Annotated in this window: 57 protein-coding genes, 1 tRNA gene and 1 other RNA gene (2 of these 59 only partly in view); 24 read left to right on the forward strand and 35 right to left on the reverse strand. The window is 61.6% G+C overall.

The features are described 5' to 3' along the window. The 4 genes in view from M2A_RS06505 to M2A_RS06520 are tightly spaced (at most 60 nt apart) and all read right to left on the reverse strand, a layout consistent with a single transcriptional unit that may run on beyond the window. Positions 1–120, reverse strand: the start of a protein-coding gene (locus tag M2A_RS06505) for an MFS transporter (RefSeq protein WP_052379254.1). Its footprint begins 1,044 nt before the window's first position; the window shows 120 of its 1,164 coding nt (coding positions 1–120); its start codon is at positions 118–120; its stop codon lies beyond the left edge, outside the window. Between the two features lie 60 nt (positions 121–180). Continuing rightward, positions 181–630 carry a hypothetical protein gene (locus M2A_RS06510; RefSeq protein ID WP_045444687.1) on the reverse strand — a complete coding sequence of 150 codons (450 nt, stop codon included), beginning with the start codon at positions 628–630 and terminating at the stop codon, positions 181–183. Beyond that, on the reverse strand, positions 627–1,667 hold the full coding sequence (locus tag M2A_RS06515; RefSeq protein WP_052379255.1) for a phosphotransferase family protein: 1,041 nt from the start codon (positions 1,665–1,667) through the stop codon (positions 627–629). Before M2A_RS06515 ends, M2A_RS06510 begins: the two co-directional genes overlap by 4 nt. Positions 1,668–1,677: 10 nt before the next feature. Continuing rightward, positions 1,678–2,784, reverse strand: coding sequence for an Rv3169 family protein (locus M2A_RS06520; protein ID WP_197052859.1), 1,107 nt, complete (start codon positions 2,782–2,784; stop codon positions 1,678–1,680). 273 nt (positions 2,785–3,057) lie between these two features. Between M2A_RS06520 and M2A_RS06525 the strand changes: the two genes are divergently transcribed. The 9 genes from M2A_RS06525 (at position 3,058) to M2A_RS06565 (ending at position 11,015) form a co-directional block, all read left to right on the forward strand. Continuing rightward, a complete protein-coding gene (locus M2A_RS06525) occupies positions 3,058–3,435 on the forward strand; it encodes a DUF423 domain-containing protein (protein WP_045444689.1) in 378 nt (125 codons plus the stop codon). Positions 3,436–3,563: 128 nt separating this feature from the next. Continuing rightward, the gene (locus M2A_RS06530) at positions 3,564–5,054 is read left to right on the forward strand and encodes an FAD-dependent oxidoreductase (RefSeq protein WP_045444691.1); all 1,491 of its coding nucleotides are present in this window, start codon (positions 3,564–3,566) and stop codon (positions 5,052–5,054) included. Positions 5,055–5,079: 25 nt separating this feature from the next. Continuing rightward, positions 5,080–6,063 (forward strand): alpha/beta fold hydrolase, encoded by a 984-nt coding sequence (locus tag M2A_RS06535; RefSeq protein ID WP_045444693.1) that lies wholly within the window; start codon positions 5,080–5,082, stop codon positions 6,061–6,063. 47 nt (positions 6,064–6,110) lie between these two features. Next, positions 6,111–6,521 carry a nuclear transport factor 2 family protein gene (locus M2A_RS06540; protein WP_045444695.1) on the forward strand — a complete coding sequence of 137 codons (411 nt, stop codon included), beginning with the start codon at positions 6,111–6,113 and terminating at the stop codon, positions 6,519–6,521. A 56-nt stretch (positions 6,522–6,577) separates the two neighbouring features. Beyond that, positions 6,578–6,967: a hypothetical protein gene (locus tag M2A_RS06545; protein WP_045444697.1), complete on the forward strand. Its 390-nt coding sequence runs from the start codon at positions 6,578–6,580 to the stop codon at positions 6,965–6,967. A 130-nt stretch (positions 6,968–7,097) separates the two neighbouring features. Then, positions 7,098–7,559: an ABA4-like family protein gene (locus tag M2A_RS06550; protein ID WP_045444699.1), complete on the forward strand. Its 462-nt coding sequence runs from the start codon at positions 7,098–7,100 to the stop codon at positions 7,557–7,559. A gap of 327 nt (positions 7,560–7,886) precedes the next feature. Continuing rightward, on the forward strand, positions 7,887–9,245 hold the full coding sequence (locus tag M2A_RS18345; protein WP_081875435.1) for a glycosyltransferase family 4 protein: 1,359 nt from the start codon (positions 7,887–7,889) through the stop codon (positions 9,243–9,245). Next, the gene (locus M2A_RS06560; RefSeq protein ID WP_045444701.1) at positions 9,211–9,933 is read left to right on the forward strand and encodes a class I SAM-dependent methyltransferase; all 723 of its coding nucleotides are present in this window, start codon (positions 9,211–9,213) and stop codon (positions 9,931–9,933) included. The genes M2A_RS18345 and M2A_RS06560 overlap by 35 nt, the downstream gene beginning before the upstream one ends. Continuing rightward, entirely contained in the window at positions 9,930–11,015 is a 1,086-nt protein-coding gene (locus M2A_RS06565; RefSeq protein ID WP_045444702.1) for a glycoside hydrolase family 15 protein, read from the forward strand. The genes M2A_RS06560 and M2A_RS06565 overlap by 4 nt, the downstream gene beginning before the upstream one ends. Here the strand turns inward: M2A_RS06565 and M2A_RS06570 are convergent. Together M2A_RS06570 and M2A_RS06575 are read right to left on the reverse strand one after the other, a co-directional pair. Continuing rightward, the gene (locus M2A_RS06570) at positions 10,983–11,615 is read right to left on the reverse strand and encodes a class I SAM-dependent methyltransferase (protein ID WP_045444704.1); all 633 of its coding nucleotides are present in this window, start codon (positions 11,613–11,615) and stop codon (positions 10,983–10,985) included. The genes M2A_RS06565 and M2A_RS06570 overlap by 33 nt on opposite strands. A gap of 202 nt (positions 11,616–11,817) precedes the next feature. Then, entirely contained in the window at positions 11,818–12,663 is an 846-nt protein-coding gene (locus M2A_RS06575) for a fumarylacetoacetate hydrolase family protein (protein ID WP_045444706.1), read from the reverse strand. Positions 12,664–12,816: 153 nt separating this feature from the next. Between M2A_RS06575 and M2A_RS06580 the strand changes: the two genes are divergently transcribed. The 5 genes from M2A_RS06580 to M2A_RS06600 all read left to right on the forward strand — a co-directional run bounded on the left by M2A_RS06580 (position 12,817) and on the right by M2A_RS06600 (position 18,201). After that, positions 12,817–13,722 carry a protein phosphatase CheZ gene (locus tag M2A_RS06580; RefSeq protein WP_052379256.1) on the forward strand — a complete coding sequence of 302 codons (906 nt, stop codon included), beginning with the start codon at positions 12,817–12,819 and terminating at the stop codon, positions 13,720–13,722. Between the two features lie 108 nt (positions 13,723–13,830). Further along, positions 13,831–14,610 (forward strand): enoyl-CoA hydratase, encoded by a 780-nt coding sequence (locus M2A_RS06585; protein ID WP_045444709.1) that lies wholly within the window; start codon positions 13,831–13,833, stop codon positions 14,608–14,610. A 157-nt stretch (positions 14,611–14,767) separates the two neighbouring features. After that, positions 14,768–16,513: an N-acyl-D-amino-acid deacylase family protein gene (locus M2A_RS06590; protein ID WP_045444712.1), complete on the forward strand. Its 1,746-nt coding sequence runs from the start codon at positions 14,768–14,770 to the stop codon at positions 16,511–16,513. A 249-nt stretch (positions 16,514–16,762) separates the two neighbouring features. Beyond that, positions 16,763–18,022, forward strand: a complete 1,260-nt coding sequence (locus M2A_RS06595; RefSeq protein ID WP_045444714.1) for a sensor histidine kinase — start codon at positions 16,763–16,765, stop codon at positions 18,020–18,022. 103 nt (positions 18,023–18,125) lie between these two features. After that, positions 18,126–18,201: transfer RNA gene (locus M2A_RS06600), tRNA-Lys, on the forward strand. A 33-nt stretch (positions 18,202–18,234) separates the two neighbouring features. Here M2A_RS06600 and rodA read toward each other — a convergent pair. The 8 genes from rodA to purT form a co-directional block, all read right to left on the reverse strand. After that, positions 18,235–19,389, reverse strand: a complete 1,155-nt coding sequence (gene rodA / locus M2A_RS06605; protein ID WP_045444718.1) for a rod shape-determining protein RodA — start codon at positions 19,387–19,389, stop codon at positions 18,235–18,237. Between the two features lies 1 nt (position 19,390). After that, complete coding sequence (gene mrdA, locus M2A_RS06610; protein ID WP_045444721.1) at positions 19,391–21,265, reverse strand: penicillin-binding protein 2; 1,875 nt, start codon at positions 21,263–21,265, stop codon at positions 19,391–19,393. A gap of 28 nt (positions 21,266–21,293) precedes the next feature. After that, positions 21,294–21,827, reverse strand: a complete 534-nt coding sequence (gene mreD, locus M2A_RS06615) for a rod shape-determining protein MreD (RefSeq protein ID WP_052379257.1) — start codon at positions 21,825–21,827, stop codon at positions 21,294–21,296. Next, entirely contained in the window at positions 21,824–22,861 is a 1,038-nt protein-coding gene (gene mreC, locus M2A_RS06620) for a rod shape-determining protein MreC (protein ID WP_156101686.1), read from the reverse strand. Before mreC ends, mreD begins: the two co-directional genes overlap by 4 nt. Before the next feature lie 92 nt (positions 22,862–22,953). After that, positions 22,954–23,994 carry a rod shape-determining protein gene (locus tag M2A_RS06625; protein WP_045444724.1) on the reverse strand — a complete coding sequence of 347 codons (1,041 nt, stop codon included), beginning with the start codon at positions 23,992–23,994 and terminating at the stop codon, positions 22,954–22,956. Between the two features lie 222 nt (positions 23,995–24,216). Beyond that, entirely contained in the window at positions 24,217–25,200 is a 984-nt protein-coding gene (locus M2A_RS06630; protein ID WP_052379259.1) for a LysR family transcriptional regulator, read from the reverse strand. 95 nt (positions 25,201–25,295) lie between these two features. Continuing rightward, the gene (locus tag M2A_RS06635; RefSeq protein ID WP_045444727.1) at positions 25,296–26,195 is read right to left on the reverse strand and encodes a mechanosensitive ion channel domain-containing protein; all 900 of its coding nucleotides are present in this window, start codon (positions 26,193–26,195) and stop codon (positions 25,296–25,298) included. A 2-nt stretch (positions 26,196–26,197) separates the two neighbouring features. Next, the gene (gene purT / locus M2A_RS06640; RefSeq protein WP_045444730.1) at positions 26,198–27,403 is read right to left on the reverse strand and encodes a formate-dependent phosphoribosylglycinamide formyltransferase; all 1,206 of its coding nucleotides are present in this window, start codon (positions 27,401–27,403) and stop codon (positions 26,198–26,200) included. A 281-nt stretch (positions 27,404–27,684) separates the two neighbouring features. On the opposite strand from purT, the gene M2A_RS06650 reads away from it, so the two are divergent. From M2A_RS06650 to M2A_RS06660, 3 genes are read left to right on the forward strand one after another with little or no spacing between them, the layout of a single operon-like run. Further along, a complete protein-coding gene (locus tag M2A_RS06650; RefSeq protein ID WP_045444736.1) occupies positions 27,685–27,996 on the forward strand; it encodes an ArsR/SmtB family transcription factor in 312 nt (103 codons plus the stop codon). After that, entirely contained in the window at positions 27,996–28,988 is a 993-nt protein-coding gene (locus tag M2A_RS06655; protein WP_045444739.1) for a cation diffusion facilitator family transporter, read from the forward strand. Before M2A_RS06650 ends, M2A_RS06655 begins: the two co-directional genes overlap by 1 nt. A gap of 12 nt (positions 28,989–29,000) precedes the next feature. After that, entirely contained in the window at positions 29,001–29,648 is a 648-nt protein-coding gene (locus tag M2A_RS06660) for a cation efflux transmembrane domain-containing protein (RefSeq protein WP_045444742.1), read from the forward strand. On the opposite strand, the gene M2A_RS06665 is transcribed toward M2A_RS06660, so the two are convergent. From M2A_RS06665 to miaA, 7 genes are all read right to left on the reverse strand, one after another. Further along, positions 29,640–30,311 (reverse strand): hypothetical protein, encoded by a 672-nt coding sequence (locus M2A_RS06665; RefSeq protein WP_045444938.1) that lies wholly within the window; start codon positions 30,309–30,311, stop codon positions 29,640–29,642. The two genes, M2A_RS06660 and M2A_RS06665, sit on opposite strands and share 9 nt — an antisense overlap. Before the next feature lie 84 nt (positions 30,312–30,395). Continuing rightward, a complete protein-coding gene (locus M2A_RS17970) occupies positions 30,396–30,563 on the reverse strand; it encodes a hypothetical protein (protein ID WP_156101687.1) in 168 nt (55 codons plus the stop codon). 22 nt (positions 30,564–30,585) lie between these two features. After that, positions 30,586–32,442: a dihydroxy-acid dehydratase gene (ilvD, locus tag M2A_RS06670; protein WP_045444941.1), complete on the reverse strand. Its 1,857-nt coding sequence runs from the start codon at positions 32,440–32,442 to the stop codon at positions 30,586–30,588. A 118-nt stretch (positions 32,443–32,560) separates the two neighbouring features. Next, a complete protein-coding gene (gene ilvC / locus M2A_RS06675) occupies positions 32,561–33,580 on the reverse strand; it encodes a ketol-acid reductoisomerase (protein ID WP_045444745.1) in 1,020 nt (339 codons plus the stop codon). 143 nt (positions 33,581–33,723) lie between these two features. After that, positions 33,724–34,233, reverse strand: coding sequence for an acetolactate synthase small subunit (gene ilvN / locus M2A_RS06680; RefSeq protein WP_045444748.1), 510 nt, complete (start codon positions 34,231–34,233; stop codon positions 33,724–33,726). Between the two features lie 120 nt (positions 34,234–34,353). Further along, positions 34,354–36,111, reverse strand: coding sequence for an acetolactate synthase 3 large subunit (locus tag M2A_RS06685; RefSeq protein WP_045444751.1), 1,758 nt, complete (start codon positions 36,109–36,111; stop codon positions 34,354–34,356). Between the two features lie 135 nt (positions 36,112–36,246). Beyond that, positions 36,247–37,173, reverse strand: a complete 927-nt coding sequence (gene miaA, locus M2A_RS06690) for a tRNA (adenosine(37)-N6)-dimethylallyltransferase MiaA (RefSeq protein WP_156101688.1) — start codon at positions 37,171–37,173, stop codon at positions 36,247–36,249. A 49-nt stretch (positions 37,174–37,222) separates the two neighbouring features. On the opposite strand from miaA, the gene serB reads away from it, so the two are divergent. Beyond that, complete coding sequence (serB, locus tag M2A_RS06695) at positions 37,223–38,110, forward strand: phosphoserine phosphatase SerB (RefSeq protein WP_081875436.1); 888 nt, start codon at positions 37,223–37,225, stop codon at positions 38,108–38,110. Between the two features lie 63 nt (positions 38,111–38,173). Here serB and M2A_RS06700 read toward each other — a convergent pair whose 3' ends face one another. From M2A_RS06700 to hflK, 4 genes are all read right to left on the reverse strand, one after another. Next, positions 38,174–39,616, reverse strand: a complete 1,443-nt coding sequence (locus tag M2A_RS06700; RefSeq protein WP_045444757.1) for a DegQ family serine endoprotease — start codon at positions 39,614–39,616, stop codon at positions 38,174–38,176. Positions 39,617–39,852: 236 nt separating this feature from the next. Then, positions 39,853–40,038: a DUF2065 domain-containing protein gene (locus M2A_RS06705; protein WP_045444760.1), complete on the reverse strand. Its 186-nt coding sequence runs from the start codon at positions 40,036–40,038 to the stop codon at positions 39,853–39,855. A gap of 25 nt (positions 40,039–40,063) precedes the next feature. Further along, positions 40,064–40,960, reverse strand: a complete 897-nt coding sequence (gene hflC / locus M2A_RS06710; protein ID WP_045444763.1) for a protease modulator HflC — start codon at positions 40,958–40,960, stop codon at positions 40,064–40,066. Beyond that, entirely contained in the window at positions 40,960–42,045 is a 1,086-nt protein-coding gene (gene hflK / locus M2A_RS06715) for an FtsH protease activity modulator HflK (protein WP_045444766.1), read from the reverse strand. Before hflK ends, hflC begins: the two co-directional genes overlap by 1 nt. 187 nt (positions 42,046–42,232) lie before the next feature. On the opposite strand from hflK, the gene M2A_RS06720 reads away from it, so the two are divergent. Further along, on the forward strand, positions 42,233–43,351 hold the full coding sequence (locus tag M2A_RS06720; RefSeq protein WP_045444769.1) for an Mrp/NBP35 family ATP-binding protein: 1,119 nt from the start codon (positions 42,233–42,235) through the stop codon (positions 43,349–43,351). Between the two features lie 70 nt (positions 43,352–43,421). Here the strand turns inward: M2A_RS06720 and M2A_RS06725 are convergent, their stop codons facing one another. The 8 genes from M2A_RS06725 to M2A_RS06760 all read right to left on the reverse strand — a co-directional run bounded on the left by M2A_RS06725 (position 43,422) and on the right by M2A_RS06760 (position 49,333). After that, a complete protein-coding gene (locus M2A_RS06725) occupies positions 43,422–43,763 on the reverse strand; it encodes a hypothetical protein (RefSeq protein ID WP_045444772.1) in 342 nt (113 codons plus the stop codon). 125 nt (positions 43,764–43,888) lie between these two features. Then, positions 43,889–44,806, reverse strand: a complete 918-nt coding sequence (locus M2A_RS06730) for an SMP-30/gluconolactonase/LRE family protein (protein WP_045444776.1) — start codon at positions 44,804–44,806, stop codon at positions 43,889–43,891. Positions 44,807–44,958: 152 nt separating this feature from the next. Continuing rightward, positions 44,959–45,792, reverse strand: a complete 834-nt coding sequence (gene fghA / locus M2A_RS06735) for an S-formylglutathione hydrolase (protein WP_081875443.1) — start codon at positions 45,790–45,792, stop codon at positions 44,959–44,961. Positions 45,793–45,800: 8 nt separating this feature from the next. Next, positions 45,801–46,910, reverse strand: a complete 1,110-nt coding sequence (locus tag M2A_RS06740) for an S-(hydroxymethyl)glutathione dehydrogenase/class III alcohol dehydrogenase (protein WP_045444782.1) — start codon at positions 46,908–46,910, stop codon at positions 45,801–45,803. 118 nt (positions 46,911–47,028) lie between these two features. Continuing rightward, on the reverse strand, positions 47,029–47,427 hold the full coding sequence (locus M2A_RS06745; protein WP_045444785.1) for a DUF1499 domain-containing protein: 399 nt from the start codon (positions 47,425–47,427) through the stop codon (positions 47,029–47,031). A gap of 151 nt (positions 47,428–47,578) precedes the next feature. Beyond that, positions 47,579–47,977, reverse strand: a complete 399-nt coding sequence (locus tag M2A_RS06750; RefSeq protein ID WP_045444788.1) for a DUF1499 domain-containing protein — start codon at positions 47,975–47,977, stop codon at positions 47,579–47,581. Between the two features lie 36 nt (positions 47,978–48,013). Continuing rightward, positions 48,014–48,526 (reverse strand): dihydrofolate reductase, encoded by a 513-nt coding sequence (locus M2A_RS06755; protein ID WP_045444791.1) that lies wholly within the window; start codon positions 48,524–48,526, stop codon positions 48,014–48,016. Between the two features lie 12 nt (positions 48,527–48,538). Beyond that, positions 48,539–49,333 carry a thymidylate synthase gene (locus M2A_RS06760; RefSeq protein WP_045444794.1) on the reverse strand — a complete coding sequence of 265 codons (795 nt, stop codon included), beginning with the start codon at positions 49,331–49,333 and terminating at the stop codon, positions 48,539–48,541. A 130-nt stretch (positions 49,334–49,463) separates the two neighbouring features. On the opposite strand from M2A_RS06760, the gene M2A_RS06765 reads away from it, so the two are divergent. Beyond that, the gene (locus tag M2A_RS06765; RefSeq protein ID WP_045444946.1) at positions 49,464–50,630 is read left to right on the forward strand and encodes a dipeptidase; all 1,167 of its coding nucleotides are present in this window, start codon (positions 49,464–49,466) and stop codon (positions 50,628–50,630) included. A gap of 9 nt (positions 50,631–50,639) precedes the next feature. Here M2A_RS06765 and M2A_RS06770 read toward each other — a convergent pair whose 3' ends face one another. Further along, complete coding sequence (locus tag M2A_RS06770) at positions 50,640–51,314, reverse strand: DUF1287 domain-containing protein (RefSeq protein WP_244444397.1); 675 nt, start codon at positions 51,312–51,314, stop codon at positions 50,640–50,642. Between the two features lie 152 nt (positions 51,315–51,466). Here M2A_RS06770 and ssrA point away from each other — a divergent pair. From ssrA to M2A_RS06785, 4 genes are all read left to right on the forward strand, one after another. After that, positions 51,467–51,830, forward strand: a transfer-messenger RNA (tmRNA) gene (gene ssrA / locus M2A_RS17730). A 214-nt stretch (positions 51,831–52,044) separates the two neighbouring features. Continuing rightward, complete coding sequence (locus M2A_RS06775; RefSeq protein WP_045444797.1) at positions 52,045–52,551, forward strand: SspB family protein; 507 nt, start codon at positions 52,045–52,047, stop codon at positions 52,549–52,551. Between the two features lie 151 nt (positions 52,552–52,702). Further along, entirely contained in the window at positions 52,703–54,094 is a 1,392-nt protein-coding gene (fumC, locus tag M2A_RS06780) for a class II fumarate hydratase (RefSeq protein WP_045444799.1), read from the forward strand. 38 nt (positions 54,095–54,132) lie between these two features. Further along, positions 54,133–54,396: a ribbon-helix-helix domain-containing protein gene (locus tag M2A_RS06785; protein WP_156101690.1), complete on the forward strand. Its 264-nt coding sequence runs from the start codon at positions 54,133–54,135 to the stop codon at positions 54,394–54,396. A gap of 5 nt (positions 54,397–54,401) precedes the next feature. Here M2A_RS06785 and M2A_RS06790 read toward each other — a convergent pair whose 3' ends face one another. Continuing rightward, on the reverse strand, positions 54,402–56,272 hold the 3' portion of the coding sequence (locus M2A_RS06790; protein ID WP_045444805.1) for an AsmA family protein. The gene runs 1,618 nt beyond the window's last position; 1,871 of the gene's 3,489 nt are visible here — the last part of the coding sequence; the start codon falls outside the window, past its right edge; the stop codon is at positions 54,402–54,404.

Genomic DNA, 56,272 nt, shown 5'->3' on the forward strand with positions numbered 1-56,272 from the left:
GGAGATTTGCGCAGGCGTCAGCGCCTGCGCGCCCAGCCATACCGGAAAGAACGGTAGATGGACGCCGGGAAAAATAAAAACGGCGGCATAAAAAAGGCCAAGACGCGCGGCGAGCGGCAAAGAAATCTCCCTGTCAGCATTGGAGCATGACAGGGAGACTATAGAGGCGCTTTGAAATGTCTATCCGATAGAAGGGTAAGGCAATTTGCGCTTATCCGCCGCTTGGCGCAGGAAGCCCCAGATGCGCGCGCCGAGTTTGCGCGCGGGCGGGCTGTCCAGTTCTTCCAGTGCCGCTTGCAGCTCGATCAGGAGCGTTTTGAGCCGGTCGTTTTCTGCATCGAGATCGGAAATGAGCAGCGAGGCTTCGCGGGCCCCCGCCGCCGCGCCAAAACGCTTTTGCAGATCGCCCGGCAGGCCAAGTCCGCCCGTCTCTTCGAAAATGGCGCGCATTTCGGCGTTCTCTTCGGCGCGCAGCTGCGCCCCGCGCTCGAACTCGGCTGCCGACATGAACATCATGAGACCGATGACGGAGGTGTTGCCCACGGCATATTCGGCGGTGAGGTTCGGCGCGACTTCCAGAAGGAGCTTGCCGAAGGAATGTTGGAGAACGAGAGGGACATCGGGTTTCATGCGGCATCCTCCTCGGCAATTTCCTGCATGCGTTTCGACAGGAGCCGGTTATGTACATCCGTGCAATACCAGCTCGACAGCGCCATGACGGGATCTGTGTTGTTGCCCGCCTGATATTCCTTGCCGGCGGAAATCCAGATCGCGAGGCCCTTGACCATGGCGAAGATTTCCCACCAGGCAAAGGCCTTGGAATCGATCGTGAGACCGCTTGCCTCTTCCCAAAGCTTCAAAGCCTCGGCACGCGGCAAAAGCCCGCCCGGCTTTTCTTCGTTCTCGAAGGCCCATAGCGGATCGCAAGCCCAGGCAAGATCCTCCAGAGGATCGCCCAGATGGCACATTTCCCAATCGAGGATCGATTTGATCTCGCCTGCATCGTTGAAGAGGAAATTACCGGTGCGGTAATCCCCATGCACGACGCGCAATTCTTTGGGCGGCGGCGGCGGATTGCGCCGCAGCCAGCGGATCGCGCCTTTGGCGATGGGCTGAGCAATGAGCGTATCCTTGTCGATCTCCCCTTCCCAATAATCAAGCTCGCGCTTCCAGCACTCCTCCGGCGCAGGCTTTTCCATACTCTCCCCAAGACCGATGGCATCAGGGTCCTGCGCGGCGATCTTGCCGAGGATGGTGAAAAATTGCGGGCCGATCTTCGGCGCAAGATCGCCATAAGGGTCGGGCGAAAAGGGACTTGCCGCCTGACAGCCCTCGATCTGCTCCATCACGAAGAAGGACCGCTCGAGCCATTTTTCATCCGTTTCCAGAAAAAGCGGTTCGGGCACCGGCACGCCGGTCGGGTGAAAAGCGCGGTAGGCATTGAACTCGAGATCGCGCTCGGTCTCGATCAGGCTTGCCACCGGATCGCGGCGCAGGATGAGCGGGCGCGACACTTCTTTGCCCCCCTCCTGCCAGCGCGCGGTCAGGCGGTAGGTTTCCCGGCTCGCCCCGCCATGAATGCGCGAAATGCCTTCCACCGCCATGGCGCTTGCCTGCGGCATTTTGTGGGAGAGATAAGCGGCGAATTTTTCTGCGATTTCTTCCATCACCTTCTCCTTATGGCGCCATGTCGAGAAGGTCTTTGAAACCGGACGGCGCGTGAGGACCGATGATGAGCTGCTCGAGAATGCCGGCGCCTTTCTGCACCGGCTTATCGCCGTCTCTCATTTCCGCTTCCACAAAGGCCTGAATGTGCAGATAGGGCGGCACGCAGGTGTCGATATCGGCGGTCTTGAAGCAATCGTAATCCACCGCAAGCTCGCCCTTATAGCCGCCATGATTCCAGTCCGGATTCCCGTAGCCGAGACCGGTCATATAGAAATTCCATTTCGGCGTGAGCTTAATATCGATGCGGCTGCCGTCATGGCGCTGGAAATGCAGCTCCGCCGCCTTCGCATGGCGCGAACCGGACTGGAAGGAAATGTCGGACCAGCAGCGGTCCATCTTTTCTTCCTCGCCCCCGCCCGTCGGGCAGAGAACGGCGGCCGTGTTCCACGCATCGCCCTTGGCATCGGCATTGATGTGGTAAAGCGTGATAGCGTTTTCGAAATTGAGCGGCGACCAGATCCAATAAAATTGCGGCTGGGGCGGCGGCGCCACAGGCTGCGGATCGGACGCCCCGACCGGGCGGATACCCCAGGAGCGGTCGCGCGTGCCGACGAACTGATCCTTCTTCACTTCGATGCGCCGGCCCTTGACCTCGATCCAGCCCTCGTAAGAACCGTTCTGCGTCATGCGCGTATAGTCCATGAAAATGCGCGGGCCCTGCCGGTAGGTGAAGCGCGGCTCTTCCAGCGCGCGGGCGCGGCCGCGGAACGTAATGTCAGCTTTGAAATCATGCTCGGCGCTGTCGACCGTGATGCGCAGCGCCTGAAGCGGCTCGATCACTTCCACCGCAATGGGGCCGACTTTCGTATCGAGCCGCTCCATGTGAAGCACGCGGGAGGCATGGATATTGTGCTGCACGCCGTCCACGACGACGGCGAAATTCGCATCCATCACATTGAGATGCGGATAGACACCGAGACCGCAGCCGAAGAAAACGCTGCCGTCCCAATTATAGCCGTTGAAGAAATAGCGGTCGTAAAAATTCCGGTCCGTTCCCGAATAAGCGATTGGTTCGGGGGTCTGGTGGATCGGATACTCATCCCCTTTCGTGAGCATCAAGGCCTCCCTGTTCTCCGGTTTCATTGCCCGGTTTGCTTTTGATTGCAGGCAGCATGGCGCGCGCCCGCCCATGGGTCAACTTGACCGGAGCGCCTGAAAAATAACGTCGCGTAACGGTGGCAATGAAAGCCCGGGCGCCGTGCCTGCCCGCACCTTACGCAGTTACGCTCCGCATTTTTTAGAGCCCTTCCCATGAGTCTTTGCGTGCCCTCAAGCGGCAGGCTAAGAAGGCAGATAGATTTAAAAAAGCAGCGGATCAGGAGACGGCCCATGAAACTCTGGCTCATTCTCGGCGCGGTGAACGGCTTCCTTTCCGTGGCGCTCGGCGCTTTTGCCGCGCATAGGCTGGCCGGCAAGGTTGGGGAGAAGGAACTTGCCGCTTTTGAAACCGGCGCGCGCTATCACATGTATCACGCGCTGGCGCTGCTCGCCGTTGCCTGGCTGGCCCAGCACGCCTCCGCCTCGCTGACCCAGGCGGCGGGCTGGGCATTCGTTGCGGGCATGATTCTCTTTTCCGGCTCGCTTTATTATCTCGGCCTCACCGGCAGCCGCGCCCTGGTGCTCGTCACGCCCGTGGGCGGGCTCGCCTTCCTCGCCGGCTGGGCGCTGCTTGCCGCAGCAGCGGCAGGCCTTAAAACCCATCCGTGAGAAAAGCCTGCGCAAGATGCTGGACTTACGGCACGCGCCTTGTCAGAATTTACTAGACTGCGGTCCAGTCATGGGGTTCGGTCGCGCAATTGCGCGGCTGGATGAAGGCCGGGAGGCCGGGAGGAAAGATGAGCCGCATTATCGTTCTGGGCGCCGGGATTGGCGGGCTCTCGGCTGCCATTGCGCTGGCAGGCGAAGGGCATGAGGTCACGGTGATCGACCGCGACCCGCCCCCGCCGGACCTCTCCACCGATGCGGCCTTCGAAGAATGGCAGCGCCGGGGCGTCGGCCAGTTGCGCCACAGCCATGCCTTTCTCGCCCGGCTCTATCAGCTCATCCGCGAAAACCACCCCGCCCTGCTGGCCGATCTTCTGGAGGCGGGCTGCCGCGAGCTGAAATTCGCCGACACCGTGCCCATGCCGCTCGTTCCCTCTTACGTGCCGGAAAAGGGCGATGAGCATCTGACCATTCTCTCAAGCCGCCGCACGACGCTCGAGCTCATTATGCGCCGCTATGCCGCCCGCCAGCCCGATGTCACCTTCCGCACCGATGAAGTGGTGGAAGGTCTGATCGCGGAAAAGAACGCGGACGGCCAGGCCGTGGTCCATGGCGTCACTTTGCGCTCGGGCGAAAAAGTAACGGGCGATCTGGTGGTCGATGCGATGGGAAGACTCAATCCAGGCGCCGATTGGCTGAAAGAACTCGGGGTTCATATCCGCGAGGAAGAGGCGCCTGCCGGGATCGTCTATTTCACCCGCCATTACCGCATCAAGCAAGGTATGCGCGAGCCGGAGCGCACCGCCGCTCCCGGCGCCGCCGATCTCGGCTTCCTTAAGTTCGGTGTCTTTCCGGGCGACAATGGCTGCTTCTCCATCACCCTTGCGGTGCCGGAGGCCGAGCGCACGCTCTCGAAAGCCATTCTGGATACGGATGTTTTCGACAGGATCTGCCGCTCCATTCCCGGCCTTGCCCCCTGGCTCGAAGAAGAGCGCACCGAGCCGCGCTCGAAAGTCTTCCTGATGGGCAATCTCTTCAGCCGCTGGCGGCACATGACCGAGGCGGGCAAGCCCCATGCGCTGAACTATTTCCCGCTTGGCGATTGCCACATCCGCACCAACCCGCTTTACGGGCGCGGCTGCTCTTTCGCCGCCATTCAGGCCCATATCCTGCGCGATGTGCTGCGCACCGAAAAAGATCCGACGGCGCGCGCCCTTGCCTATCATGCAGCGGTAAGCGAAGAGATCCGTCCCTATTACGACAATATGGTCAAGCAGGACCTCGGGGCGATCAAACGCGCGCGCCATGAACTCACGCCGGGCTATAAGCCGGGCTTCAAAGCGCGGCTCGTCAAACGCTTCACCGAGGACGGTATCAATATCGCCATCCGCTCCGATATCCATCTCTACCGCGCCTTCATGCAAGGATTTCATATGCTTGCCCATCCCACCGCCTGGCTGCTGGAAAACAAAAAGAATCTGGCCAAGGTTTTGTGGATCTGGGCGCGCGGGCGCAGATGGAACCGGAAATACTATCCGCCCCGCACGGGGCCCGGGCGCACCGAGCTTTTCAATGCGCTCGGCCTTCCCAAAGACGCCGATCTGATTACGGATCAAGCCTGATCCCTCGCAAACACAGGACGCAGCCATGACCCAGGCACCCGCCATGCCCGATCCCACTTTCATTGAAACCAACGGCATCAACATGGCCGTCTATGAAGCCGGTCCGAAAGACGGCGTGCCGGTGGTGCTCTGCCATGGCTGGCCGGAACTTGCCTATTCCTGGCGCCACCAGATCCCGGCACTTGCGGCGGCAGGTTTCCGCGTCATCGCGCCCGATCAGCGCGGCTACGGGCTGACAGGCGGGCCGAAGGGCGAAGAAAACGTTCCCCTTTACGACATCGAACATCTGACGGGCGATCTTGCTGGGATGCTCGATGCGCTCGGCATTGATAAAGCGGTCTTTTGCGGCCATGACTGGGGCGGCATTGTCGTCTGGCAAATGGCGCTTTTGCAGAAGGAGCGCGTGGCGGGCGTCATCGGCGTCAACACGCCCTTCATCCCCCGCCTCACCTCCGATCCCATCGAGGCGATGCGCGCGGTCTATGGCGAGAAAATGTATATCGTCTTCTTCCAGCGCTTCGGCGAGGCGGAAAAACTGCTGGGCAAGGACACCGCCCGCTCCTTGCGCTTCTTCTACCGCAAAAGCGGCGTAACAGCCGAAGAGTGGGAGAAAATGCCCGCCGAGGAAAAGAATCTCTCCTTCCTCGATGCGCTGGAAACGCCGGAAGAAGAATGGCGCGGCACGCCGCTTCTGAGCGATGAGGAATATGCGGTCTATACCAAAGCCTTCGAGCAATCGGGCTGGGAAGGCGGCATCAACTGGTACCGCAATTTCTCCCGCAACTGGCGCCTGACCGAAGGCGTGGAACAGAAAGTCAGCGCGCCGGGCCTGATGATCTCGGCTGCCGATGACGTGGTGCTGCCGCCCGCCATGGCCGAGGGCATGGAAAAATACGTGCCGGATCTGGAAAAGCACATCATTCCGGCCTGCGGTCACTGGACACAGAGCGAAAAGCCGGATGAACTGAACACACTCATGATCGATTGGCTCAAACGCCGCTTTGGCTGATCCCGTTTCGGCAGGGCGGCGCTTCGGGCTTTCCTGCCGGGGCTTCCATGTCGGATACAGACGCGCTGCTTTTCGCCAATGAAATGTTCTACCGGGCCTTCGCGGACCGGGACATTACCGTCATGTCCGAAATCTGGGCCGAAGACGCGCCCTGCACCTGCCTCCATCCCGGCTGGCACCCGCTGGAAGGGCGCGAGGAAATCCTGCAAAGCTGGCACAATATCTTCAACGGCCCCGAGCCGCCCCAGATCGATTGTGTCGCCCCCAGGGCCAGCATAATCGGCGAAAGCGGGATTGTGATTTGCTATGAAAAAATCGGCATGGACTACTTGGTTGCGACGAATCTTTTCGTCCGGCGGGGGCATGTGTGGATGCTCGTTCATCACCAATCCGGTCCTGTGACCAGCCCTCCGGAAAAAGAAACGGAAGAACGCCGCAAACCGGACGCCATCAATTAGCGCTGCTTCAACGGCGCCATATCCGGGCGGCTTACTTTAGAGGGAGGAAAGCGGCCATGGACGGCATGACGCTCAACGATTTCATTCTTCAAGAACCCATTTGGCTGCGCAGCTGGCTGTTCTGGCTGATGTTCATCAACACCGCCTCCATCCTCTTTGCCTTCACGCGTCAGGAGGCGCATTGGGTGCTCACCGCCTGGCTCGCCAATCTGCTCTTCATGCCCATGCTCTTTGCCGAGTTCGGCTATACGCGCATTCTCGGCCTCAGCCATATCGTGTTCTGGACGCCGCTTCTCGTCTATCTCTGGCGCCGGCGCGCCGGGATCGAGCTGCGCAGCATCTCGGGTGCGTATCTTTGGGCTCTTTTTGCCTCCAACGGCCTGTCGCTCGTGATCGATTATATCGATCTTGCCCGCTATCTGGCCGGTGACGGCGCGCTGACATAAGCGCCGCCGATCCACCCGATACACACTCTTTCCTTGAGTTGCCTTAGCCGCCTGCTAGGCTTCCTGCCACTGTGCAGGGGCCGGCGGCGGAGCACGCTGCCTCCCCTGCCTGTTTGGAGGGGAGACATCCATGACGCCTGATGCCATTTTTCTGATCGCCACATACGGCCTTGTGCCTTTCTGGCTGCTGCTGGTCGTGCTGCCACGCTGGAGCGGGACGCAGTTTCTCGTGCATTCGGCGCTCTTGCCGCTGATCTTCGGCTGTCTTTACACCTACTATCTGGCCGTTGCCTCCTTCGGGGGCGGGCAGCCGGAAGGGGCCAGCTTCGGCACGCTGGCGGGCGTGATGATCTTCTTCCAGATGCCGGAGGCCGCGCTTGCCGGCTGGCTGCATTATCTCCTTTTCGATCTTTTCATCGGTGCTTGGGAGGCGCGCGATGCGCAGCGGCGCGGCATGTCCCATTGGCTGGTCATCCCCTGCCTTGTCTTTACCTGGCTTGCCGGGCCGCTCGGCCTGCTGCTTTACATCGTCCTGCGGGCGGTGTCGGGCAAAGGCGGCTGGCGGCTTCAACCCGCCGATACCCCTGCGTAAAAGACAAAACGCCCGCAAAGCCCCGCCTAGGCGGGAGCCCTGCCGTGGTTTATGAATAACAGGCCGCCATTGCGGGGCCCGCGGACCTTCCGCCATGGCGGACTGACAAAGCTGTTACCAAGCCTTGAGAGGACAAGGCCTCTTGGGTATGATCCGCGCGCCGAAGCGGCACTCAGACTGCCGAAAGTTGAGGCGGGGCTTCGGCCTCATCCGAAAAGCATTGTTTTACCCCGGCGGGGTCCCAGACATCAGCCTCGCCGGCCAGCCCGATATGGGCACGCCCACGAACGGCCTTGGAGCCGGCTAAGAGTTTGAAAGGAGAGGCGCATGTCGCAGGCCCTGGACCGGCAAGAGGCGTTTGAAACGCCCGCGCCGCCGCAGAGCGGAAACGCGCCGTCCGATGCGACGATCGCCGCGCTATCGGGCGACCGCCCGCTGCGCATTCTCCTGCCCAGTTACCGCTCCAACCCGACGACCGGCGGCCAGGGCGTTTACATGCGCCATATCTCCAAGGCGCTTGTCGATCTCGGCCATACGGTGGATGTGATTTCCGGCCCGCCCTACCCCGATCTCGATCCGCGCGTCGGCCTCATCAAGCTGCCCTCGCTCGATCTTTATGCCAATCCCCATCCCATCCGCGCCTTCCGGCCCTGGATGCTGACTTCCCCCATCGATCTTTTCGAATGGTGGAGCCACAATTGGGGCGGCTTCTCCGAGCCTTATACGTTCGGCGAACGCATGGCGCGCTACATGCAAGGCCGCATCCACGAATATGACGTGATGCATGACAATCAGACGCTCTGCTGGGGCATGCTGAAAGTGCGCGACATGGGCCTGCCCGTGGTCGGCACGATCCACCACCCGATCACCATGGACAAGCGCATCGACATCAAGCATATGCCGGGCCCGTTCATGAAATTCCTGAAATGGCGCTGGTATTCCTTCCTGCGCATGCAGATCAAGGTGGCCCGCCAGCTCGACCCCGTCATCGTCGTCTCCGAAAGCACGAAGCGGGATGTAACGCGCGATTTCAAACTCGACCCGCAAAAGATGCGCCTCGTGCTGCACGGCATCGATCATGAAACCTTCCGCCCGCGCCCGGATGTGAAGCGCCTGCCAAACCGGCTGATCGCCTGCGCCAGCGCCGATGTGCCGCTGAAAGGGCTCATCTATCTCATCCGCGCTTATGCGGAGCTGTTGAAAACGCGCCCCGACCTCGAACTTTATGTGATCGGCAAATTGCGCGAGGGCCCGACCGCCACGGAGCTGCGCAAACTCGGCATCCTCGACAAGGTGAAATTCATCACCAACCTCACCGATGACGACATTACCGAGCAATATGCCAAGGCGACCATTGCCGTCTCTCCTTCCGTTTATGAAGGTTTCGGCTTTCCGGCGGGCGAGGCCATGGCATGCGGCGCCCCGGTCATTGCCACAACGGGCGGCTCGCTGCCGGAAGTCGTGGGCGATGCGGGCGTCATCGTGCCCCATTCCAACCCGCCGGCGCTGGCAGAGGCGATTGCCGACCTGCTGGACAATCCGCAAAAGCGCGACGAGCTCGGCAAGCTTGCCCGCGAGCGCATTCTGCGTGAATTCAAATGGGAACGGACCGGCCGCCAGGTGGTCGAAGTATATAAAGAGGCAATGGCCAATGCGAACGGTGGACTTCAATACGCTGGGTCTTAAAGACGGGCTGCGTGTGCTCGATCTGGGATGCGGCGAAGGACGCCATGTGCATGCCATGTATCACCACGCCGTCTGTCATGTCGTCGGTGTCGATCTTGCCTTTGACGATGTAAAGAAAACCCGAGACGGCTTCAGCGCCTGCCCGGACATGGACCCGGAAACGAAGCGCGTCTATTCGCTTTGCGTCGGCAATGCGCTTACCCTGCCTTTCGCCGATGACAGTTTCGACAAGATCGTCTGTTCCGAAGTGCTGGAGCACATTCCCAATCACCGCCAGGCGCTGAAAGAGATCACGCGCATTCTGAAGCCGGGCGGCACGCTTGCCGTTTCCGTGCCGCGCTATTGGCCGGAATGGATTTGCTGGGCGCTCTCGGAGGAATACCACAACGAGCCGGGCGGCCATGTGCGCATCTTCCGCACCGGCCAGCTCAAAAAAGACGTAAGCGAGAACGGCCTTTCCTTCTTCCACCGCCACTGGGCGCATGGGCTGCACTCACCTTACTGGTGGCTGCGCTGCGCCGTCGGCGTGAAGAACACGAAGTCGAAACTCGTTGCCGCCTATCACCGCTTCCTCGTCTGGGACCTCGTCAAACAGCCTTGGCTGACCCGCGCGCTCGAAGCCTTGGCCGCGCCTTTGATGGGCAAGAGCGTCGTTCTCTATTTCACAAAGGAGAACCGCGCCGCATGACCTATCTGAGCTTCGGCGACCGGCTGCCCGAGGGCTTTTTCGACGGGTCGGTTCGCCGCATTCTCGAACTTCAGCGCGATAATGGCGCGATTCCCTGGTATGATGGCGGGGTCATCGACCCGTGGAACCACACCGAAGCTGCGATGGGTCTGGCAACGCTGGGCGAGACGGAGGCCGCGCGCCGCGCCTTCCGCTATCTCATGGACACCCAGCTCGAGGACGGCTCCTGGCACGGCGAGCTTGGCAGCGCGGTGCCGATGGACGAAGAAGAACAGCGCTTTACCGGCGATGAGGAAGACGTGCCCGATCCCATAAGGGACACGAATTTCGCCGCCTATATCGCGACCGGCGCCTGGCATCATTATTTGCTCGATGGCGATCTTTCCCATCTCAAAACGCTTTGGCCCCATGTCAAAGCCGCCATCGACTGGGTGGTGGCGCATCAAAGCCCCCATGGCGACATTCGCTGGGCGGCGGACGAGCCGCGCACGCCCGAAGACGATGCGCTGATCACCGGCTGCTCATCGATCTATAAGAGTCTCGAATGCGCCATCTTCATTGCCCAGCGCCTCGGCGAGCCGAGCCGGCACTGGGCCGAAGCGCGCATGAGGCTCGGCGAGGCCTTACGCGAAAAACCTCACCGCTTCGACCGCACCTGGGAGCCCAAAGACCGCTTTTCCATGGACTGGTATTACCCGGTGCTCGCCGGTGTCTTTACCGGCCAGGCGGCGCGCGACCGGCTCGCCTCAAAGTGGGATATTTTCGTTGCCGAGGGCAAAGGCTGCCGCTGCGTGCTCGACCAGCCTTGGGTGACGGTCGCCGAATCCGCCGAGCTATGCCTCGCGCTGCTCGTTTCCGGCGAGCGCAAGAAGGCCGAAACGCTGCTTTCCTGGATCCATCAATGGCGCGCCGATTGCGGCGCCTATTGGATGGGCTATCAGTTCGAAAATGCCGTTGCCTGGCCGGATGAAAAACCGGCCTGGACCGCCGCTGCCGTCATTCTGGCAACCGATGCCGTGATCGGCATGACACCCGCCGCGCCGCTTTTCTCAGGACGTCACCTCGCCGAGGCGGCGGAGTAACCGCAGCGATTTCACCGCAGAAATTTCCTCGAAAAAGTTCGAGGCCAGCGCCATCTTGTAAATCTCGTATGGCGGACGCCCGCCATCTGCCGGGTTCGGGAAAACATCGTGAATGGCGAGAATGCCGCCCGGCTTCACGAACGGCGCCCAGAGCCGGTAATCGTTCAGCGCATGTTCCATCGCATGGCCGCCATCGATAAAGACCATGGCAAGCGGCGTCGCCCAGCCGCGTGCCGCGACCGTTGACGGAGCAACAAGCGGCACGACCGTATCCTCAAGCCCCGCCCGGCGCAGCGTCTGGCGGAAGAGCGGCAGCGTGTTGAGCAGTCCCGTCTCCGGATCGTAAAGCTCGCTGTCATGATGCTCCCAGCCGACCTGATTTTCCTCTGAGCCGCGATGATGATCGAGCGCGAAAAGCACCGAGCCTGCCTTCTGGCACGCCGCCCCGAAATAAACCGTCGACTTGCCGCAATAAGAACCGATCTCCAGGCAGGGCCCGAGCGCGCCGGCCTCCAGCGCCGCGCCATAAAGCGCTTCGCCTTCCTTCGGGTCGAGAAACCCTTTCACGCTTTCCGGATCGATGGGCAGAGAAATACTCATGGAAATGCTTTCGAAGATTTTTGCGGGGTTTTTAATACGTCATCCCGCGACTTGTTCGCAGGATCCATTGGCCTTTCAAGACATAAAAGAACAGGTGATTTCGAGCAGCATCGCAGCATTCACAGCCGTTTTCCCTAACCAGCCGGAATGCGAGTGGACCCCGCGAACAAGTCGCGGGGTGACGGTGACATTTTATGCCCCCTCACCGGTCCGCCACAAGGCGGGCGCGCTGCTCGCCGAGCCCGTCGATGCTCATGACGATCTCGTCTCCGGCTTTGAGGAATTGCGGCGGCTTCATGCCCGCGCCCACCCCGTCCGGCGTGCCCGACGCGATAATGTCACCGGGCAAAAGGCTCATGAACTGGCTGAGATAGGAAATGAGCTTGGCGACCGGATGTAGCATATCGCTTGAATGGCCGTTCTGGCGCACCTCGCCGTTTACCAGCGTGCGCAGCGTCAGGTTCTGCGGATCGGCGATCTCATCCGCCGTCACGAGCCAGGGGCCGATAGGGCAAAACGTGTCGCAGCTCTTGCCCTTGGTGAATTGGCCTGCCCGGTTCTTTTGAAAGTCGCGCTCGGACACATCGTTGAGAATGAGATAGCCGGCGACATGAGAAAGCGCTTCTTCCTCGCTCACATATTTTGCGGGCGCGCCGATCACCACGCCAAGCTCGACCTCCCAGTCGGTCTTCGTGGAAGTGCGCGGAATGACGATGTCGTCATAAGGCCCGTTAATGGCGCTGACGGCTTTTTGAAAAAGCAGCGGCTCGCTCGGCACCTCAGCGCCCGTCTCGCTCGCATGCATTTTATAATTAAGGCCGATGCAGAGAATTTTCCCCGCCCCCGCCACCGGCGCGCCAAGGCGCTGGCCTTCCGGGGCGAGCGGCAATTTCGCCGGATTGATCTTGGCCAGTTTCGCAAGCCCTGCAGGCTCGAGCACGCAGCCGGCAATGTCGTCCACATGGCCGGAAAGGTCGCGGATGCGCCCTTCGTCATCCAGAATACCGGGCGTCTCATCGCCGCGTTTACCGTAGCGCACCAGTTTCATCCGACGCCCTTTCTTAACCGTTTCTTACCTGCAACGCCCCGTTTGGAGCCATCTTTTGATCATTGCGGGTCCCTTTCTCCCGTTTCATCAACCAAAAGGCAAGAAAATCAAAGTTTACTATGAAAAAGCTTACATGGTTCGAGAGGATCCGCCATGTCTGAACCGGCAGCCGCCCAAAGGGCGCAAAGGTCAGAAGATGCAGAGTTCGAGGCGATCGAACAAGCCGTGCTGGATACCCCGCGCGGGCGCTGGTTTCTGAAGGAATATGCGCGGCGCAACCGCCATGCCGATACGCGCGAACTTGCCGGGGCGATCGAAAAGCTGGGCCGCGCGGCCCTTGTCTCTGCCGAGCAAACCCATCTCGATGTGATGCGCCGCGAATTGCAGGAAATGAGCGCCTCGATCCAACAGACGCGCTCCGAGATTGCCGCCATCAAACCGGCGGACGAAGCTTCCGAGAACCGCATCATGGCGGCAACCGAGGAACTGGACGCCATCGTCACCGCAACCGAGCGGGCGACCTCCGATATTCTGGGCGCCGCCGAGCGGCTGCAGGAAATCGGCGAGAAGCTGCGCGCGCACGGTGTCGATGAAGAGCTGTGCGACGAGATCGACACCCACGCCACCAATATCTTCATGGCCTGCTCGTTCCAGGACATTACCGGCCAGCGCACGACGAAAGTCGTCAATGTGCTGCGCTATCTGGAGCAGCGCGTGAATGCAATGATCCAGATTTGGGGCGTCTCCAATAAGGACGGTCTCCAGGCGCCCGAAATCAAAGCCATGGACCAGCGCCCCGACGCGCATCTGCTGAACGGCCCGCAGGCCGAGGGTCAGGGCGTCGACCAGGCCATGATCGATGCCATGCTGGACGGGGATGCCGCCACGCTGGGAGAAAAGATCGACAAAGTAGCCGCCGCCATGGAAGCGGCAGCGCCCGAAACATCTGCCCAGCCTCCTGCCGCAGCGGAAAAGGCGCCTGCCCCGGCAGAAGCCAAATTGCCTGCCGAGGAAGATACGCCGATCGATCAGGAAGATATCGACGCGCTCTTCGACTAAGGGTTTGTTCCAGGCTGCCAATAGCCGGACTGCAGCCTTTCGGCCGGCCCTCCCGCCTGCTATCAAAGGGCATTGCAATGCTCATAAGCAGAAAACAGGGAGAGCCCCATGTCCGACGTCCTTCTCGTGGAAAAAGAAGGCGGTATCGCCACCGTCACGCTGAACCGCCCCAATGCCATGAACGCGCTGTCGCGCGAGCTGCGCGCCGCGCTTGCAACGACCTTCGATGAACTGGAAGCGGATCCTGAAACCCGCGTCGTCATCCTGACCGGCGCCGGCGACCGCGCCTTTACCGCCGGTCTCGACCTGAAGGAACTGGGCTCCGGCGGCGGCAATTTCTCCACCCAGGCCACCATCACCGACAAAGATCCGGTCACCTCCATCGGCAAGTTTTCCGGCCCGGTCATCGGCGCCATTAACGGCGTTGCCATTACCGGCGGCTTTGAAATCGCCCTTGCCTGCGACGTGCTCATCGCCTCGGAGAACGCCCGCTTCGCCGACACCCATGCCCGCGTCGGCATTTTGCCGGGCTGGGGCCTCTCGCAGAAACTCTCCCGCCTGATCGGCATCTACCGCGCCAAAGAACTTTCGCTCACCGGCAATTTCATCGGCGCGGCGCAAGCTGCCGAATGGGGCCTCGTCAACCGCGTCGTGCCGCATAGCGAACTGCTTTCCACCTGCCGCCAGCTTGCCACCGACATGCTCTCGGTCGTGCCTGAATGCCTGCCCGCTTATAAAGCGCTGATCGATGAAGGCTTTGCCCAGAGCTTCGGCGAGGGACTGAAAACGGAAGCCCGGGTTTCCGGAGAGGCGAACACAAAAGTGTCCTCCTCCGCCATCGAAGAGCGCCGCGAAGGCATCCGCCAGCGCGGGAAATCACAAGCCTGAACATTATAAGGCGCCTGCCTTACGCAGCGTCAATCTGCCCCTTCCGGGCCATACGGGCCGCCTCTTCCAGGCGGCCCGTTTCGCTTCGGCCCTATTTCCTTTAAACTCTCCCCAAACAGAGCAGCCGGTCACCGGCGCCTATTGGAGGAGAGGTTTCATGTACGATCTGGTTATCCGGGGCGGCACCGTTTATGACGGCACCGGCAGCGCACCCTTTAAGGCCGACATTGCCGTCAAAGACGGCCTCATTGCCGAAATCGGCGAGATCGCCGGCACGGGCAAAGAAGAGATCGATGCGGCGGGCCAGATCGTCACCCCCGGCTTTGTCGATGTGCATACCCACTATGACGGCCAGGTCACTTGGGACCCTTATCTGCAGCCTTCCACCTTTCACGGCGTTACCACGGCGGTGATGGGCAATTGCGGCGTCGGCTTTGCCCCCTGCCGCCCGGACCGGCATGACTGGCTCATCGGCCTGATGGAAGGCGTCGAAGATATTCCGGGCACGGCGCTTGTCGAAGGCATCAAATGGAACTGGGAAAGCTTCCCGGAATATATGGATGCGGTCGACGCCTCCCCGCTTGCCCTCGATGTCGGTTTGCAAGTGCCGCATGGGGCCCTGCGCGCCTATGTGATGGGCGAACGCGGCGCGCGGCTTGAACCGGCAACACCCGAAGACACCGCCGAAATGGCCCGCCTCGTGAAAGAAGCGCTGGAAGCCGGCGCGCTTGGCTTCTCAACCTCGCGCACCGAAAAGCACCGCGACAAACACGGCGCGCACACGCCCACCTATAAAGCCGAGCGGGACGAGCTGCACGGCATCGCCAAAGCCATGGGCGAAAGCGGCAAGGGCGTCCTTCAACTCATTGCCGACTTCCGTGATGTGGACGAGGAATTCGCCATGCTGCGGGGCATGGTGGAAATCTCCGGCCGGCCCATGTCCATGACGATCGAGCAGGACGACCGCTATCCCGACACTTGGAAGAACGTGCTGCGCAATATCGAAGAGGCCGCCGAAGCGGGCCTTCCCGTCAAAGGCCAGGTGCCGCCGCGCCCGACCGGCGTGCTGCTCGGCCTTTCTTCCTCACTCAATCCTTTCCTGATGCATCAAACTTTCCGCGAGATTTGGGGCGCCCCGCTTGAAAAGCAGGTCGAGGCATTGCGCGACCCCGCCTTCCGCGCCCGGCTTTTGGCGGAAGAACCGGACTATCCGGCCGGTGAAATCGTCACCATGCTCTGCACCGCCTATCACAAGATGTATGAGCTCGGCGATCCGCCGAATTATGAGCCCTCGCCCGAAGACAGTGTCGGCGCCATGGCGGAACGGGACGGCAAGCCGCCGCGCGAAGTGTTGCTCGATCTCATGCTGAAACGGGACGGCCATGCGCTGCTTTACTTCCCGCTGATGAATTACACCGGCGGCAGCCTCGACGATGTCTATAAAATGATGACGCACAAGCACACCGCCTTCGGCCTTGGCGATGGCGGCGCGCATGTGGGCATTCTCTGCGATGCCAGCTTCCCTACCACCATTCTCACCCATTGGGGCCGGGACCGCACGCGCGGGCCGAAGCTGCCGCTGGAATGGCTGATCAACCGGCAGACACAGGCCAATGCCGAGTTGGTGGGCCTTCTCGACCGGGGCGTCCTTGCGCCCGGCATGAAGGCGGATATCAATGTCATCGATTTCGATAGGCTGAAGCTGCGCGCGCCGGAGATCGTTTACGACCTGCCTGCCGGCGGCAAGCGGCTTATTCAGAAGGCGGAAGGCTATACCGCAACGATCATTTCCGGCACCCTCGCCTTCAAAAACGGCGAACCGACCGGCGCGCTGGTGGGTAAATTGCTGCGCGGGGCGCGGCCCCGTCCGCAAGGAGCGCAGATCGGCGCAGCCGCCGACTGAGCCACGATTTCTATTCCTATTGTGAATGGCGGCTTCTGCGGAAGCCGCCATTCCTTTGCGTAACGCGACAAATGCGCGGATTGCGACAGGATGAACGCGGCGGCGTGAAAATTTTAACCATTAGTAAACCATCGCAAATCACAGTTTCACATGAGGCAAAGCGCAACCGAAATTTCAACGAGGGTTTAAAGCGGGGGCATCGAAACTATCCGGCAAGCGGCACCATTTGGGCGCCCTTGGGAGAATGTCATGCTTTCGGCACTATGGAATTGGCTGTCCGCTGAACAAGGGTACACCCCTCATGGGTTTTGCCTGGTTTGGGACCCGGCCCTCGTTTGGATCCATGTCGTCTCCGACGCACTGATCGCCCTTGCCTATTTCTCCATTCCCGCCGTTCTGTTCATCGCAGCGCGCCGCCGCCCGGACTTGAACCCGCACGGCGTTCTTTATCTTTTCAGCGCCTTCATCATTGCCTGCGGTGTGACGCATCTCTTCGGCATCGCCACCATGTGGAGCGCGCTTTATGCCGCCGAGGGCGTGGGTAAGGTCATCACCGCCACGATCTCCGTCGTTACCGCCATCGTGCTTTGGCCGCTTCTCCCGAAGTTTTTAAATTCGCCCTCGCGCGACGAATTAAAAAAAGCCCATTCGGACCTCGAAGCGCTGAACGAAAACCTGGAACGTATGGTCGAGGAGCGCACGCAGGCCCTGCAGGAAACATCGCAAAAGCTCGAAGCAGCGCTCGCTCAGGCCAAACAAAGCGCGCAGGAACGCACCTTGTTCTTCGCCACGATGAACCACGAGCTGCGCACACCGCTCAACGCCATTGTCGGCTTTACCGACATGCTGGAGACCATGTGGGACAAGCTGCCCGAAGAGCGGCGCCGCAACTATCTCAGCGACATCCGCGCCGCGGGCCTGCGCCTCAATGGGCTCGTCACTGAAATCCTGGAAATCGAGCGGCTGAAGGAAAGCCCGCGCGCGATCAAGGAAGGCGTGCGCTTTTCCCTTGCGGAGGCGGCCGCAAACGCCGTCAAAATGCTGAAAGGGCCGATCGAGGAAAGCGGTGCCCGCATCGCGCTCGACATTCCCGCGCAGATCGAACTCAAGGGGTTCCCGCAGGATTTCGAGCGAATCTTGACGAATTGCCTCTCCAACTCGATCAAGTATTGCGATAGGCAGCCGGAGATCGAGGTCACCGCGCGCGTGACGCCGGACAACCGCGCCCGGATCATCGTCGCCGACAACGGCATCGGCATTCCCGCCAAAAGTTTGCGGGAGATTTTCGAGCCCTTCCGCCGGTTTCACGAGCACACCCACCCCGATATTCCCGGAACGGGGCTCGGCCTGCCGCTGATCCGCGAGCTGACCAGCCAGTTCGGCGGCACGGTGAGCTATCAAAGCACGGAAGGCAAAGGCACCACGGCCATCCTCACCTTCCCGCTCTGCGCGGAAGAAGGCGCCCCGGCCCGGACGACGAAGCCCATGACCCCCGCGCTGCCCGCCTAAGCGGCGCCTGCAGGCCGCCAAACCGCGCCCCGGTACAGGCCGCTGGACAGCGCCCCGCGCCTTTGCTATATCGCGTGCCTCTCCGCCCGCTTTCGCGGCATGGGGGCGCATAGCTCAGATGGTAGAGCAGCTGACTCTTAATCAGCGGGTCCAAGGTTCGAGTCCTTGTGCGCCCACCACTTCCCTCCCCAGCGATGAAAGCCGGACCGGCCTTACCAGAAGGCGCTGGGATTGCGGGTGATTTCCATATTGCGGTGAATATAGACGCTCATCAGAAGGCCGAAGCCGAACATCAGCGTCAGCATGGCCGTCCCCCCATAGGAGACGAGCGGCAGCGGCACGCCCACTACCGGCAAGAGCCCCATGACCATCGCCACATTGATGCAGATATAAAGGAAGAAGTTGATCGTCACGCCCATGGCGATGAGCCGGCCGAACTGGTTGCGGGTCTGCAGCGAGACGCTGATCCCGAAAAAGAGCACCATCATGTAAAGCCCGAGCAGGGCGATACCGCCGGCAAGGCCGAGCTCTTCGGCAAGCATCGTAAAGATAAAGTCCGTGTGTTTTTCCGGTAGGAAGTTGAGATGGGCCTGCGTGCCTTCCATGAAACCTTTGCCGAAAAGCCCGCCCGAGCCGAGCGCGATCTTGGACTGGAGAATGTGATAGCCCGCCCCTAAAGGATCGCTTTCCGGGTCGAGGAAAGTGAAAACACGCCGCTTTTGATAGTCGTGCAACATGTTCCAGGCAATGGGGAGCGCGGCAAGCGCGCCAACCCCGGCAATGATGAAATAGCGCCAGGCAAGCCCTGCAAGGAACAAGAGCGCAACGCCGACCGCCCCGAGCAGCACCGCCGTGCCAAGGTCCGGCTGTTTGAGAACCAGCGCCACCGGCGCGCCGAGCAGAACGGCGGGCACGAAAAGATTGCGCAGGCGCGAGACTTCTTCATGGGTGAGCCCGTGGAAATACCGCGCCAGCGCCAGGATCAGCGTGATCTTCATCAGCTCCGATGGTTGTAGCTGAACGATCCCGAGATTGATCCAGCGCTGCGCGCCCATGCCCGCAAAGCCGATAAACTCCACCGCGACGAGCAGTACCAGAGCACCCGCATAAGCAGGATAAGCAAGGTTCATCCAGAGCCTGATATCGACGAAAGCGGCCACGAACAAAATGACGATACCAATGGCGAAGCGCACCATTTGCCGCGAGGCCCATGGATCGAAACTGCCGTCTGCCACCGAATAGAGCATGGCAAAACCCATGCTCGAAATAGCGAAAAGCAGGAGCAGAAAGCCCCAATTGAACTCCAGGAACTTGTCTTTCAGGCTGAGATCGCGCCCGCCGCCAGATGAGAAAAACGCATCGACCATCTCAGCCCTCCCGCCATTCATTGGACCGGCGCATCGCGATCTCGCGTTGCGGGTGGCGCTCCAGTACTTTTTTCATCACATCGCGGGCGATCGGCGCTGCCGTGCCGGAGCCTGACGAGCCGTGTTCCACGACAACGGAAATGGCATAACGCGGCGCATCCACCGGCGCGAAAGCGATGAAAAGCGCATGGTCGCGCTGGCGCCATTCCAAATCCTCGTTCTTGAGCACGCCGGATTCGCGTTCGGCCCGGGAAATGCGGCGCACCTGGGCCGTGCCGGTCTTCCCCGCAAGCTCCATTCCCGCTTCGGTAATACGCGAACGGTAAGCCGTGCCGCCCGGAACGTTGGAAACCGAATCCATAGCCTTGCGCATCAACGCGAGGCCGGATTGGGAAAAACCGAGATCGGGGAGCGGGCCGTTCTGCGCAAGCTCGTTGCCCACCTTGCGCACGATGCGCGGGGTGACGGCCTTACCGCCATTGGCAAGGCGCGCCGTCATCACGGCAAGCTGAAGCGGCGTCGTCAGCAAGAAGCCCTGTCCGATGCCCGCAATCAGCGTTTCGCCCTGATGCCAAGGCTCGCCGCGCGTGGCCCGTTTCCAGCCCTGGCTCGGCACAAATCCCTTTTTCTCCCCCGGCACTTCGAAGCCCAGCGTGTCGCCAAGGCCGAAGCGGCGCGCCATGGCCTCGATCCGGTCGATGCCGATGCGCTTGGCCACTTCGTAAAAATAGACGTCGCAGGAATGCATGATCGCGTCATGCATGTTCATCGCGCCGTGCCCGTGCTTCTTCCAGCAGTGGAAATCGTGGCTGCCGAGGGAATATTTGCCCGTACAGAAAACTTTCTGATTGGGATCGATCATCCCGCTTTCATAGGCCGCCAGCGCCACCACGGGCTTGAAAGTGGAGCCCGGCGGATATTGCCCGGCGATCGATTTGTTCAAAAGCGGGTTATAAGGATCGTTCAGCAGCGCATCCCATTTCTTTTGCGAGATGCCGACATTGAAATCATTGGGATCGAAACCGGGCGCGGAGACGATGGAAATCACATCGCCATTGTAAATATCCATGACGACGACGCTGGCGGATTCCCCGCGCAGCCGCTCGGTCGCCAGCTTCTGAACTTCCATATCAAGGGTCAGCGAAACCTGCGCGCCGGGCACGCCGGGGTCTTTTGCCAGCTCGCGGATCACCCGGCCATAGGCATTGACCTCCACATGGCTTGCCCCTGCCCGTCCGCGCAGTTCCTGATCGAGCTCGCGTTCGATACCGCTCTTGCCGATGCGGAAGCCGGGCAATTTGAGCAGTGGATCGTCCTTGCCTTCAAGATCCTTTTCCGAAACGGCCGCCACATAGCCCACCACATGGGCAAGGTCGGGACCATAAGGATAATGGCGCGTATCGCCCACATCCGGCACGATGCCCGGCAGATCAGGCTCGTGAATATTCACTTCCGCAAAGGTTTCCCAGTCAAGGTTCTCCGCCACCAGAATAGGCAGGAACGAGGGAGAGGTGCGCGCATCCTTGATGATGCGGGCGCGCTGGCGGTCCGGCAGCGGCACGATGCGCGACAGCTTTTCCAGCGTCGCTTCGATATGCGGTGTTTGCTCGGGCACCAGCATGACACGGAAGTTCTGACGGTTGGAGACCAAGACCTCACCGAAACGGTCGACGATCTCTCCGCGCAAGGGGGCAAGCAGGCGTTTGTTGATGCGGTTTTCCTCGGCCAGCATCGTGTACTCGCCGGACTTGATGATCTGCAGGTAATACATGCGGCTCGCCAGCGCGGTGAAGGCGGCAAATTGCAGCCCGCCGATCAGCGCGGCGCGGCGGGAAAACGTCTTGTAACGGACGTTGTCCTTGCCATCCATCAGCATGAAACCCGGACCCTCCTGAACTTACCCATCACAGCGACGGCGCCAGTATGCGCTCGACCCGTGCAAAAAGTGTAGCAAAGATCGGAAACAGCGCCACCGTGACGATTAACTGTAACAATACCGGACCTGGCGGCAGCACCCGCGCATAATAGAGCGAGGCAACGCTCCAGGCGATGGTCCCGGCCAAAAGCGCGGTCAGCGCAAAACCGGTCCAGAGCACCAGCGGCACGCGCCCGGCAAAAACCAGCCGCTGCGTCTGCACTACCCCGTAAATCACCACATAGGTGAACGCCCAAAGCCCGATCGGCCCGGCGCTCAAAAGATCTTGCAAAAGCCCCACCGCGAACACCGCGTAAGGGGGAAAAGTTTCCGGCTGATGCGCCGCCCAATAATAAACCGCCATCAGGGCAAAGGCCGGCGCCACCTCGATGCCGACGATCGAGCCGATGGGCACGAAGGTCAGAAAAACGCAAAAGAGCCCCACCAGAAACGGTAAGGTTAAGAGCGCCAGCTTGCCGGCCCGCGCGGCAGGTGTCGGGCCTATTGTCTCTTTCGGCTTCATTCGCCCGCTCCTCCGGCACCGGCGAGCGAGCCGCGAACGACGCCTCCCGCGGTACCTCCCGCGGTACCTCCCGCAGTACCGCCTGCCGTACCGCCCGCCGTACCACCCAGGGCGCCGTTTTGATCGGAAGCGGAAGGTTGCCCTTCCTCACTCTCTTCGCCCGGCACCGGCGCGGTCAATTTGGCCGGCGGGTTCTGCTCGGGCACGTCCATGGGGAAGCGGTATTGCAGCACACGGACCATATCGAGCCGGTTGCGGTTCGAGAATGTCTGGACGCGCAAATCGCCGTTTTCGGTTTGAATCACCGTGCCCACCGGCAGTCCCGGCGGCATCAGCCCGCCATGGCCGGAGGTCACCACATGATCGCCCGGCACGACGCCGGAACCGGCGGGCAGAAATTCCAGTTTCGGCCAGACCGTGTTGTCGCCGGAAAGCACGGCCCGCTGGCGCGTCGGCTCGATGGTGACGGGCACCCGGCTGTTAAGGTCGGTCAGCAAAAGGATACGGCTTGCCCGCTCGCCCGCCGAAACGATACGCCCGATAAGCCCTTCGGAATCGACCACCGCCTGGCCGCTTTCGACACCGTGCTCATGACCGAGATTGACGATAAAGGTTTCAACGAAGGGCCCGCCCGTATCGCCGATGACGCGGCCCGTCACATAGTTGATGGAAGGGTCGAGCTGCACATTGAGCAGCGCTTCATAGCGGGCAAGGCGCGCCTGCAGCTTCAGCGCCTTTTCCTTCCAGGTCAAAAGCTCGGCATTTTCCTGGCGCAGGCGTTCGTTCTCGTCAAAGACATAGGCGAACTCATCCGTCCGCTCGACAAGGCGGCGGCCGGCGGCAACGGGGCGCGAGCCGAGCTCGAGCACTGGCGCGGCAAGGTCGGTGACGACCTGGCGGGCCTGATCGAAAACATAGGTTTCCGCCCGCCCCAGCAGCAAAAGCGCCACGGCCAGCGTCACCATGAAAATCAACGAGACGCGGTTGGAAACCCCGAGGATCGGCGGTGCTGGCCGGCTAAATGAATCCTGCACGGATCACCATCCCCCATGCTTATCAGGAAACAACGGCTGGCCTTCCCCGGGTCAGGGCCCGAGCGAGGGCCCGCATGAGGATCAGTTACCCGTCAATAAACGGAGCTAAGCACATGTTTCATCGTCTTGATGTGCTCCAGCGCCTTGCCCGTACCGAGCGCGACGCAGGAAAGCGCATCATCGGCGATGGAAACAGGCAGGCCCGTTTCTTCACGCAGCACCTGATCCAGATTTGTCAACAAAGCGCCGCCGCCCGTCAGCACGATACCCTTATCCACGATATCGGCCGCCAGTTCCGGCGGCGTGGCTTCCAGCGCCACTTTCACAGCTTCTACAATAGCACCGACAGGCTCTGCCAGGCTTTCGGCAATTTGCCGCTGGCTGATCTTGATTTCCTTCGGCACCCCGTTCATCAGGTCGCGGCCCTTGATCTCGATCGCCATGCCCTCGCCATCGGCGGGGATAGCGGCGGAGCCGACTTCCTTCTTGATCCGTTCCGCGCTCGATTCGCCCACAAGCAGATTATGGTTGCGGCGGATGTAAGCGATGATCGCCTCGTCCATCTTGTCGCCGCCCACACGCACGGAGCGCGCGTAAACGATGCCGCCGAGCGAGAGCACGGCCACTTCCGTCGTCCCGCCCCCGATATCGACGACCATGGAGCCGGTGGGCTCGGTCACGGGCAGGCCCGCGCCAATGGCAGCCGCCATCGGCTCTTCGATGAGATGCACGCGCCGGGCGCCGGCGGACAGTGCCGATTCCTGAATGGCGCGCCGTTCCACCGCCGTCGAGCCCGACGGCACACAGACCACGATCTGCGGATTGGCGAAGGAGCGCCGGTTATGCACCTTACGGATGAAGTGCTTGATCATTTCCTCGGCGACTTCGAAATCGGCAATCACCCCGTCGCGCATGGGGCGGATCGCCTGAATGTTGCCGGGCGTACGGCCCAGCATCATTTTGGCCTCGTCGCCGACGGCCAGAACCTGTTTTTTGCCACCTTTTTCGATGATCGCAACGACGGAGGGCTCGTTCAGAACGATTCCGCGTCCTTTCACGTAAACCAGCGTGTTGGCGGTGCCCAGATCAATCGCCATATCGGCGGAGAGCATTCCGAGAAGACCGGAGAGCATGTTCTTATCGTTCCCCAAATTTTGATGGCCCGGCAGGCCTTCGGACAGACGGAGTGGACCGCCGTAAATTGCGAGTCAGTTTCGGCAATTATGGTGGCTAATTGGTTAATAAGCTAAAAAAGACGGCATAAAAAGGGCCGCCAGCGGATTTTATCTTCCCCGGCGAAAAAGAATCCTGTCTTTCTTCTTTTCGCTCATCACGATCATGAGAAGCACGCGCGATCAGGATGCCGCTTGCCGGCCGCCGCCCCGTCCCCGTTCCCTCACCATCGGAATCTCCGTCACCTGGCCGCGCCCTTCAAGCTCCCCGCGCCGCGCTTTGAGTTGGCCGACGAGAAAGTCCATCACCGTGCGCACATGGCCAAGCTGGGCAAGATCGTTGCGCGTCAAAAGCCAAAGTTCGAGCGCGCCGACGATCTCCGGCCCGAAGACCCGGTCAAGCCCCGGGTCTCTGTCGCCGAGGATACAAGGGAGCGCCGCAAGCCCGCAGCCTGCCCGCGCCGCCTCCGCCCGCGCCGCCGCGCTGGAGGAACGAAAGAGCGTATTGGCAGGCTTTTCGGCCCGTGACAGCCACCAGACCGGCCCGAGCGGGGTTTCGGAGCGGGGAAAACCGATCACATCATGGCCTGCCAGATCGCCCATCGTGCCGGGGCGGCCGCGCTCCGCCAGATACTCAGCGCTCGCATAAAGGCCAAAGGCAAGATCGCCCACCTTGCGCATCAGCATGTCGCCCTGGGTAGGCCGGGCCGCGCGGATCGCGACATCCACGTCTTTAAGCGGGTTGGCGATGCGCGGGGCGGCGGAAGCGCCCGACAGCATCGGGTCGGTCAAAAGCTCAATATCGAGCCCGTCATGTTGATCGCGGAAGGCGCGCAGCGCCGGGGCGATGACGGAGACGGCAATCACCTCGCCCGAGGCAAGGCGCACCGTGCCTTGCGTGCCCGCCGAAGCCGAGGCCGTGAAATCGCGCTGCAGGGAAGAAAGCCGCCGGTCCACCGGATCGAGAGCCTCCATCAGCTTTTCCCCTTCCGGGGTCAGCCGGTAGCCCGTGCGCTCGCGCTCGAAAAGCCGCGCGCCCAAATCCTCTTCCAGCGAGGACACGCGCCTTAAAACCGTAGTCGTATTGACGTTGAGCTGCTGCGCCGCGCCGGACAGGCTGCCAGCGCCCGCCACTGCCAGAAAAAACCGCAAATCGTCCCAGTTCATTGCCCGGCCCTCATTGATCGTGCCGCCGCAAGCCTAGCGCGCGGGCCGGGCCTCTTCACTCGATTTTTGCAAAAAAGGTTATGCGTTTATGCAAATCAGACGGAATCGGGGTTTTTGGCAAGGTTTTCCGCCGCTTTTGCCTCCGCTTTCAGCCGCCTGAGCAGGGAAAACCCTTCTCGCAGCAGCGTCTGCTCCACCTCTGCGGCGGCTGAAACCGGCAGGAAGACCCCAAGCTCCAGCACCGCCTGACCGGCCGCCGTCAAATGCAGATTAAGCTCCGGCTCGACGGAGAAGACGGTGGAATCGGTCCGCTTGGCAAGGCGCTTGGCATGGGCCTCGGCCTGCGCGCGATAGGGTGTAACGGCCTTGGCCGCGATCTCACGCAGCCCCTTTTCCGCCGCAGCCGGATCCACTTCATCGGCCAGCGGAAACTCGACGCTATGGCGGATGAAATCTCCGACGAAACTGTAACGCTTGACCGGCGAGGTCAGAAAGACGCTGTTGGGCAGCGTGACGATGCGGCCCGTATAGCGCCCGATCTGCGAGCCTTGGCCCACTTCCAACAGTGTGGTGGTAAGAAGGTGCCGCTCCAGCACCTCCCCCCGGTGCTCGCCGATGCGCACTACCTCCCCGGGTTCCGCCGCCTCGCCGCTGCCGCGGATCACCGCGCCCGCAAAACACATGAGAAGTTCTTTCGTCGCAATGGCAATGGCGGCGGCAACGACGGTAAGCGAGAGCGCGAAGGTGCGCAGCTCCGGCGCCCAGATGATGACGATGCCGATAACGCCGATCACCAAAAGGCCGAGGCGGAGCTGGTCCTGAATACGGCGCTTCATCTGCCGCGGCAGGCGCTGGCGGCGGCGCAGAAAATGCCCGGCAATAGCGCGGATCGCCAGAAGCGCCCCGATCAGGATCAGCGTATTGAGAAGCTGCGGACCCCCTTCGGTGAAAAACCGCCAAAGCCCCTCGCCCATGCCGGCGATCTCTCTTTCCATGACTATTCCGACCCTTTCACCGGACGTACCTTGCTTGCGGCAAGAACGGCGCGGGCGCGCGCTTCGTTCACATCGCTCCCGCGCGCCAGCGCCACGCCCATGCGCCGTCGCTCAAAGGCTTCGGGTTTGCCGAAGAGCCGGATATCGGCGCCGGGAACGCCAAGCGCCTCCTCGACGCCTTCAAAGGCAATGCCCTTTTCCTCCATGCCGCCATAGATGACCGCACTGGCGCCCGGCTCGCGCAAAGAGGCATCGACGGGCAGGCCCAGAATGGCGCGGGCATGCAGCGCGAACTCGCTTTGATATTGCGTGGCCAGCGTCACCAGCCCCGTGTCATGGGGGCGCGGGCTCACCTCGGAAAACCAGACATCCTCGCCTTTGACGAAAAGCTCGACACCGAAAATGCCCCGCCCGCCAAGATTGGCGGTCACTTCACGCGCGATCTCCCGCGCCCGCTGCCGCGCTTTCACCGGCATTGCCTGGGGCTGCCAGCTTTCCACATAATCGCCCTTCTCCTGGCGGTGCCCCACCGCTTCGCAGAAAAAGGTCTCCACCTCGCCCGAGGCGCCAAGCGCGCGCACGGTGAGCTGCGTGATTTCATAATCGAAATCCACAAGCCCCTCGACGATGACGCGCGGCCGCGCCACGCGCCCGCCTGCCATGGCATAGTCCCAGGCGGCCTCGAGGTCCTCTTCCCGCGTCACGAAGGATTGCCCCTTGCCGGAAGAGGACATGACGGGTTTGACGAAACAGGGACAGCCTATGCCGCCCTTCACCGCCGCTTTCAGTTCTTGCGCGCTCGAGGCGAACGCATAAGCGGAAGTCGGCAGGCCGAGCTCTTCGGCGGCGAGCTTACGGATGCCTTCCCGGTTCATGGTGAGCTGCGCGGCCCGCGCCGTCGGAATAACCTCGGCAAGGCCTTCCGCTTCGATCTCCGCCAGCATGTCCGTCGCAATCGCCTCGATCTCCGGCACGATGAGATGCGGGCGCTCTTTTTCCACCAGCGCGCGGATGGCCGCCCCGTCCGTCATGTCGATCACATGGGCCCGGTGCGCCACCTGGTGCGCCGGGGCATTTTCATAACGGTCGACGGCAATCACCTCCGCGCCGAGACGCTGCAATTCGATCGCCACTTCTTTGCCAAGCTCGCCCGAGCCGAGCAGCATGATCTTCGTCGCCGACGGGCTGAGCGGTGTTCCGATACGCATAAGGCCTCCTTCTGTTGCCCCCCTTTTACCCAAGGGAAAAGAAAGGGGCCAGCAAGGCGTTGCCGTCTGCGCCCTTTTCCTGCCCTAGCCATTGCATGAGGATGCCGCATGGACCCCGGGACAAGCCCGGGGTGACAGCCCGGGAAAGAAGCACGGCCTTGCCACCTCCTCCGCCCGTCACCCCGGCCCCCATGCCGGGGTCCATACAGCCTCCCGGCCCGCCCTTGACACCCGCCGAAATACCAACATATAAACACCTATTCATATATCGAGAGGTCGAGATGTTGAAACACCTCACACAATTGGCCGATGACCACACCGCCGTCCTTGCGGATATGTTCAAGCTGCTGGGCGATCCCTCGCGGCTGAAAATCGTTATCGCGCTTTTGGACGGGCCGCTTTCCGTCGGCAGCATTGCCGAGCGGCTGAGCCTCTCCCCCTCTCTCGTCAGCCACCATCTGCGCCTCCTGCGCGCTGCGCGCATCGCCAGCCATGAGCGCCGGGGCCGGCAGATGCTCTATAGCGTGCATGACCATCACATCCGCTGCGTGATCGAGGACATGGTCGAACATGTCACGGAAGGCGCGGATTGATGGCAACCGAACTCGACCACACCCATAGTCACGGGCACGATCATCATCACAGCCACGATCATGCCCATGACCACGCAAGCCACAGCCACGCCCCGCAGGTCAGCCATGAGAACGAGCGGCGCGTCTTCTGGGCCATGCTCTTAACCGGCGGCTTCATGGTCGCGGAGGTCGCGGGCGGCCTCATGTCAGGCTCCCTCGCGCTCATCGCCGATGCCGGTCATATGGCGACGGATGCCGCCTCGCTGCTGCTTGCCTGGTTCGCCTTCCGCCTCTCCCGCCGCCCGGCGGATGGCGCGCGGTCCTACGGGTTTTACCGGGCCGAAATTCTGGCCGCCTTCGTCAACGGTCTTGCCATGATCGCGCTTGTGGTCTGGATCGCTTATGAGGCCGTCACGCGTTTCTTTCAGCCGGTGGAGGTTCTGGGCGGCCTGATGCTCGCGGTCGCCGCTGCCGGTCTCCTTGTCAATATCGCCGCCTTTGCCCTTCTTCATGGCGGGGCGGGCGACAACCTCAACATCAAGGGCGCCGCCGTCCATGTCATGGGCGACCTTCTGGGTTCACTCGCCGCCATCGCCGCTGCCGGCATCATCCTTTGGACCGGCTGGATGCCGATCGACCCGCTGCTCTCCCTTCTCGTTGCCCTGCTCGTGCTGCGCAGCGCCTGGTTCATCACCAAACAATCCGCGCATATTCTGATGGAAGGCACGCCGAGTGGCTTGAACCTCGGTGAAATGCGCGCGGATCTTTGCGGCCATATCGAAGGGGTGGAAGACGTGCACCATCTCCATGCCTGGTCCCTGACGCAGGAACGGCCCGTCGTCACCCTTCATGCCCGCATTAGCGAGGCGGCGGACGGCGACCGGGTGCTGCGGGACATCAACACACGTCTTGCCGAGGTTTTTTCGGTGAGCCATGCCACCGTGCAGATCGAGCGGGAAAGCTGCGAGGGCGATTGCGCCCCGCCCGCCGGGACGGCGACAGCCGCACATTGAAGGAGCACCCCCATGTCTGCCGGATGCGATGATTGCTGCGCCGCCCCCACATCAGGCGAAATCGACAAGCCCTTCCGCCGCGCCTTATGGATCGCGCTTGTGCTGAACGGCGCCATGTTCGCGGTTGAGCTTTACAGCTCCTTCCTCGGCCGCTCCGTTGCGCTGCAGGCCGATGCGATGGATTTCCTCGCCGACGCCGCCAATTACTCCATCTCGCTTTTCGTGCTCGGCATGAGCCTGCGCGCCAAGGCCATGGCCGCCTTCATCAAGGCGGGCACGATGAGCCTCTTCGGCCTTTGGGTCCTGGGCATGGCGCTCTACCGCGTGTTGCAAGGCGGCGTACCCGAGCCTTTCATCATGGGGCCCGTCGCGCTCCTTGCCCTTAGCGTCAATGTCGGCGTCGCGCTTTTGCTCTTCGCCCACCGTGAAGGCGATGCGAACCGGCAATCCATTTGGCTCTGCTCGCGCAATGACGCGATTGCCAATATCGCCGTCTTTGCCGCCGCCGGCCTTGTCTGGACGACGGGCCAGGGCTGGCCCGACATTCTGGTCGCCGTACTGATCGCCGCCCTCGGCCTTTCCGCCGCCTGGCGCGTCATCCGCCAGGCAAAAGGCGAATGGCGGGAGGGCGCAAGCCCTGCCCCGCACCCTTTAGTGTAAAGCGCCGAGCGCTGCCTTAAAGCCGCTTTCGGGGCTGGAGAGAACCGGAATGCCGCCTTCGCCGAGCAGCGCGGCGGCAGGCGCCATGGAGGCTTGCGCCAAAAGGATTGCCTGGCAGGAACAGCTCGCCTCCCGCAGCCGGGCCGCGATCGCGGCATGATAATCGCCGAGGGCGCCTTTCTGAAAAAGCGGCCAGAGATCGAAAAACACATGGCCGGAAACCTCGATCTCCTTGCCCGCCGCCTTGGCCGAAGAACGCACCAGCTCCATGGTCGGCGCCAGCGTCGCTTCCAGGCACGCGGCAACGGCAATGCGCCCGCCCTTGCCCGCCGCTTCATCCGCCATCGGCCGGTCGATGCGCATGATCCGCGTGCCCTCATAGGAAACTTCCTCGGCGACGGGCGCGAGCGTCGAGCAGGTGAGAACCACCACCTCAGCCCCGCGTGCCGCTTCCTTCAGCAAGGCCTCGCCCGTGTGGATGCGCAGCGCCGGCGTCAGCCCGCCCGCCTTTTCCGCTTGTTTGAGCAGATCCTCACGCACCACATGGCGCAGCTTCAGCCCCGGCGCCAGCCGGTCGCGCAAACCCTCGAACGTATTTATGTGCAAGGGCGAGGTATGTAAGAACGTCACGCGTTCCGGTGTGCCCCTATCAGGCGGTGTCATCTTTTTCTCCATCGGCTCAAAGAAAAAGCCCGCCGCGATCATCGCGGCGGGCCTTTGTTCCAGTGTCGGCTCTGCGTGATCGCGCTATGGGGCGGCTTTGGCCACGAGTTTAACGGCGGCGTGTTTCACTGCCGTTACAATGGCGATCACGGTTTTGGCGGCCAAAAGGCGCGCGGAATGGGCAGCTTCGCTTTTCAGCGAGCCGTGCAAAGACCGGGGCGCGATAGCGCCATATGCCCATTCCTGTGTCATGAAGCGCAATCTGCCCTAAAACTTAATTGCGTTCAATCTGAGAAACGTCACGCACTGCCCCGCGCGCGGCGTTCGAGACCATCGCCGCATAGGCCCGCAGTGCCTGGGAGACCTTGCGCGGGCGTTCCTCGGCCGGTTTCCAGGCATCGGCGCCCTTGGCTTCCATGGCCGCGCGGCGCTTGGCTAGCTCTTCATCGGAGAGCTTCACATTGATCGAGCGGGCGGGAATATCGATCTCGATCAGATCGCCCTCCTCGATAAGCCCGATATTGCCGCCTTCCGCTGCTTCGGGCGAAGCATGACCGATGGAAAGACCGGAGGTGCCGCCGGAAAAACGCCCATCGGTGATGAGCGCGCAGTCTTTCCCGAGCCCCATGGATTTGAGATAGGAGGTCGGGTAGAGCATTTCCTGCATGCCCGGCCCGCCCTTCGGCCCCTCATAGCGGATGATCACAACATCACCCGCCTTGATGTCGCGCTTGGTGATGCGCGAAACCGCCTCTTCCTGGCTTTCGCAGACCCGCGCGGGGCCGGAAAACTTCCAGATGCTTTCATCGACGCCCGCCGTCTTCACGATGCAGCCTTCCTCGGCAATATTACCGAAGAGCACGGCAAGGCCGCCCTCTTTCGTGAAGGCTTTTTCTACCGAGCGGATGACACCGTTTTCCCGGTCCGTGTCGAGATCGAGATAGCGGCTCTGCTGGCTGAAAGCGACGGTGGTGCGCACCCCGCCCGGCGCCGCCTTGAAGAGCGTGTGCACCTCTTCGGAATTCGTGCGGGAAATATCCCACTTGTCGAGCGCCGCGCTCATGCTCGGCTCATGCACGGTGGAAACATCGCCGTGGATAAGCCCGCCGCGTTCGAGCTGGCCGAGAATGGCCATGATGCCCCCTGCCCGGTGCACATCCTCGATATGGACGTTCTGGACGGCCGGCGCGACTTTCGAAAGGCACGGCACTTTGCGCGAAAGCTCGTCGATATCCTTCATCGTGAAATCGACGCCCGCTTCATTGGCGATGGCGAGCAAGTGCAGGATCGTGTTCGTCGAGCCGCCCATGGCAATGTCGAGCGTCATCGCGTTCTGAAACGCCTTGAAGGTCGCGATGCCGCGCGGCAGCACGCTCTCATCGCCCTGCTTGTAATAGCGGTCGGTCAGCTCGACGATCTGCCGCGCCGCCCGCAGGAAAAGCTCCTTGCGGTCCGCATGGGTGGCAACGATCGTGCCGTTTGCCGGCAAAGCGAGGCCGAGCGCTTCGGCTAGGCAGTTCATGGAATTCGCCGTGAACATGCCCGAGCAGGAACCGCATGTCGGGCAGGCGTTTTTCTCCAGCTCGTCCACTTCCGCGTCCGAACGGTTGGGGTTTGCCCCTTCGATAATCGCATCGATGAGATCGACCGCGATTTCCTTGCCGTCGACCACCGCGCGGCCCGCTTCCATCGGCCCGCCGGTCACGAAGATCGTCGGCACGTTGAGGCGCATGGTCGCCATCATCATGCCGGGCGTGATCTTGTCGCAGTTGGAAATGCAGACCATCGCGTCGGCGCAATGGGCATTGACCATATATTCGACCGAGTCCGCGATCAGATCGCGCGAGGGCAGCGAATAAAGCATGCCGTCATGGCCCATCGCGATCCCGTCATCGACGGCGATGGTGTTGAATTCCTTGGCAACGCCGCCTGCCGCCTCGATCTCCCGCGCCACCATCTGGCCGAGGTCTTTGAGGTGCACATGGCCCGGCACGAACTGGGTGAAGGAATTCACCACCGCGATAATCGGCTTGCCGAAATCCTCATCCTTCATGCCTGTCGCACGCCACAAACCGCGCGCGCCGGCCATATTGCGGCCATGGGTCGTCGTTCGGGAACGGTAAGGGATCATCTTCGCCTCTGTCGATTGCGGGTTGCCGGTTTTAAATTGGGCCGGTTCGGTTTTGAAAAAGGCCCGCCGCGCTCTCAGCGGGCGGGCCCTGTCCATAAAAGGCTGCGCCTTAAGAGCGTCAGTTCTTTTCCTTGTCCACCATCTTCGTCTCGGCAATCCAAGGCATCATGGCGCGCAGCTTCTCACCCACTTCTTCGATGGGGTGCGCGGCATTGCGGGCGCGGATCGCTTTGAACGAGGTCTGGCCGACCTTGTTTTCCAGCATCCAGTCGCGGGTGAAGCGGCCGGTCTGAATGTCCGTCAGCACTTCTTTCATTGCCGCTTTCGCCTCAGGGCCGACAACGCGCGGGCCGGAAACATATTCACCGTACTCCGCCGTGTTGGAGACCGAATAGTTCATGTTGGCGATGCCGCCTTCATAGATGAGGTCGACGATCAGCTTCACTTCGTGCAGGCATTCGAAATAAGCCATTTCCGGCGAATAGCCGCCTTCGGTCAGCGTTTCGAAACCGGCCTTGATAAGCTCGACAAGGCCGCCGCAAAGCACGGCCTGCTCGCCGAAAAGGTCCGTCTCGCATTCTTCCTTGAAGGTCGTCTCGATGATGCCGGCGCGGCCCCCGCCGATGGCGGACGCGTAAGAAAGGCCGAAATCATGGGCATTGCCCGAAGCATCCTGATGGATGGCGATAAGGCAGGGCACGCCCGCGCCGCGCTGATATTCGCCGCGCACCGTGTGGCCGGGGCCTTTGGGCGCAACCATCAAAACGTCGATATCCGCGCGCGGCTCGATGAGGTTGAAATGCACGTTGAGGCCGTGGGCGAAAAGCAGCGCCGCGCCCGGCTTCATGTTGTCTTTCAGGTACTCGTTATAGATATCGGCCTGCAGCTCGTCCGGCGTCAGCATCATCAGCGCGTCGGCCCATTTGGCGGCATCGGCAACCGACATGACCTGCAGCCCCTCGCCTTCGGCTTTCTTCGCCGAGGACGAACCCGGACGCAGCGCCACGGCCACTTCTTTCACACCGCTGTCGCGCAGGTTCAGCGCATGGGCATGGCCCTGGCTGCCGTAACCGATGATGGCGACTTTCTTGCCTTTAACGAGGTTCACGTCCGCATCGCGATCGTAATAAACGCGCATGGCTCCTATCCTTCCAATTCTCCGCCGGACTTACCCGGTCAATTACCGCGCGAAGCGGCGCTCTTTCATCTTCAAGTCTCATAAGGCGGCGTGCCGCCCCTGAATTCTCTCGTCTCTAATTCTGCCGTCTTTCACCCAGCCGCTTACATGGCTTCCGGGCCGCGGGCGATGGAAACGACGCCGGTCCGCGTCACATCCACCAGGCCAAGGCCCCGCATCAGCCCGACAAAAGCGTCGATCTTTTCCGGCGTGCCCGTCACTTCGAAAATGAAGGACGTATGCGTCGTGTCGATCACGCGGGCGCGGAACGCATCGGAAAGGCGCAGCGCCTCCACCCGCTTCTCACCCGTGCCGGCGACTTTCACCAACGCCATTTCCCGCTCGACGGAGGGTGCCTGCACGGTCAGATCGACCACCTTGTGCACCGGCACCAGCCGCTCGAGCTGGGCCTTGATCTGGGCGATGACCATGGGCGTGCCCGACGTTGCGACCGTAATACGCGAGGTATGCTCGGCATGGTCCACTTCGGCCACGGTCAGGCTTTCGATATTGTATCCCCGGCCCGAAAAGAGCCCGACCACACGCGCCAGGACCCCTGCCTCGTTATCCACGAGGACGGCCAATACATGGCGTTCTGATTTTTCTTCACTCATGTTCTGTCCTGCGACCCGCCCCAAGCGGGCTCTTCTGGGTAGTGTGGTCCGGTGGCCCATCGGGCCGTCCCGGGCGGCTTATAGCCCATTCATCTGGGAAAGCGAAGCCTTGCCGGCTTCTCAGACCAGCATCTTGCCGGCTTCCGTCACCGTCGCCCCTTCCGGGTCGTCGCCCAGGATCATTTCGTTATGCGCGGCCCCGGACGGGATCATGGGGAAGCAGTTTTCCATCTTCTCCACCACGCAGTCGAAAATCACCGGGCCCGGTGTTTCGATCATTTCCATGATCTTGGCATCGAGCTCATCCGGATGCGTCGCCCGGATGCCGTGCCCGCCATAGGCTTCGGCCAGTTTGACGAAATCGGGCAAGGCTTCCGAATAGGAGTGCGAATAGCGCCCGCCATGCAGAAGCTCCTGCCACTGGCGCACCATGCCCATATATTCGTTATTCAGAATGAAAATCTTCACCGGCAGCATGAACTGCACCGCCGTCGACATTTCCTGCATGTTCATCAGGATCGAGGCTTCCCCGGCAATGTCGATCACCAGCGCGTCGCGGTGCGCGACCTGCGTGCCGATCGCCGCCGGCAGGCCGTAGCCCATCGTGCCGAGCCCGCCCGAGGTCATCCAGCGGTTCGGCTCCTCGAAATGATAATGCTGCGCCGCCCACATCTGGTGCTGACCGACTTCCGTGGTGATGAAGGTCTTGCGGTCCTTCGTCAGCTCGTAAAGCCGCTCCACCGCATATTGCGGTTTGATGGACGTATCGCTTTTGACATAGGCCAGCGACTTGCGCCCGCGCCAGGTCTCGATCTGCTTCCACCAGGTGGAAAGCGCGCTCTTGTCCGGCTGGCTGACTTTCGACTTCCAGACCCGGATCATGTCTTCAAGCACATGCGCGCAGTCGCCGATGATCGGCACATCCACATGCACGTTCTTGTTGATCGAGGAGGCGTCGATATCGATATGGATTTTCTTCGAATGCGGCGCGAACGCGTCGAGGCGCCCCGTCACGCGGTCGTCGAAACGCGCGCCGACACAGATGATGAGATCGCTATCGTGCATGGCGTTATTGGCTTCATAGGTGCCATGCATGCCCAGCATGCCGAGCCATTGCGGGTCGGCCGCCGGATAGGCGCCGAGGCCCATCAGCGTCGAGGTGATGGGGTAGCCCGTGAGCTTGACGAACTGGCGCAGAAGCTGGCTCGCCATGGGGCCGGAATTGATGACGCCGCCGCCGGTATAAAAGACCGGCTTCTTCGCCGCCGCGATCAGATCCACCGCCCGGTTGATGGCGCTCATGTCGCCTTTCACCTGCGGGCGGTAGGTCTTGTGGGAGACCTGCGCCGGGGTCCTATACTCGGCAGTCTGGAACTGAACGTTCTTGGGAATGTCGATAACGACGGGTCCCGGCCGGCCATGAGTGGCGACATGGAAGGATTCGTGCATGACCCGCGCCAGCTCGTCGGCGGAATTGACGAGCCAATTGTGCTTCGTGCAGGGCCGGGTAATGCCGACCGTGTCGCATTCCTGGAAAGCGTCGGTGCCGATGAGATGGGTCGCGACCTGCCCCGTCAGGCAGACAAGCGGAATGGAATCCATCAGCGCGTCCGTCAGGCCCGTCACGGCGTTCGTTGCGCCGGGGCCGGAGGTGACGAGCACGACGCCCGGCTTGCCGGTGGAGCGGGCATAGCCTTCGGCGGCATGAACCGCGCCCTGCTCGTGGCGCACCAGAATGTGCTCAATGTCGTTCTGCTTGAAAAGCGCATCATAGATGGGAAGCACCGCGCCGCCCGGATAGCCGAAAATCACTTCGACGCCCTGATCGATCAGCGCTTTGACGACGATTTCTGCACCTGTCATTTCACGGGCGGCCATGGGTCTTTTCCTTTGAAGCGCGGCGGAAGAACACCCTTCCGCTCAAACAAATCTCCGCGGCCCCTGATGCCGGCAACCCCAAAAATCCGGGGTTTTCGGGCGCTCAGCCGCGGAAAACGGGCGCAACCTACCCCCTCACCCGGAGGGGGTCAACCCAAAATCGTCAATAAATGAAAAGATTTCCTGAATTTGACTTTCCATTTCTTGCGCCGAAAGCCTGTTCCACGAAATCATCTGATGCCGGAACCAGGTGCTTTGGCGCTTGGCATATTGCTTTGTCTGGGTCTTGGCCTGCTCGATGGCCGCCTCCAACGCCAGTTCTCCGGCCAGATGTGCCAGAAGCGGCGGCACGCCGAGCGCTTTCATGGCAGGCAAGTCCGGGCTGAGGCCCCGTTCGAAGAGCGCCGCCACTTCCTCGAGCGCCCCTTCCCCGATCATCTGATCGAAACGCCGGTCGATCCGCGCCCGAAGCCAAGTCCGGTCCGGATCGAGCACGAACCCCGCGCTCGCCCCGTCAAAAAGCGGCGCCCCCTTTTGCTGTTGCCAATGGGAAATGGGTTTGCCCGTCGCCTCCAGCACTTCAAGCGCCCGGGCGGTGCGCTGCGGGTCGGTCGGGGCGATCTTCGCGGCAGCCTCCGGATCGGCGCTCGCGAGCCGCGCATGGGCGCGGGCAAGGTTCTCGGCGACTTCCGCGCGGATCGCGGCGCGCACCTCCTCGGGAATGGCGGGCATCTCGGAAAGCCCTTCGACCAGCGCCTTGAAATAAAGACCCGTCCCGCCCACAAGGATGGGCAGCTTTCCGCGCGCCTCGATCTCAGCGATCTTGGCGGCGGCCATTTCCGCCCAGCGCTGCGCCGAGCAGGTCTCGGCAGGATCGAGCACGCCGTAAAGATGATGCGGCTGCAACGCCTCTTCGGCGCGCGAGGGCCGCGCCGTCAGCACCCTCAGCCCTGCATAAACCTGCATGGAATCGGCATTGACGATTTCCCCGCCAAGCCGGGCGGCCAGGTCCAGCGCCAGCGCGGACTTGCCGCTGGCGGTCGGGCCTGCAATAAGGAGCACGCGGGGCCGCGGCCCCTTTTTCTCATTATCTATTTGCGGATCCGGCTTCATGCGCAACGTCCTGACACTAATCGGTTCTCCTAGGCAAGCCCTGACGCAGGATCATAGTAAAGCCGTTGCCGCTGCGTTGAACCTGGGTGCGGAACCGGCCTGGCTGAAAGAGGGACATGCCTGCGACTTTATGCTGGAAAGCAGGGAGGCGGAAAGCAGCGAGGAAAAAGCCCGGCAGGCGCTCGCCGGAGAGGCCATCGACATAGTCGCGCAGCCCCTCGCCCACCGGCGCAAGAAGCTGCTCGTCGCGGATATGGATTCCACCATCATCGAGCAGGAGTGTATCGACGAGTTGGCGGATGCGCTCGGCATCAAGGCGCAGATCGCCGAGATCACCGAGCGGGCCATGCGCGGCGAGCTTGAATTCGAGCCGGCGCTGCGCGAACGGGTCGGCCTTCTCAAAGGCCTCGGTATCGGCGAGCTTGAGCGTGTGCTGGAAACACAGATCACCGAAATGCCGGGCGGCCGCGCCCTTTGCGCCACGATGCGCGCCCATGGCGCGACCTGCGCGCTTGTCTCCGGCGGCTTTACGTTCTTTACCGCCCGAATCGCCGAAAAAGTCGGCTTCCAGCACAATCAGGCCAATGTGCTTTTGATGGAAGACGGCAAGCTGACCGGCAAGGTACAGGAACCGATCCTCGGCCGCCAGGCAAAGCTCGATGCGCTTCTTTATTTCAGCGCCGAGCTGGGGCTCAAGCCGGAAGAAACGCTGGCCGTGGGCGACGGGGCGAACGATCTTGCCATGATCGAAAAAGCGGGTATCGGCGTTGCCTATCATGCCAAGCCCGTGGTGGCCGCCGCCGCGCCCGCCCGCATCGATCACGGCGATCTCACCTCCCTGCTTTATCTGCAAGGCTATAGCGAAGCGGAAATCACTGGCCTCTGACGCTGCGCCAAAGAAAAAGGCCCCGCATTGCGGGGCCTTTCTTTTAGCTCACGGCAGAAAACCTCAGCCTTCTTCGATCCTGACCGCGATGAAGCGCAGGTCCCCTGCGGTCGAAACCAGAAGCAGAACCGAGCGGCGGCCCTTTTCCTGTTCCGCTTTCACCCGCTCGACCACATCGGAAGGTGATTTCACTTTTTCTTGCGCCACCTCGACGATCACATCGCCCGGCCGGATACCCTTTTCCGCCGCAGGGCCCGCCGGATCGACGGAGGTAACAAGCACACCTTCCACATCGTCGGGCAAGTTGAAGCGGCGGCGGCTATTGGCATTCAGTTCGCCGAGCGCAAGGCCGAGCGTCAGCGTCGGCTCATTGCTCTGATCCGCGTCCGGCTTTGCCGCGCCTTCCGCTTTCGCCTCGGCTTCCTCAAGACGGCCGACTTTCACTTCAAGCGTCACCTTGTCCCCGCCGCGCAGCACGGTCGTTTCCACTTCCCTGCCGATCTTCGTATCGGCCACGATACGGGGCAGATCGCGCATGCTCGGCACATCCTTGCCGTCAAAATCGATAATGACATCGCCCGCTTGAATGCCCGCTTCTTCGGCGGGACCGCCGGGGGTGACTTCCGCCACCAGCGCGCCTTTCGCTTCATCCATGCCCAGGCTCTCGGCAATCTCGTCCGTCACGGTCTGAATGCGCACGCCGAGCCAGCCGCGGCGCGTCTCGCCATATTCTTTCAGCTGCTCGATGACCGGCATTGCCGTTGCCGAGGGGACGGAAAAGCCGATCCCGATGGAGCCGCCCGAGGGAGAAATGATCGCGGTGTTCACGCCGATCACCTCGCCTTCGAGGTTGAAAAGCGGACCGCCGGAATTGCCCCGGTTGATGGAGGCGTCCGTCTGGATGAAATCATCGTAAGGCCCGGCGTTGATGTCGCGGTTGATCGCCGAGATGATCCCCGCCGTCACCGTGCCGCCAAGCCCGAACGGGTTGCCGATCGCCACCACCCAGTCGCCGACGCGCGCCTTGGTCGAATCGCCCATCTTCACGAAAGGCAGCGGGCGGTCGGGCTCCACCCGCAAGACGGCGACATCTGTCTTCGGGTCGCGGCCCAGAACTTCTGCCGCCAGCGTCGTGCCGTCGGAGAAATTCACCTTGATCTCATCGGCCTGCTCGATGACGTGGTTATTGGTGATGATGATCCCATCCGGATCGATGACGAAACCGGAACCGAGCGACTGCACCTTGCGCGGGGCTTGGCCGCCCGGCTGGCGCTGCAGAAAATCTTCGAAGAATTCGTTGAAAGGCGAGCCTTCCGGCAGACCCGGCACCGGCGCGCCCGGCGCGCCCAGTTTCAGGGTTTGCGAGGTGGAGATATTGACCACCGCCGGGGAAAGCTTTTCGGCAAGATCGGCAAAGCTCTCAGGCGCCCCGCGCGCGAACGCAGGGGCCGCATAAAGCGCCAGCATCATCGCCGTCAGCGCCGCGAGCGCGGTAAGCAGACGCATGATACCAGGCGCTGCGTCCTGCCGTCTTGCCACTGCCGAGTTTTTCAACCTTGCCATAAACATATCTCCTGATTGCGGCACTCGTTATACTAAGCCGCTATGCCAGCCCGGGGATAAATGGGGATATCAGAAGGGTAGACATCGGAAAGCCGAATTCGTCCCGTGCCCTTACTGGCCAGCCCCGGCCCGTTCATCTGCCCATCCTGGGACAAAATATGGACGAAATGAGGCAGAGCCTACCCCCTCACCAGCCAGACGATCAAAAAACCGGCACCGAGCGCCGTCAGTCCGGCAAACCGCAAGGTGGCGTCGGGCATCTCTTTCGCCCGCTCCATCATGCGCTTCACACCGCCGGGAAAGGCGGCATAAAGGGCTCCTTCCAGTGCCAGAAAGAGCCCTATTGCTGCCCATAGATCATTCATGACCGGGCCCGATACCGAATGAGGGTCACCGGCTCACCTGCCCATCTTCATCCTTGAAATACCGGAAGAAGTCGGAATCGGGCGAGAGAATGAGCGTCGTGGAATCGCCCTTCAGGCCGTCCCGGTAGGCTTGCATGGACCGGTAGAAAGCGAAGAAATCCGGGTCCTGGCCGAAAGCCTGGGCGAAGGTGCGGTTCCGCTCGGCATCGCCTTCACCGCGGATGCGTTCGGCATCGCGCTGGGCTTCGGCGAGAAGCACCGTCACATCGCGGTCGGCGCGCGAGCGCACACGCTGGGCCGTTTCCTGGCCTTGCGCGCGGAACTCGGCCGCTTCGCGCTCACGCTCCGTGCGCATGCGCCGGTAAATCGCTTCACTGTTTTCAGTCGGCAGGTCGGCCTGGCGGATACGCACATCCACCACTTCCACGCCGAATTCCTGTGCAGCCACATTGAACTTTTCTTCGATCCGCTGCATGAGCTCGGCGCGCTCGTCGCGCACCAGCGCTTCCAGCGTCGCCTCACCCAAAACGTTACGCAGATTGGAGAGGAAAATCGGCTGCAGCTTGTCGCTCGCCTGACGCATATCGCGCACGGACTGATAGAATTTCAGCGCGTCGACAATGCGGTAGCGGGCAAAGGCATCCACCACCAAACGCTTCTGATCGGAGGTGATGATCACCTGTCCGCCTTCCCCGCCAACCTGACGGGCAGAGGTAAGGTTAAGAACGCGCTTGTCGATATAAACCACGTTCTGGATGAAGGGCAGTTTGAAATGCAGCCCCGGCTCGCGTTCCTGGCTCTTCACATCGCCGAACTGAATGACGAGCGCCTGCTGCGTTTCATCGACCGTATAAACGGAGGACAGCCCGATAATGATAACGGCGGCGGCAAAAATAGCCGCGGCAATTGCGCTGGCTTTCATTACTGGGCCTCCTTCTTCTGCGACGCGCCCGGCGCAAGCTGGTTCAGGGGAAGATAGGGAACGGGGCCGCTGCCACCCGCTTTGGGATCGACGACGATCTTATTCATCCCGCTCAGCACGCCTTCCATCGTCTCCAGATAGATGCGCTTGCGCGTAATGTCCTTGGCGCTCTTGTATTCGTTATAGATCGCCAGAAAGCGGTCCGCCTGACCTTGCGCCTGAGCAACGGTCTGCTCCTTATAAGCTTCGGCAGCCTGCAAAATCTGGTCGGCTTCACCGCGCGCCCGCGGCACGACCGTATTGGCATAAGCTTCCGCCTCGTTGCGCAGCCGCTCCTGGTCGGCACGGGCGGCCTGCACATCGCGGAACGCATCTTCCACGGGCTTGGGCGGATCGACCGACTGGAGCTGCACTTCGAGCACTTCGATACCCGCGCCATAATCATTCAGCGTGTTTTGCACCAGCTCCTGCACTTTCAGCTGCACTTCGTTACGCTGGGTGGTCAAGAGCACTTGCAGACCGGAAGAACCGACGATCTCGCGCATGGCGCTTTCGGCCACCGCTTTGACGACCGTATCCTTGCCTTCCACGTTGAAGAGATAATCCTGGGCATCGGCGATACGCCACAACACCACGAAATCCACATCGACGATGTTTTCATCGCCCGTAAGCATCAGGCTCTCATCGATGCTGTTCTCACCGATATTCACCCGGTTGACCTTGGTCACAGAGGGGGAATAGACCGTCTCGATCGGATAAGGCAGCTTGAAATGCAGCCCCGGCCCCGCCGTGCGCACCGCCTCGCCGAAGCGCAGCACCACGCCCTGCTGGTCCGTATCGACCCGGTAGAAAGAGCTCCAGCCCAGAAGGCCGAGGAGAATCAGCCCGACGACGATGAAGCCGCCGCTGCTACCGCCGCCCGAAGGCAATATGCCCCGAAGCCGCTCCTGACCTTTCCGGATCAGGTCCTCCAGATCCGGCGGCTCCTGCCCGCCCCGGCCGCCGCCGGAAGGAGGTTGACCCCAAGGCCCACGATTGCCGCCATTTTGCCAGCCACCGCCGCCGCTCTGATTGTTCCAGGGCATTCAGCTCTTCCCTTAATGTTGCGCTGTCGGTTCCGTTCGCTTGCCGCGCCCGGCCGCTTTGAGGGCGCCGGACCGCACAAATTCTTATGCTGCCTTTGGAAAAAGGCCTTGAGGGGTTATATGACAGGCAGGCCACCCGCGCAATCATACCCCCTTCAGGGATATAGGAAGAGGACCGGCAATATCCATGTCTGTAACAAGGGAAGACGTTCTAAAAGCCCTCTCGGCCGTGACCGAACCCGAAACCGGTAAAGACGTCGTGAGCGCGGGCATCGTGCAAGGGGTCGTCGTCAAGAACGGCAATATCGGTTTCTCCCTCGAAATCGACCCGAAAGAAGCCGAGGCGAAAGAGCCGCTGCGCCGGGCCTGCGAAGAAGCGGTCAAACAGATCAAGGGCGTTCTTTCCGTGACCGCCGTTCTGACTGCCCATAGCGACACGCCGTCCTCCTCCCGCCCCGCGCCCGCCGCGCCGAAGCGCGCGCCCTCCGCGCAAGCCGGCCCGCAAAACATTCCCGGCGTCAAAGCCATTGTGGCGGTCGCAAGCGGCAAGGGCGGCGTCGGCAAATCGACGCTCGCCGTCAACCTTGCCCTGGCGCTCGGCCATCTCGGCATGAAGGTCGGCCTGTTGGATGCGGATATTTACGGGCCCTCCGTGCCGCGCATGATGGGTCTTTCCGGCAAACCGCAAGTGAGCAAAGAAAAGAAACTCCTGCCGCTCGAAGCCTACGGCATCAAGACCATGTCGATCGGTTACATGGTCGATGACAGCACCGCCATGATCTGGCGCGGACCGATGGTGCAATCGGCGCTGACGCAAATGATGAGCGAGGTCGATTGGGGCGAGCTCGATGTGCTGATCGTGGACTTTCCCCCCGGCACGGGCGATGCGCAGCTGACCATGGTGCAGCGGGTGCCGCTCGCCGGCGCCGTCATTGTGTCGACGCCGCAGGAAATCGCGCTGATGGATGCGCGCCGCGGCATTGCCATGTTCGAAAAAACCCATGTGCCCGTGTTCGGCATCGTGCAGAACATGGCCTATTACGAAGCGCCGGGCTCTGGCGAGAAGACCTATATTTTCGGGGAAGGCGGCGCAAAACGCGTGGCCGAGGAACTGCACGCCGACTTCCTGGGCGATGTGCCGCTCGTGCCGGAAATCCGCGCGGGCATGGATGAGGGCAAGCCCATCGTTGCCACCGATCCGGGCAGCAAGGCGGCCGCCCCCTTCATGGATATCGCAACGCGCCTGGCCGCCAAACTTTATGAGGAAGGCGGCACGAAGAAGCCGCCGAAGATTTCCATTTCATGAAGCGCGCCTGCGCAAAAGAAAACGGCCGGTCCCGCAAAGGACAGGCCGCTTCGTTTTATGGCCCGAAGGATCAGCGCCCTTCTTCGAGCGATGCCGTTTCGGTCACGCCCGCCGGGTTCGTCAGCTCCCACGTATCGCCCACGGAACGGCTTTCGGCCGAAGTGCAGTAAGGCTCGTTCTCGCCGGACGTGAAGCAAACCTCCTCGCCCTTCATTTCCCAGGTGCCGTCAACAGTGGTGCCGTCGGCCAGCGTCTGGCTATAGGTGCCGTCTTCATTGATATGCACCTGGCGCTCGCCGCTTTCCGGATTATTCACGACCACGGTATTGCCGTAGAAACTGGCCATCGGGTCGGCCATGGCAATGCCGGTCATGGACGCAAACGCAAACACAAGAGCTACGATGAAACGCATCTCTTTCCTCCTCGGTTATCCTGGATTTCCCCCAAAAACGCCGTGCATGCTGACATGCGTTAACCATAAGGACAAGAGCAAATCTGCACCCGGATGAAACAAATCCGGGCGCAGAGTTTTCTGGCTTACTTGTTGTGGAAGTTGAGCGGCAGCCCGGCACGCGGCCAGGTGCATTTCACAAGCCGCCCCGTGGAGGACAGCGTCAGATACGCCGTCTTCAGATCCTTGCCGCCGAAACAGATATTCGTGGTGATGAAATCGCCGGTCGCAAAATGCTCGATCTTCGAGCCGTCGGGCGAAATGGATGTAATACCGCCATTGAAGATCGTCGCGACACAGACATTGCCTTGCGCATCGACCGCCAGCGAGTCGAAGAAATTGAGCCCCTGCGGCGCGCCGACGAAATTGCCCGGCAAAGGCCCGTCGCTTTTCTTGATGACGCCCGGCTTTTCGATGTCGAAGCCCCAAAGCCGGCCCGGCACCGTGTCGGCGACATAAACCGTCTTTTCATCCGGCGAGAGGCCAACCCCGTTCGGGCTTTCAAGCGGAAACACCGCTTCGGTGATCATCGAGCCGTCGGGCTTTGCATAATAAAGCGCGCCGCGGTCCTTGATGCGCCCGCGCGACTTGCCAAGATCGGTGAACCAGAAACCGCCCTCCTTGTCGAAGACGATATCGTTCGGCCCGTTCAAGGGACTGCCGTCGCATTCGGTGTAAAGCGTATCGACTTTTCCGGTCGCAAGATCGACGCGCTCGATGCGCCCGCCCGAATAATCCGGCGCGATGTCGCCCGGAATGGTCAACCCGTCCCGGTGATGCCATTCGAAGCCGCCATTGTTGCAAACATAAACCGCGCCGTCCGGCCCGATCGCCGCCCCGTTCGGCCCGCCACCAAGATCGGCGATGACTTCCACTTTGCCGTCTTCGCTGACGCGGCTGAGCGTGCCCCGCTCGATTTCCACCAGAATGACGCTGCCATCATCCATGGCGATCGGCCCTTCGGGAAATTTCAGACCGCTGGCAATTTCTTCCATCTCGAGCATGAAGCCCTCCCTGAAGTTGTGTTTATGGGAGGCATTCTGTCAGGCCGCTGCGCCGATGACTAGGGGAGCGCTGCGCGCATCACTTTCCCCACCGTCACCCCGGGCTCGTCCCGGGGTCCATACGGCCTATCCCCATGCCGCAGCATGAGAGTTCAGCTCAGCCGCACCCGGTGAAATTCCAGATGATCTTCGATGAAGGACTGAATGAAGAAATAAGAATGATCATAACCTTCCTGCCGGCGCAGGATGAGGCGCTGGCCGGCCTTCTCGCACGCTTCCTCGAAAAGCTCGGGCTTTAGTTGCTCGTCGAGAAACCCGTCCGCCATCCCCTGATCGATGAGAATTTCATCGAAGGCGTAGCGCGCCGCGCCGCTTTCCATCAAAAGCGCCGCATCATGGGCGGCCCAGGCAGCCCGGTCCTTGCCGAGATAGGCGCTGAACGCTTTCTCCCCCCAGGGACAGCGCGCCGGGGAGACGATAGGTGCAAAGGCGGAGACAGAACGGAAGAGATCCGGATGTTTCAGTGCAAGCGTCAGTGCGCCGTGCCCGCCCATGGAATGACCGGAGATCCCGCGCCGTTCCATATCGAGCGGAAAGTTCGCGCTCAGCACATCCTGCAGATCGCGAGTGATGTAGCTTTCCATCTTGAAATGCGCCGCCCAGGGCGCCTCACGCGCATCGAGATAAAAGCCCGCGCCTTGGCCAAGATCATAGGCCTCGTCATTGGCGACGCCTTCGCCGCGCGGGCTCGTATCGGGCGCGGCAATGGCAAGACCAAGTTCGCTTGCTTTACGGTACGCACCCGCCTTCGTAGTGAAATTGTCTTCCGTGCAGGTGAGGCCCGACAGCCAGATAAGCAGCGGGAACGGTCCCTCCCCCTCCGGCAGGAAAAGCGAAAAGCGCATGGGCGTGCCCGTCGCCGCCGAACCGTGGCGGCAAATGAGAACGCGCCCGCCGAAACAGCGGTGCTCTTCGAGAATTTCCAGATCGCTCATCAGTAAACCACGACGGAACGGATGGAACGGCCCTCATGCATGAGATCGAAGCCTTTGTTGATCTCCTCGAGCGGCATCGTGTGGGTGATGAGATCGTCGATATTGATTTTGCCGTCCATATACCAATCGACGATCTTGGGCACGTCCGTGCGCCCGCGCGCCCCGCCAAAGGCCGAGCCTTTCCAGGTCCGCCCCGTGACGAGCTGGAAGGGCCGCGTCGAAATTTCCTGGCCCGCGCCCGCAACGCCGATGATAACGCTCTCGCCCCAGCCCTTGTGACAGCATTCGAGCGCCTGGCGCATCGTGTCCGTGCGCCCGATACATTCAAAGCTCCAATCCGCGCCGCCGCCCGTCAGTTCCACGAGATGGGCGACAAGATCGCCGCTGACCTCTTTCGGGTTGACGAAATCGGTCATGCCGAATTTTTCGGCGAGCGGCTTTTTTGCCGGATTGATATCGACGCCGACGATCTGATCCGCGCCCACCATCCGCGCGCCCTGAATGACATTGAGCCCGATGCCGCCGAGCCCGAAAACGACGACCCGCGCGCCCGGCGTCACCTTGGCGGTGTTGACCACCGCGCCGATGCCGGTCGTCACGCCGCAGCCGATATAGCAAACCTTGTCGAAAGGCGCGTCTTTACGGATTTTCGCCAGCGCGATTTCCGGCAGCACCGTGTAATTGGCAAAGGTCGAGCAGCCCATGTAATGAAAGATGGGCTTGCCCTTATAGGAAAAGCGGCTCGTGCCGTCCGGCATCAGGCCCTGCCCCTGCGTCGTGCGGATAGCCTGGCAGAGATTGGTTTTGGGGTTGAGGCAATAATCGCACTCCCGGCACTCGGGCGTATAAAGCGGGATGACGTGATCGCCCGGCTTTAGCGAGGTCACGCCCGGCCCGCACTCGGCGACGACGCCTGCCCCTTCATGGCCGAAGATGGAAGGGAAAAGCCCTTCCGGGTCCTCGCCCGAAAGCGTGAAGGCATCTGTGTGGCAAATGCCGCTCGCCTTGATCTCCACCAGAACTTCGCCGGCTTTCGGCCCTTCCAGTTGAACCGTCTCGATCTCAAGCGGTTTTCCGGCTTCGAAAGCGACTGCCGCACGCACGTCCATGGGGGCTCTCCCTGATTGGGTTTTAATTCTGGCTGGGTTCTGATTCCGGCGGGCATTGTCGGCAGCCAGCCCTCAACATGCAAGGCCGGGTCTTGGGCAAAGAGGCGAAAAACGCGTGCTACCAGACCGTCTCGAAACTTTCTTCCAGATAACCGAGCCAGCTCTCCACCCGGTACTTGTTGCCGCCGAAATCGGGCAGCGCCGTTTCGGAGCGCGAATAAATGGCGATGCTGGATTTGCCCTCGCCTTCCGCGCAGGCCTGGAAGGTCACGATCTCGGGCAGATTGAGAAAGAAGGAGCGCTGCACATAAGTGTGCTGCCCCTCGTCTCTGTCCTGCAGCCGCTCGACCATGCCGGGCTCGAGCTTGATGAGCCGGAGAAGCCGTTCCTCGAGCGCTTCGGGCGGCGCGCTGAAAACAGGGGAATAGCGATGCGGCACCGCCGCCTGACACAGGCCCTGAGGCGCGACGAGATAATGGCTGGCGGCGAAAGGAAGGGTCAGTGTTTCAAATTTCATGGGGCACGCGCTCTTGTTTAAAGGCGCGGCAGGCCACCACGAACTGCCGGATCTGTTGCGGAAACTCTATCTACGCACACGTTACGCACTGATACCTAGCACTGCTACCCGCGCTCTTAATGCGGCGCTTGTCCCAGCCGATGCGGACCTCTCACCCCTGCCGCCGCACTGCCTCTTCCAGCTTGGCGAGCCAATTGTCGATCCGCTTCTTATTTGCCCCGAGGTCAGACCAACCATAGACCGAGCGGCTGTAAAGCGCGAGGGTGGATTTACCGCCCTCCACCTCCAGCGCCTCGAAGGTGATCCAGTCGGGGAAACCGAGAAGCGCCGTGCGCTGAACGAATTCATGCTGGCCGGGCGCCGTTTCCACATTGCGCCGGCGCGTGCGCGGCTGCTTGAGAATGAGATCGCTCATCAGCGCATCGAGCTTTTCGCGGCTCATGGAAAATACCGGGGCCGTGCGATGGGGCGCAGCCTTCTCGCAAAACCCTTCCGGGGCGACGAGATATTGATTGGGAGAGGGCTTGAGCGTCAGCGTTCTGAAATTCATCTGTCTTGTCCCTCCCGCCCGCCGGCCTTCGGCAATTCAGCGGCGCTCATAAATGACAATGGAAAAATCCGCGCTGTCCTTTTCCCCGGCGGCATGGCGGGTGCGAGAGACCTCATGCCACTCCCCCTCATCGAAAGCGGGAAAATGAACATCCCCCTCCGGGCATGCATGCACTTCCGTGATATAGAGCCGCGTCGCCTTGGGGAAAGCGGCGCGGTAAATCTGCGCCCCGCCGATAATGGCAACCTCATCGACGCCGAGCTCGCGGGCGAGCGCCGCGCCGCGCGCGAGCGCCTCGTCCACGGAGCCTGCAACCTCCGCCCCTTCCGCCTGAAAGCCCGCCTGGCCCGTCACCACGATATTGGGGCGGCCCGGCAAAGGCTTTCTCGGCAGCGAATCCCAGGTCTTGCGGCCCATGATGATGGGCTTGCCCAGCGTCACGGCCTTGAAATGCCTCATGTCGCCGGAAATCTTCCAGGGCAGATCACCCCCCTGCCCGATCACACCGTTCTCGGCAATGGCGACCACGAAGGAGATGTGAAGCGGCATATCCCGGCCCGCCTAAACCGCAACCGGGGCGGCGATATGCGGGTGGGGGTCGTAGCCCACCAGTTCGAAATCATCATAGGTGAAGTCGAAAATACTCTTCACATCGGGATTGATCTTCATTTGCGGCAAGGGGCGCGGGTTGCGCTGAAGTTGCTTGTCCGCTTGTTCCAGATGATTGAGATAAAGATGCGCGTCGCCGAATGTGTGGATGAACTCGCCGGGCTGAAGCCCCGTCACCTGCGCGATCATCATGGTGAGCAGCGCGTAAGACGCGATGTTGAAAGGCACGCCGAGGAAAATATCCGCCGAGCGCTGATAGAGCTGGCAGGAAAGTTTGCCGTCCGCCACATAGAACTGGAAGAGGCAGTGGCAGGGCGGCAGCGCCATGTGATCGACATCGGCCACGTTCCAGGCCGAAACGATGAGCCGGCGCGAATCCGGATTTTTTTCGATCTGCTGAATGAGGTTCTTGATCTGGTCGATCTTCGTGCCGCCCGGCGCGGGCCAGCTGCGCCATTGATGGCCGTAAACAGGGCCGAGATCGCCGTTCTCATCCGCCCATTCATCCCAGATGCGCACGCCGTTCGCTTTCAGATAGGCGATGTTCGTGTCGCCCGCCAGAAACCAGAGCAGCTCATGGATGATGGATTTCAGATGCAGCTTCTTCGTCGTCACCAGCGGAAAGCCCTCCGAAAGATCGAAGCGCATCTGGTGGCCGAAGACGGAGCGCGTGCCGGTGCCGGTCCTATCGGACTTTTCCACCCCTTTGTCGCGCACCAGCCGCATCAGATCGAGATATTGCTGCATCGGGCCCTTCCTGATTCTTTCGCCCGCCAGTCTAGCGCCCCTGCCCCGCTTGAGCCAGAATGGCGGCCAGCAGAGGGGCGCAAGAAATGCCCCGCCCGGCAAAAAGCTGGGGAAAAATGGGGAGCAGAAAGTGAAAAAAGCAGTTTTGATCGGGCTCGGCCTTGTGGTGGCGGCCGCCGTCGCCGCCCTTGCCATCGTGCCGGGCTATCTGGAAAGCACCACGAATGTGGTCGAGGAGCACGCCCCTTACGAGATCGGGGAGGCCTCCTCCGCGCTGCATGAAAGCCTTGTCATCGCCGATCTGCACTCCGACACGCTGCTCTGGGCCCGCGATCCCTTGTCGAGGGCCGATCGCGGCCATGTGGATGTGCCCCGCCTCGTGGACGGCAATGTGGCGCTGCAGGTCTTCTCCGTCGTCACCAAAGTGCCCCAGGGCCTGAACTATGACGAGAACACCGCCGATAGCGACCAGATCACCCTGCTTGCCATGGTGCAGCACTGGCCGGCCCGCACTTGGCGCAGTCTCTTGGAGCGCGCGCTTTATCAGGCCGAAAAACTGCAAGCCGCCGAAGCCGAAGCGCCCGAAGCCCTGAAAGTCGTGCGCACGAAAGCGGATTTGGAAGCGGTGTTGAGCGCGCGCGCCGAAGGCAAGGAGATTGTCGCCGGGCTGCTGGCGACCGAGGGCCTTCATCCGCTGGAAGGCGACGCCGCCAACGTAAAAGTGCTTTACGACGCCGGCTACCGGATGATGGGCTTGCATCATTTCTTCGACAATAAACTGGGCGGCTCGCTGCACGGGCTTTCGGGCGCGGGACTGACCGATTTCGGCAAGGAGGTCGTGCGCGAGCTGGAAGCGCAAGGCGTCATGATCGATGTCGCCCATTCCTCGCCCGCCGTGGTGGAGGATGTGCTGGCGATGACGGATAGCCCGATCTTCGTGTCCCATACCGGCGTCAAAGGCGCCTGCAACACCGCGCGCAACCTCGAAGACGATTTGATGAAGCGCATCGCCGAACGCGGCGGCGTCATCGGCATCGGCTATTGGGACGGCGCGGTCTGCAAGATCGATCCGGCGAATGTCGTCAAATCCCTGCGCTATGCCGCCGACCTTCTGGGCGCCGATCATGTCGGCCTCGGCTCAGACTATGATGGCGGCACGACGGTTCTTTTCGACACATCGGAACTTGCCGTCCTGACGGAGGAAATGCGCAAGGCCGGTTTCACGGATGAAGAAATCCGCAAGATCATGGGCGGCAATGTCATCCGCGTCTTCAAGGAGCAATTGCCCGCGGGCTAGGCCTGCCCCTCAAGCTGCAAGCGTGCGGAAACGGAAATGGCCCGTCTCGGGGAAAAGCCCGAGCCAGTCGCCATATTCCGTGCCGCGCCCCATATTGTGAATGACGCGCCGGCGCCCGGTAAGCGGTGAGGTTTTCGCGCTCACCACCACGATATGCGGGCGGCCGAAAACGTTTTGCGTCACAAGATCGCCGGGCCTGTAACTCCCGTCTTTCACCTCCGCTCCTTGGCGGGCGAAAAACGCGGCAAGGTTCGGCACGCGCCGGTGGTCGATATTGGGGTCGGGTTTTTTAAGCCCCCAGTGAGGCGGATAGTCGGCAAATGCGGCGCGCATATCTTCATGCACCAGCTCCTGCAAATCGAGGCCGAGCCCGGCCCTGTAAGCGCGGATCACCACGTCTGTGCACACGCCCCGCTCCAGCGGCACATCGCCGCCCGGATAATCGAGCCTCACATAGGAAGGATCGTAGCGCCGGGTGAGGCCGATCTGCGCCTCCGCCGCGATGATGAGCTGGCGCGCTGGCTCAGGCAGGTCCTCACCCAAGACCGTGTCGAGGGCCGCGCCACGCGCCTCCCCCGCCTCGGACGAGCCGGCGCAGCCGGGCATGGAAAAAAGCGCGCCGCCCGTCAAAGCGCCGCTGAAAAGAGTGCCGAAGCCGCTAAGAACCTTCCTGCGCGTTATCATCGCACCGCCCTTTATTCTTAAAGTCAGTGCCCCGCGCCCGAGCGCATTCAAACGGCGGGAAATGGCGGCAATGGGGAGCAAAAAGGGCAAGAATGTGCCGGGCGCAGGCTTGTTGCAGAAAGCACAAGACTTCTCTCAGTCAGGCGCCCTTCACCCTTTATTTGCCGCTCATGATGCTTATATTACGTCTGTCGGCATTGCCGACTATGGCGATAAACGGACTACGTAATAAGCCTATCGGACCCGGGGGCAGTACCCGGCGCCTCCACCAATATCCCCGCGCTTGAAACAGTTTTGCGGGCTTCAGGGGGGCGAAACAGGATCGACGAGGGTGTAAAGGTAGTTTTTTCGCTCGGCATGGTAGCCACCGTTATCGGGCCAAACTTGATAGTTGCCAACGACAACTATGCTGAAGCACGTCTCGCTGCCTAAGCAGTGCGACAGCTTCGAATTAAGCCCTAGCCGTTAGCACGGTTAGGCGGGGTTCGAGGGCACCTGGCAACAGAAGCCCTCACTTATCCTCTGCTCTTACCGCAGCGCCTCAGCAGGACAAATGGCTGGAGGGTGTCCGGTCTGCCCATTTCGGCGGCACCTGATGTGGCGCGGCAGCAACGCCGCTTTGACACCGCCGCCCGGATGCACTAGCTCACTTGCCAGCCCGCCGGGCGCAAGGCAGGCTTGCAAAGCGGCAAATTTGGCAGATTCGGCAAAAGGTTGAGGTTGAACACCCATGGCTGACACTCCCTCCCAAGATCTCATGCGCTACGATTTGATGGCGCAGGAAGCGCTGAAAGGCGTGGTGCGCAAGTCGCTGGAGATTGCGGGCAAGGAAGGGCTGCCGGGCGAGCACCATTTCTACATCTCTTTCCGCACCAATGCGTCGGGCGTGCAAATTTCCGACCGGCTGAAAGAGCAATATCCCGAAGAAATCACCATCGTGCTCCAACATCAGTTCTGGGACCTCGAGGTTTCCGAAAAAGGCTTCTCCGTGCACCTCTCCTTCAACAAGGTGCCGGAACGGCTGGTCGTGCCTTTCTCCGCGCTTCTGGGCTTTTTCGACCCTTCCGTCCAATTCGGCCTGCAATTTGCCCAAAACGAAGAGGCAGTAGCGGCCGCGCCCGGCGAAGAGACGGTGCCCGCCGATGAGCCGCCCGCCGGGGAAGAAGGCGAGCCGGCCAAAAGCGGCGAAGCAGGCGGCGACGTGGTCAGTCTCGACGCTTTCCGCAAGAACAAATAATGCGCCCTCCTGTCCCGCCGCGCCCTTGCCGGCAGGGCACCGCGCGGCCTTCGCTTGGCGCTCCCGCTCCTGCGTGCTAAATCAGCCCCCAAAATCGCCCTTCCGCCTGGTGCGGGCGGGCCATGACGCTGTTTTTCAGGGAGACCGACGCATGAGCAAGACCCGCACCGAGACCGATTCCTTCGGCCCGCTGGAAGTACCCGCCGACAAATATTGGGGCGCGCAGACCCAGCGCTCCCTCGGCAATTTCAAGATCGGCGGCGAAACCATGCCGAAGCCGCTCGTGCGGGCGCTGGGCATCATCAAGCGCTCGGCCGCGCTCGCCAATATCGCGCTCGACAATATCGATCCGAAAATCGGCCAGACCATCGCCGAGGCCGCGCTGGAAGTGGCCGAGGGTAAGCTCGACGATCATTTCCCCCTCGTCGTCTGGCAGACGGGTTCGGGCACCCAGTCCAACATGAACGCCAACGAAGTCGTCTCCAACCGGGCGATCGAAATGCTGGGCGGCACGATGGGCTCAAAAGACCCGGTTCATCCGAACGATCATTGCAACCGCTCGCAATCCTCGAACGATACCTTCCCCACCGCCATGCATATCGCAGCGGCCGAGGAAATCACGCACCGTCTGGTGCCTGCGCTGCAGCAGCTGCGCAATTCGCTGAACGACAAAGCTGAAGCCTTTAAAGACATCATCAAGATCGGCCGCACCCACACGCAAGATGCCACGCCGCTGACGCTCGGCCAGGAATTTTCCGGCTATGTGGCGCAGGTCGAAAACGGCATCCGCCGCGTGGAAACCGTTCTGCCCGCGCTTCTGGAACTCGCCCAAGGCGGCACGGCGGTCGGCACCGGCATCAATGCCAAAATCGGTTTTGCGGAAAAATTCGCCGAGGAAGTGGCGAACTTCACGAAACTGCCTTTCATCACCGCGCCCAATAAGTTCGAGGCGCTGGCAACGCACGATGCCTGTGTGGAAGCACATGGCGCGCTCAACACCGTTGCCGTTTCGCTCTTCAAGATCGCCAACGATATCCGGTTCCTCGGCTCCGGCCCGCGCTCGGGCCTTGGCGAATTGCAGCTGCCTGAAAACGAGCCGGGCTCCTCCATCATGCCGGGCAAAGTGAACCCGACCCAGTGCGAAGCGCTCACCATGGTCTGCGCGCAAGTGATGGGCAACCAGACGACGGTAACGTTCTCCGGCAGCCAGGGCCATTTCGAGCTTAATGTCTTCAAGCCCGTCATCGCCTATAACATCCTGCAATCGATCCGCCTTCTGGCCGATGCGAGCGTCAGCTTCGCGGAGAACTGCGTGGACGGGATCGAGGCGAACCGCGAGCGCATTGCCGATCTCATGGAACGCTCTTTGATGCTGGTCACCGCGCTCGCACCGAAAATCGGTTATGACAACGCCACGAAAATCGCCAAAACCGCGCATAAGAACGGCACGACGCTGCGCGAGGAAGCGGTGAAAGGCGGCTATGTCACGGAAGAAGAGTTTGACCAGACGGTGCGCCCGCAGGATATGATCGCTCCTCAGTAAATTCGGGGCCCTCAATATCGGGGCAAAGGGGAGCAGGCTTGGGCAAAATCGTCAAACGCTCGGTCAGCATTGCAGGCCACCGCACCAGCATTTCCCTTGAGCGGCCCTTTTGGGAAGGCCTGAAGGAACTGGCCTGCTCCCGCAAGGTTTCGGTCAACGAACTGATCCGCCAGATAGACGCGGGGCGCGAGGAAGAGGAAAACCTCTCAAGCGCGCTCCGCGTTTTCGTTTTCAAGGAAATGGTTCCGGCAAGAGCCTGCGCGGCAACAAAAGATGCGCCCGAAGACGGCGAACCTAGCTGAAATCTTCAAGACGCTTTGTCGGGCCGGGCCTGCGGGCGCGGCGCTTCGGGCACTTCGGAGGCCCCTTCGACGGCAGGCGCATTGTCATTTGCTGCGTCTGGGCCATTTGACGCTTCGGGGGCCGCGTCCGGCTTTTTCTCCGGCGTCTCGATCAACTCTTTCAAATCTTCCGGCAATTCTTTGACACCGGCTTCCTCGATCTGTTTTTCGAGCAAGTGCCGCGCCATGAAGGCCTCCACCGCCACGGTGTCAAAGCGGCTTTGCAGCGCGCGCAAAGGCCCTGCGGAAACGAAGCTAAGTGCGGGCACGCCCTCAGGCGCGGGCAAAGGCAATGTCAGCTCGGTGTCGCCATGCAGGCGCGGCAGATCGATATAGGATTTGCCGGTGGCGCCGGGGCTGAGCGGTATGTCGAATTCGGCATCGACCGTTTGCACCAGCCCTTGCTCGATATTGAGCGGGGCGGCAATGCGCGTCACCGCCGTTTGCCCATCGTCGAGCGTGCGCTCTTTCAAGGCCGCGAAATTCTCAATGTCTTTCAGCTCCGCAAGACCCATCGAAAACGCATCGAGGTCGAAGCCGTTGAAAACACCGTTCTCGAAAAGAAGCTGGCCGCTGCCGCCAAGCGAAGAGATGAGCGCCAGCCAGGAGCGTCCCTTGCCTTCCATCTGAAGGCTGAGACCAAGCTCGCCGCGCCCGGCGCTTTCGCCTAAGGCAAGGCCTGTGGCCTGCGCTGCGTCCGCCGATTCCAATGAGAGCGTCATGCCGATGCCGGGCTCGCTCTCACCCCCTTCAAAGCGCATACCCATGGTAAGCCGGCTATCGGCGAACGTGCCGGTGAAGGGCGTGAGCGACAGTACGCCGCTATCAACCGCGACCCGGCTTTCCGCCTCCCCGATGCGCAGGCCCGCAAGCTCCAGGAGGTCTGCTTTCACATTGAGCTCGGCGGTGAAATCGCTCAGCGCCGACCAATTAAGCGGCGTTGTCGGCCAGACATCGCCCGGCGCCACGCCCTCGGAGAAAACCGGATCGAGCGAGAGGCGCGAGAGTTCGATATCGCCGGAAAGATGGCCCGGCGTTTCGCCCGCCGCCATTTTCCAGCCAAGCGTGCCGGAAGTGCGGAACGTGCCCGCCACCGCTTCGAGCCCGCCTACTTGCAGCATCCCCTCTTCAAGCGCCACATCGCCGCCCGCAACGACGCCGCCCCCTGCCCCATTGCGGGTGAGCAGCCGCATCAGCCCCGCAGCTTTGCCCTCATTCCAGCCGAAGCCCTGCACCAGGGCTTCAAGGCGCGGGGCGGAAATGTCGATCCGGCCGGCGAATTTTTCCGGCGGCCAGACGGGGGCACCCTCCAGCTTGCCTTTCGAGGAAACATGAAAACCGTTGGCCGTCAGCCGCGCGCCCACATCGTAAGGGCCGCCCTCTTCACCCGCCCCTTGCAGGCGCAGCTCGCCGCTTTCGCCCACCTCACCGCCGGGCGCAAAGCCAAGCTCGCGCAAGAGCGCCGCGCTGCTTTCATTGTTGATGGAAAGAACGCCGTCATAAAATGCCTTGCCCGCTTTTTCGCGGCGGCGTTTGATCAGCGCCTTGAGAGAACTTTCCGCGGCGCGGCCTTCCAGGTCGATACTGGCAAAATGGCCCGCGCCCTCATCTCCTGCTTCGGCTTGCGCTTCGAAATAAACCGAAAGCGGCGTAAAACCGGCCTGCTGCCACTCATCGCCAATGAGCCCGAAAAAAGACGTGCCCGGCTGCGGCGCATCGATGCGCCCTTGCAGCGCACCGACCGGCTCACCGCTCATGCCCGCAAGCCGGCCCGAAAGCGAAAGCGAAGCCCCGTCCGGACCTGACAAGCGCAGATGATCGATGGCAAGCGCCCCTT

This window comes from Tepidicaulis marinus (genome assembly GCF_000739695.1).
Lineage (GTDB): Bacteria > Pseudomonadota > Alphaproteobacteria > Parvibaculales > Parvibaculaceae > Tepidicaulis > Tepidicaulis marinus.

Coding starts and splice junctions, on each gene's coding strand:
- M2A_RS06510 (WP_045444687.1), bottom strand. CDS start 630: ATGAAACCCGATGTCCCTCTCGTTCTCCAACATTCCTTCGGCAAGCTC.
- M2A_RS06515 (WP_052379255.1), bottom strand. CDS start 1,667: ATGGAAGAAATCGCAGAAAAATTCGCCGCTTATCTCTCCCACAAAATG.
- M2A_RS06520 (WP_197052859.1), bottom strand. CDS start 2,784: ATGCTCACGAAAGGGGATGAGTATCCGATCCACCAGACCCCCGAACCA.
- M2A_RS06525 (WP_045444689.1), top strand. CDS start 3,058: ATGAAACTCTGGCTCATTCTCGGCGCGGTGAACGGCTTCCTTTCCGTG.
- M2A_RS06530 (WP_045444691.1), top strand. CDS start 3,564: ATGAGCCGCATTATCGTTCTGGGCGCCGGGATTGGCGGGCTCTCGGCT.
- M2A_RS06535 (WP_045444693.1), top strand. CDS start 5,080: ATGACCCAGGCACCCGCCATGCCCGATCCCACTTTCATTGAAACCAAC.
- M2A_RS06540 (WP_045444695.1), top strand. CDS start 6,111: ATGTCGGATACAGACGCGCTGCTTTTCGCCAATGAAATGTTCTACCGG.
- M2A_RS06545 (WP_045444697.1), top strand. CDS start 6,578: ATGGACGGCATGACGCTCAACGATTTCATTCTTCAAGAACCCATTTGG.
- M2A_RS06550 (WP_045444699.1), top strand. CDS start 7,098: ATGACGCCTGATGCCATTTTTCTGATCGCCACATACGGCCTTGTGCCT.
- M2A_RS18345 (WP_081875435.1), top strand. CDS start 7,887: ATGTCGCAGGCCCTGGACCGGCAAGAGGCGTTTGAAACGCCCGCGCCG.
- M2A_RS06560 (WP_045444701.1), top strand. CDS start 9,211: ATGCGAACGGTGGACTTCAATACGCTGGGTCTTAAAGACGGGCTGCGT.
- M2A_RS06565 (WP_045444702.1), top strand. CDS start 9,930: ATGACCTATCTGAGCTTCGGCGACCGGCTGCCCGAGGGCTTTTTCGAC.
- M2A_RS06570 (WP_045444704.1), bottom strand. CDS start 11,615: ATGAGTATTTCTCTGCCCATCGATCCGGAAAGCGTGAAAGGGTTTCTC.
- M2A_RS06575 (WP_045444706.1), bottom strand. CDS start 12,663: ATGAAACTGGTGCGCTACGGTAAACGCGGCGATGAGACGCCCGGTATT.
- M2A_RS06580 (WP_052379256.1), top strand. CDS start 12,817: ATGTCTGAACCGGCAGCCGCCCAAAGGGCGCAAAGGTCAGAAGATGCA.
- M2A_RS06585 (WP_045444709.1), top strand. CDS start 13,831: ATGTCCGACGTCCTTCTCGTGGAAAAAGAAGGCGGTATCGCCACCGTC.
- M2A_RS06590 (WP_045444712.1), top strand. CDS start 14,768: ATGTACGATCTGGTTATCCGGGGCGGCACCGTTTATGACGGCACCGGC.
- M2A_RS06595 (WP_045444714.1), top strand. CDS start 16,763: ATGCTTTCGGCACTATGGAATTGGCTGTCCGCTGAACAAGGGTACACC.
- rodA (WP_045444718.1), bottom strand. CDS start 19,389: ATGGTCGATGCGTTTTTCTCATCTGGCGGCGGGCGCGATCTCAGCCTG.
- mrdA (WP_045444721.1), bottom strand. CDS start 21,265: ATGCTGATGGATGGCAAGGACAACGTCCGTTACAAGACGTTTTCCCGC.
- mreD (WP_052379257.1), bottom strand. CDS start 21,827: ATGAAGCCGAAAGAGACAATAGGCCCGACACCTGCCGCGCGGGCCGGC.
- M2A_RS06625 (WP_045444724.1), bottom strand. CDS start 23,994: ATGCTCTCCGGTCTTCTCGGAATGCTCTCCGCCGATATGGCGATTGAT.
- M2A_RS06630 (WP_052379259.1), bottom strand. CDS start 25,200: ATGAACTGGGACGATTTGCGGTTTTTTCTGGCAGTGGCGGGCGCTGGC.
- M2A_RS06635 (WP_045444727.1), bottom strand. CDS start 26,195: ATGGAAAGAGAGATCGCCGGCATGGGCGAGGGGCTTTGGCGGTTTTTC.
- purT (WP_045444730.1), bottom strand. CDS start 27,403: ATGCGTATCGGAACACCGCTCAGCCCGTCGGCGACGAAGATCATGCTG.
- M2A_RS06650 (WP_045444736.1), top strand. CDS start 27,685: ATGTTGAAACACCTCACACAATTGGCCGATGACCACACCGCCGTCCTT.
- M2A_RS06655 (WP_045444739.1), top strand. CDS start 27,996: ATGGCAACCGAACTCGACCACACCCATAGTCACGGGCACGATCATCAT.
- M2A_RS06660 (WP_045444742.1), top strand. CDS start 29,001: ATGTCTGCCGGATGCGATGATTGCTGCGCCGCCCCCACATCAGGCGAA.
- M2A_RS06665 (WP_045444938.1), bottom strand. CDS start 30,311: ATGACACCGCCTGATAGGGGCACACCGGAACGCGTGACGTTCTTACAT.
- M2A_RS17970 (WP_156101687.1), bottom strand. CDS start 30,563: ATGACACAGGAATGGGCATATGGCGCTATCGCGCCCCGGTCTTTGCAC.
- ilvD (WP_045444941.1), bottom strand. CDS start 32,442: ATGATCCCTTACCGTTCCCGAACGACGACCCATGGCCGCAATATGGCC.
- ilvC (WP_045444745.1), bottom strand. CDS start 33,580: ATGCGCGTTTATTACGATCGCGATGCGGACGTGAACCTCGTTAAAGGC.
- ilvN (WP_045444748.1), bottom strand. CDS start 34,233: ATGAGTGAAGAAAAATCAGAACGCCATGTATTGGCCGTCCTCGTGGAT.
- M2A_RS06685 (WP_045444751.1), bottom strand. CDS start 36,111: ATGGCCGCCCGTGAAATGACAGGTGCAGAAATCGTCGTCAAAGCGCTG.
- serB (WP_081875436.1), top strand. CDS start 37,223: ATGCGCAACGTCCTGACACTAATCGGTTCTCCTAGGCAAGCCCTGACG.
- M2A_RS06700 (WP_045444757.1), bottom strand. CDS start 39,616: ATGCGTCTGCTTACCGCGCTCGCGGCGCTGACGGCGATGATGCTGGCG.
- M2A_RS06705 (WP_045444760.1), bottom strand. CDS start 40,038: ATGAATGATCTATGGGCAGCAATAGGGCTCTTTCTGGCACTGGAAGGA.
- hflC (WP_045444763.1), bottom strand. CDS start 40,960: ATGAAAGCCAGCGCAATTGCCGCGGCTATTTTTGCCGCCGCCGTTATC.
- hflK (WP_045444766.1), bottom strand. CDS start 42,045: ATGCCCTGGAACAATCAGAGCGGCGGCGGTGGCTGGCAAAATGGCGGC.
- M2A_RS06720 (WP_045444769.1), top strand. CDS start 42,233: ATGTCTGTAACAAGGGAAGACGTTCTAAAAGCCCTCTCGGCCGTGACC.
- M2A_RS06725 (WP_045444772.1), bottom strand. CDS start 43,763: ATGCGTTTCATCGTAGCTCTTGTGTTTGCGTTTGCGTCCATGACCGGC.
- M2A_RS06730 (WP_045444776.1), bottom strand. CDS start 44,806: ATGCTCGAGATGGAAGAAATTGCCAGCGGTCTGAAATTTCCCGAAGGG.
- M2A_RS06740 (WP_045444782.1), bottom strand. CDS start 46,910: ATGGACGTGCGTGCGGCAGTCGCTTTCGAAGCCGGAAAACCGCTTGAG.
- M2A_RS06745 (WP_045444785.1), bottom strand. CDS start 47,427: ATGAAATTTGAAACACTGACCCTTCCTTTCGCCGCCAGCCATTATCTC.
- M2A_RS06750 (WP_045444788.1), bottom strand. CDS start 47,977: ATGAATTTCAGAACGCTGACGCTCAAGCCCTCTCCCAATCAATATCTC.
- M2A_RS06755 (WP_045444791.1), bottom strand. CDS start 48,526: ATGCCGCTTCACATCTCCTTCGTGGTCGCCATTGCCGAGAACGGTGTG.
- M2A_RS06760 (WP_045444794.1), bottom strand. CDS start 49,333: ATGCAGCAATATCTCGATCTGATGCGGCTGGTGCGCGACAAAGGGGTG.
- M2A_RS06770 (WP_244444397.1), bottom strand. CDS start 51,314: ATGATAACGCGCAGGAAGGTTCTTAGCGGCTTCGGCACTCTTTTCAGC.
- M2A_RS06775 (WP_045444797.1), top strand. CDS start 52,045: ATGGCTGACACTCCCTCCCAAGATCTCATGCGCTACGATTTGATGGCG.
- fumC (WP_045444799.1), top strand. CDS start 52,703: ATGAGCAAGACCCGCACCGAGACCGATTCCTTCGGCCCGCTGGAAGTA.